The organism is Brevibacillus sp. FSL K6-2834, assembly GCF_038592925.1.
Taxonomy (GTDB): Bacteria; Bacillota; Bacilli; order Brevibacillales; family Brevibacillaceae; genus Brevibacillus; species Brevibacillus borstelensis.
Genome location: NZ_CP151945.1, coordinates 790,344 through 848,014 on the forward strand (window position 1 = coordinate 790,344; position 57,671 = coordinate 848,014).

Consider the following 57,671-nt stretch of genomic DNA (forward strand, 5'->3'; position numbering starts at 1 on the left):
ATGGTTTCGCGGCAAATCGAAGCAGAAACAAGCTCGTTGCACAGGCTGTGTGATCGGGTACAGCTCGATGTTGCCGTCGTACAGGATGTGCGGAATATGTCGGAGAAAGTGTCGGCAGGAATGCAGCACGTATCGGCTGCCACCGAAGAACAGCTTGCGTCGATGGAAGAGATCGCAAGCTCGGCCAAGCAGTTGTCCAGCCTCGCGGATGAATTGCAGGCGGCGGTCGGGAAGTTCAGGCTGTAAGCGGCTTCTGTCCGGCGCATTGCCGAGGAAAAAGAGCAAGCTGCGAGTCTACGGTTTGCTCTTTCTTGCGGGGATGGTCTTGTTTTACATCGTAGCAATCAGCGCAGCAGCGATTCGTCTGCTGAAAACATCCGATGTGGTCGCGTGAGCCTGGAAAAGAAGGGTTTTTCTGGACAGCAGCGAATAACGGTGTAAAAGTCTGATAATTCGACCTGATTAGGAGGCGGCGGCGATGGTTCAAGGCGGCAAGTACGTGAAGGTGGAGCCAGGGGTCGAAATTTTTGTGCAGGACACAGGACAGGGCAAGCCGATCGTGTTTATTCCGGGCTGGACGTTTACTACCGAAGTGTTCCACAAGCAGGTCGAGCATTTTCAAGAGACGAACAGAGTCGTCGTGCTCGACCCGCGAAGCCATGGCAGATCGTCCGTGACGATGCACGGAAATGACTACGCGACACACGGCGCAGACCTGGCAAAAGTGATCGAGGCGCTGGAGCTGAAAGATGTCACGCTGGTCGGCTGGTCTTTTGGCTGCCTGACGATGTGGGAATACGTCAGACAGCACGGAACGCGCGATTTGAAATCATTGGTCTTTATCGACCTGTCGCCGAAGCCGCTGTCGACCAATCATGAGCAGGACTGGGTGGAAGGGCCGCTCGACGAGATTGCCGCTGCCTACAACTATTATTTGCGGGATTCCGAAAAGCAGCGGGAATTTATCGAAGCGTACGCGACCGGGGTTATGGTACAAAGAGAGTTGCAGGCAGAAGAGCTGCTCTGGATTATCGAGCAGTCCATGAAAACGCCTCCCTACATCGCGGCGAACTTGTTTGCGTCCGGGATGTTTTCCGATTACCGGGCAGAGGCGAAGCTTGCGAGCGAGTCTGTGCCGACGCTGACGGTGGTGGCGGAGCATTGGGCAGAGACGGCCAAACGGTTCCTTGAACAGCATGCGCCGAAGTCCGCGGTGGAAGTATTGGGCGGGCACATGATGTTTTGGGAGCATGCCGACAAATTTAACTCACTGCTGGCTCAGTTCATCCATACTGAAAAACATGTGGGCTAGAAAAAGGAAAAGGCAAAAGGCTGTCCGTTGGTGCACTTACCCCTGTCAAGTAGACACACACTAAAAAGCCTAAGCAGCCAGTTTGACTCGGTATTCAACCGGGGCACACTGGTTTAATCTTTTCTGGAAACGTTCATGGTTATAGAACCATATGTATTCATCAATGGCTTGAAGAAGCTCTTCCTCTGTTTTACACTGAGAGAAGTACGACGTTTCCGTTTTCAGATGGGAAAAGAAGGACTCTATGCATGCGTTGTCTAGGCAGTTTCCTTTGCGAGAGTGGCTGCCTAACATACCTAATTCTTCGAGTCGCTTGTTGTACTGCTGAGACGTGTATTGGAAGCCCTGATCCGAATGGAGAATGGCCCCTTGCACGTCTCTTTGTTTGTGAAGGTCTTCTACGGTGTCCATAACCAGTTGTAGATCATTTCTTTTGGAAACTTTCCAGGCAACAATCTCGTTATTAAAAAGATCCTGTATGACTGACAAGAAATAGAACTTGTCCACCACAGCAATGTAGGTAATATCCGTTGCAAACAGTCGATTAGGTTGCTCCACCTTGAAATGACGTTCCACTCGATTCGGCTGGACTACGGATGCCTTTCTGCTGTAATAACGACGTTTCTTCCGGATGGTTGATGGAATGTTGAGTTCTTTCATAAGACGGTATGCTCGCTTGTGATTGACAATGAATCCCTCTTTTTTCAAAGCAATTTGCATCCGTGGGTAACCGTAAAAGGGACATTTCAGATGGATGGCTACGATGTGCTCCTTCAGATTCATCTCTTGTAGATGTCGCTCTCTGCGTTTTTCCTCGGTGTTTCGCCACTTGTAATATCCTGCACGAGATACCTGTGCGATTTCCACCAACCAGGTAATCGGGCACATGTTCTCCAGTGAGGATATGATTTCAAAGCGGTTTACTTTCGGAATGATCCCTCCCCGAATAGATTTGGATTGCGCTTTTTTAGGAACGCTACCTGCGCTTTCAAATAATCTCGTTCTTCCTCTACACTGGAAAACTTCGTACGAGGCCGACCAATAAAAGGATGAGAAGCCGCATGCTTCCCACGCTGATCCAGTAACGTTTCGTTGTTACGGAATTTCCCAACCCAGTTCTTTATTTGAGTAGAACTGCGAATCCCAAGAGCATCGGCTACAGCTTGATAACTAAGCCCACCTTTTTCGTAAAGGTCGATTGCTCTTTGTTTCGTCTCCTCAGAATGCCTCATAAATGTCTGTCCCTTTTTAGCCAAAGAAAATCCCCTCCACGTATCAGTGTACCATCCAAGCCAATATGCTTGGGCTTTTTTCACTGTCTACTCAAAGGGGATAATATCATATCAGCGGTTTAAAATTCCCCAGAAAAAGCCGACAGACTCTCCGGAATGAGAGTAAAGATGGTGAAGAATGGGGAGTTTTTTGTGAGCAAAGAAATGCGTCTGAAAGGTATGAGTATTACCCACATTGTTGAAGAGAGGAGACGGGATCGAAAAACGATTCGAAAATGGCTCCTGTAAGAAACGCCGAGAGCTATCCTATTCTCAAGCCATGTCCCAGCAAGTTGGATTCTTTTATGGATTTCATCAGTACTTTTACGCTTTCGTCATGGTGCCGGGTTAATTACGCATGATGTATGGAGAATCTACGGAGGACGAAAAGCTGGAACCTCTCATCGGATGTCATCTTCGGGCTTGGCAGTACTTTGGGGGTGTGCCGCAAAGTTTTTTCTGGTCGAGATGACAATGGTAGGGCGATTTGTAACAAGGGTTTCGCTGGCTTTGCCAGCCACTGTGACTGCAAGCCCTATCGGAATCGAACGAAGGGAAAAGTGGAGAATGGAACGGGTTATCATCTCGGAAATCACTTTTGGCCTCGCAGTGGCACTTTTGTCGGGCAGCAAGATCTTCAATCAAAAAGTATAGAGTTTTGCGATTTTCTTGCAATGACCATCTAATCAATGAACACCACTAAACAGTGGGGCGTAATCAGAACGTAGCATAAAAACCACTTCGACGAAATTCGCACATCTACGAGGAAACCGGTTCCCTAACCTACACCTCGTTATATGGAGTTCAACACCCGACTTGTTGGAACGCTCACTTACAGCATATGAAGAATTGGCGGAAGAAAATGTGACGATGCAATGATCTTGCAAGAACGCCTGTTGGAAACATCCCATCATTTTGGAGGGGTACGCATCCTAGATCCTCCACGATCACGCCGAAGAAGCAACTAAACACAGCATATCGTAATGTATATAAACAACAAGAATGACTATTCTAGTCTGTCGTAACGCGAAGCCACACGGAGTGGAACTAATGTGAACGGCACTGTTAAAATCCTCAATAACGGCACTTGAAAATTCCCCACTTTCGGCAGAAAATCTCTCCCTGGAGGAGAGAAAATATGCTTAAGAATGGGGAGTTTTACTTGATCAAAGACATGAGACAAAGAGGAATGAATATCACACAAATTGCTGATTCATTAGGGAGGGATCGAAAAACAATTCGTAAGTGGCTGAAAAAGGATGAGCCTTCGAAATACCAACGATCTGTTAAAAAAACAAGCATTCTCGATCCATTTAAACCCTATATCAAAGCGAGAATGGAAGAAGGCTGCTTCAATGCTGTCGTTTTGTTTGATGAGATCAAAGCCCAAGGTTATCCAGGGCAAATTCGGCTCCTTCGCTCATTCATGGAACCATTGCGCCCGGTTGTTAAGACCAAGGCAACGCTCCGTTATGAAACGGCACCCGGAAAGCAAGCGCAAGTAGACTGGGGACATTTTAAGGTAGAGTGGAATGGTGGATATAAACGGCTGTACGCCTTTGTCATGGTTTTGGGATACTCGAGAATGTTGTATGTGGAATTTACAGAGAATGAACGGCTTGATACCCTCATCGGCTGCCACTTGCGTGCCATGCAATACTTTGGCGGCAGACCGGAAACATGCTTGTATGACAATATGAAAACCGTCATTGTCGGTTACGACGATCAAGGGCATGTATTGTGGAATGAACGATTTTCCCAGTTTGCAAGCCATCACGGTCTTACGCTGCGACGCTGCGCTCCCTACCGTGCACGAACAAAAGGGAAAGTGGAAAATGGAGTAGGATATGTTCGCAAGAACTTTTGGCCTCGGGTGCAGACGTTTACCAGCCTTCGTGACTTGAATCAGCAAGTACGTCATTGGTTGGATACGGTGGCTAATGTACGGGTACACGGCACCACGCATGAAAAACCAGTAGATCGATGGAAACACGAACAGTTGAAGCCACTTAACCCGATCCCATTCGAAGAGGTAGAACGCCATACTCGAAGAGTATCGAATGATTCACTCGTTTCTTACGGAGGAAGCCGGTATTCAGTCCCCTATGTTTATGTAGGTCATACGGTAGAAGTACAAGATCTCCAGAATGGCCATATCCGGATCTATCAGGGCAACATGATCATCGCTGAACATCCTAAAGCTACTCGTACCAAGCAAGTCATAACCAATAAAAAACACTTCGAGGGGATTCAAAACCAAATTGGCGCGAAGGCTCCCCAACCTATGCCGCGTTTGGTTCCCAATCCAAGCCCCGAAGTGGTGGAACGTGATTTGTCTGTCTATGAGCAGTTTGCTGACGAGGAGGTAATCGTACAATGATACTCCAGGCCCGTTTAGAAGAAGCCTTTGTACAGATGGGATGGGTACGAATCCCGGAAATTATTCACCACCACGCAGAAGAAGCTGCTGCTCAGAATATATCGTATTTGGAGTTCTTGGACAAGCTTTTGCAAGAAGAAATCATGGCCAAGAGGGATCGGTTTATCCGCATGAAAACGCGATTGGCTCATTTACCCTACCATAAAACGTTGGAGCAATTCGATTTCAGTTTCCAGCCCTCCATTGATGAAAGACGGATTCGTGATTTGGCAACCCTCCGGTTTGTACAACAACAAGAGAATCTCATTTTACTTGGTCCGCCAGGGGTCGGCAAGACTCACTTGTCTGTTGCTTTGGCTCTCGAAGCTATCAAACAAGGGTTGACGGTTTACTTTACAACTGCTCATGATTTGGTTCAGACGCTCCAGATTGCTCATCAAAACAATAGCATCAAACAAAAAATGCGAGCATTTATAAAACCGAATGTACTCATCATTGATGAAATTGGATATCGCAAAATGGATGAAACCGCAGCTCACTTTTTCTTTCAAATTGTATCAGAACGTTATGAATCCGGCTCAATTATCCTTACTTCGAACAAATCCTATGGTTCGTGGGGAGAGATATTTGGGGATACAGTACTTGCTACAGCCATCCTTGATCGATTATTGCATCACTCCCACACGATCAACATTAAAGGGGAAAGTTATCGCATAAAGGAGAAGAAAAAAGCAGGTTTCTTTCGACCCGAGTCAACCGAAGATAAAACAGAATAAACGGAATTTTGGTCGCCACCCGCCCCCCTCAGAGGGGGCATCATTCAGACAAACCTATTGCCTATAATGGGGAAAATTCGAGTGCAGATAATGGGGAATTTTCATTTGCAGTTGACACTAAAAACTGGAATAAGCTTATTACAAAAAATATGTAACTTTTTGTAAGGAATAATCGACTCTATACAATAGGTAATTCCATTTTTTTCAACAAAAGGGATTATAAAGAATTTTGCCGACCGTTTGTGTTCATGTTGAGGATTCGAAAAGTTTATTCCAAGGAGATGAGCCCGTTTGAGAAATGTTCTTAAAAAGTCACTAACACTTGTGTGCTTAGCATCCACCTTAGTAACTGGACAAGCGATGGCTGCAGAAACTTTGTTTACCAATAGTTCCTCAACCAATAAAGATTATGATCGTAGCGGAGCAAAAAAATATGCTGAAAAGTATGCTGAGCGACCTGGAAACAAAAAATACGCAAATTACGGGAGCAACGGCGATGGCGGCGATTGCACAAACTTTGTTTCTCAGGTATTGAATGAAGGAGGAGGGTTGGATTTCCATGGTACTGTTGGGTATAATAGGAACCAGAAGGATTGGTATTATTACGGTCCACATGTTCCGAAAAATACGAATGATAAAAAATCGCGTACATCATCTTGGACTGGAGCCCATCAATTTCGGGAGCACTGGGCTGTAGTGAATGGTTCCGGAGGGAAATTTGCTTATCAAGCCAAAAAATATTCAGTTCAGGACGCACAAAAAAATTTTGATGATATTTATGAACTCAACTTTCGCACCTAGAAAATCAATGTAAAACCAATTGTAGAGCGGGCTTAAGGTCTGTTGGATAGACAGCTTGCTAAAATAGAAAAACACCGCTTCGTTTGGTAAAGTGAGAGTGATGAGCAATCACTACCAGACAGAAGAGGTGTCTTCCATCATGATAGACCATCAGCCCGATCTGAATCAACTGCCAAACGAATTAAAGCCTGCTTTTCAAGAACTGAAAGTGATGAAACATCTTCAACAAGCCGGATTCCGTAAGCGATTTGGCTTTAGCTGTGCTCGGCTGTTCCAACTCGTCTTTGTCCTTCTGTTTCACCAGAAGAATTGGTTTCGACTGCTCGAGAGCAGCAAAGTGGACTCGTTTCCCGGCAAGGATGCCGTCTATCGTTTCCTCAACCACGCAGGCTTTGCTTGGCGTCGTTTTCTGACATCGCTCAGCGTCGCGACGGTGCAGAAGGTCAGCGTGCTTACGTCGGCAGATCGGGACACCGTCTTCATCGTCGACGATTCCATGTTTGAGCGCAACCGCAGCAAAGCCGTTGAGTTGCTGGCCAGGTTCAAAGACCATGCCACCGGCGCTTATTACAAGGGATTTCGCATGCTCACCATGGGATGGTCCGACGGCCATACCTTCCTGCCGCTGGACTTCGCGCTGCTCAGTTCCAGCAAATCTGCCATTAACGGCATGAACGAGAAGATCGACAAACGGACGAACGGCTATAAGAGACGTCAAGAAGCACTTCTGTCGGCTCCGCAGGTGATTGTATCGATGTTGGATCGTGCGCTTACCGCTGGAGCCACGGCCTCCTACGTCTTGATGGACAGTTGGTTCACGCACGCGCCCCTCATTGGTGAAATCGTTTCTCGCGGGCTCGACGTGATCGGCATGGTCAAGAACGACAACAAGCGTTTCCTTGTTCAGGGCCGGAAGCTGTCGCTAAAAGAACTATACACAGCAACGTCTCCGGTGCAAAGCAAGAAACGAGGCATTCTTCGTTCGATTCGAACCGAGCTTGCCTCCGGCATACCGGTTCACGTGGTATTCGTTCGTCATCGCACGAAGAAGAACGAATGGCTCGCAGTACTGACGACGGATCTTTCCCTCTCCGTGGAGGACGTCATTCGAATTTATGCGATCCGCTGGGACATAGAGGTCTTCTTCAAGTGCACCAAGTCGCTGCTTCGTTTGCAGAAGGAGTTTCAAGGCCGCTCCTATGATTTACTGATTAGCCATACGACGATTGTATTCTCTCGCTATATTCTGCTGGCCTGGCAGCATCGGCAGAGTACGGATGCCCGCTCGTTCGGCGGTCTGTTTTATGTGTTGTGTGACGAGGTTGGCACATTGGACTGGGCCATCGCCTTGCAGCAACTGCTCGATCTGATCAACGAAATCGCTACGAAAGCAGGAAAAAAGCTTTCGGCCCTGATTCAACGTCAACTCCAACAATGGATTGCCGCTTTACCCAGCTACATCAAGGCCTGTTTGCCCATTTCATGCTGCGAAAGTTGAGTTAATAAGTAAGAAGGTAATTAGGTTACTAGTTGAACAAGGAATTGCGAATATTAAAACATCGTCTAATGATAATAATTGGACTCTTGTTCCAGTTTTGACGAACACCACACTTTAAACAACCGTTTATTCTATACGATCCGTCTTCGTTATTAGAGACTGGACTGTAAAAACTTTCGTATTAGGTGGTCAGCCAGAAAAAATCTGGCTGGCCGTTTTTTGTGAAAATAGCTGTAAGATGACGATAGCCGAGTAGAACGATCCATAGTTAGGGCTTGCTGAACGAATAAAAAATTGAGAAACGACAAAGGTTTTGCCCCGTTTTCATTGAAGTCATGTGCAAGGAAATCGACGATTTCCCTTCAAATTCCTTGCACATGGAGCGGATCTGAATGTACGAATTTCTCTCTCATCGTGAAAATCAATTGCTTCTCCCTGATGATTTTTTCTTGCCGTTTGGCGGTAAGTTGAGTAAAGAAAATCGCTGGGTCAAACTGGCTCAGTTGGTGCCGTGGGTATATGCGGAGAAAAAGTATGCCAAATCCTTTCGCAAATCATTTCGTGGACAAAAGGCCGTTTCTATCCGTGTCGCCCTCGGGGCACTCATCATTCAGGAACGTTTGCAACTGTCGGACCGGGAAACGGTCCAGCAGATTGTCGAAAACCCGTATCTGCAATATTTCATCGGGCTGGAAGGCTATCAGGATCATCCACCGTTCCACCAGTCGCTCATGACGCATTTTCGCAAACGTCTGGGCGAGCAAGTTCTCCGCGAAATCAACGAGATCATCGCGGTCGAGGCCGCGAAATCAACGAGATCATCGCGGTCGAGGCCGCCAAATCGACACCAGATTCCGACCGTGACGATGAACCGAAATCCGGTAGAAAATCCAAAGGTAAACGTACGACCAAGCGTCGCTCAACAACCGAAGAAGATCCGAACCAGGGTGTCTTGTTGCTGGATGCCACATGTACCCCGGAGGATGTGGCGTACCCTACCGATTTGAACTTGCTGAACGAGGCGCGTGAGAAACTGGGGGAGATCATCGATACGTTACATGCTCCACGGATTGGTCGTTCCCGCAAACCACGAACTTATCGGGATAAAGCGCGAAAGGAGTACCTGGCCGTGGCCAAACAACGTCGTGCAAACGGCAAGGTGATTTGTCGAGCGATCGGCAAGCAGCCCCTAAGTAGATATTTGGTAAGATGATAGGGAAGGAGGGAGCAAACCGTGATCATAGCCACGAAACTTCATATTCCCCGATCACGAAGCCCGCTTGTTGTTCGTTCCAGACTCACCCATCGTTTGCATGAAGGGCTGGATCGTGCACTTACCTTGATCACAGCGCCTGCCGGGTATGGCAAAACCACCCTGCTGGGCGAGTGGGTGACGACGCTGGAAAAGCCCGTCGCCTGGGTCTCTCTTGATCAAGCGGATAATGATCGCATGCGTTTCTGGGCACATACCATTGCGGCGCTTAAACAGGCCTATCCGTCTTTTGACGAACAGGCTGTGCTTCGTCATGCCGTGGAAGATCCATCGGGGTTCTCACTGATTGCCACGCTCGTCAACGGGCTGCATCGCATTCCGCAAACGAAGGTGCTCGTTTGGGATGACTTTCATCATATCGAAGAAGCGTCAATCTTGAAGGGCGTCACTTATCTGCTGGAACGTTTGCCACTACATGTCCATCTCTATCTTGCAAGCCGAAATTCTCCAGCGCTTCCTCTTTCCAGACTACGAGCAGAAAATAGGCTGATCTGGTTGGATGCGCGCGATCTCCGGTTTGCGCCGGACGAAACGACCGAATTTTTTGCAAAGTGCGGCGGTATACAATTATCCAACGAAGATGTGGCGCACATCGGCATACTCCGGGTTTTCCAATGTACATCCATATCCGCTCCATGTGCAAGGAATTTAAAGGGAAATCGTTGATTTCCTTGCACATGAGTTCGATGAAAACGGAGCAAAACCTTTGTCGTTTCTCAATTTTTTATTCGTTCAGCAAGCCCTAAATAGGGCAGCAACATCAGTTTTTTGTCTCTGACCTAAAACTAAAGAAAAAAGCTTCTGGTTTCCAGAAGCTCAGGCTGTCGACTTTCTCGACAGCCCCATTATGTTTACTCATTGGCTAAGCGTTTCTTTGTCACCCATTCATTCCAATATTCTACTTCCTCTACACCTTCTCCTATTGCTTGAATTTTGCCAGTACAATATTCGCATACTAAAAAAAGGATCTTCTTCACGGATAATGGAGCACTGTTTTGGGGTTAATTTATCTAGTTCCCATAAGTAGAAATGTTTATTACAATGATCACATTTTACGATATCATTGTCATCTGCCATTTTTTCCTCCCTGATTATCCTTAAGAAGTCGTTATTTATATGGTACAACAGATCTCCTTCCATTCCTATCCTTCAGCAAATTTCTATCTTTCTTTGCTTGCTTAGATTTTTTTTCATAGTCTAATTGATCTCTTGTGGTTTTTTGTAAATGCTCGTTATAACTGGGGTTGTAACGAACTTTATCAAAAATTTGAAGTCAAAGTTACCGAGATAACGCTGATGTTTTAGCTCCTTTGTTCTATCAGCCTGGGGAACAAAGTGGGCATGGAATAACCGTTGATCTTTGTGACTAAAAATTAGGAATACAGTATAGCCACTTAGATTTAAACTTTCATTGCGGTATGATGAATTTGCAATTTTTGACCCATCTACATAATTACCAAGATGCCTATTTACGGTTGTTCTAAGAGTAGAATTAATGTCGTACACCAAAAGAACAGATCCTCTGATATCTGTAGTGCTAACAAAGATCTCTAGGTCCCCATCATTATTTCTATCTCGATTTATTCGATTTACAATTTCGTTAACACCTGCTAATTCAATATGTCTCGTAGCCGAGGTTGCTCTATCGTTAGGAATTTCAGTAAAGTCACTCCAATTATCTACATAAGTATCCCTTGTTCGTACCTCTGCGGTTTCATCTGATGTTTATGGCAGGATAAAAGTGCAGAGAATTGCGGCGGAAAACTGCAGAGTTCCACCGCAATTCTGAGGCCATGAAAAAGGCACTTGCCAACATCCCCCTACAAAATCTACCCTTGGATTTGGCTAGAATCTGAGGGAGTGAGAGGAATGTTGAAAGTGCCACAACAACAGTATATCCGATTTTTGCGGGAAGTCGAAGGGTGTTCGATTCAGGAAATTGCGGAACGTGTCCAGGTGAATTGGCGAACCGCCAAGAAATATGCGGATCGCGACGATTGGAATGAACCGGTATGCAAGCGAAAAGGCCGCCATCCGGTGTTGGGACCGTACTTAGAGATTATTGACACATGGCTGGAGGATGATGAGCGTCTTCCACGCAAGCAACGCCATACAGCCGTCCGCATGTTTCAGCGGTTACGGGATGAGTACGGCTTCCCTGGCGGGCAGCGAACGGTATCCGAATATGTCTCCAAACGGAAGAAAGCCATGGCAGCCGAACGAGCCGAACATTTTGAGCGTTTGGAGCATCCAGGCGGGGAAGCCCAGGCTGACTTTGGGACGGTGTACGTGGTCAAGTCGGGAGAACTGGTGGAGCGGAAAGTATTGACCCTGTCGTTTCCGTACAGCAATGCCGCCTTTGTGTTCCCGGTTCCGAAAGAAAACACGGAATGCTTTCTGGAGGCCTTAGGGCGGCTATTTCAGCAAATGGGAGGGGTTCCTCGCAAGATTTGGTTTGACAACTTGTCCGCTGCTGTTGTGTCCATCCAGCAAGGCGGAAAACGAGAGTGTACGGAAGCGTTTCGGCGTTTCTGCGCCCATTACCGCTTTGAGCCCCTGTTTTGCAATCCATACAGCGGCCATGAGAAAGGCCATGTGGAAAACAAAGTGGGGTATGGACGCCGGAACTGGTGTGTTCCGCCACCGGTTATCGATACGCCGGAACAACTGGAGACGTATTTGGCGGAAGCTGCCCGTGCGGATATGCAGCGCCCTCACTATGTGAAAAAGCAAACCATTGCCGAGTTGTGGAAGCAAGAAAAATGCAAGCTGCTGACGCTGCCGACGACACCGCTGGAGATTTTCCGGCTGGAGACGTGCCACCTGAACAAATACGCTGAGCTGTCGTTTGACGCGGCTCTCTTCCCGTTGCCGCAGTGTCGGGCCATGCAGCCGGTTTTGGTGAAAGTCAAGTGGGATGTGCTGGAGGTGTTAACGGCAGACGGGACATACACCCCGATTGTGACATTGCCTCGTCCCTATACGGAGAAAGTCATTCCAGTAGATTGGAAGGCGGTATTGAAGAGATATGAAAAACGCCCGCGGGCGGTGATGTATTCTTCCTTTACCAATATGATGCCTCAGGCGCTCCAAACGTTTTTGACGGTGGAAGACATGAATGCACGAAAAGCACGAATTCGCCTGCTCCATCGATTGCTCGACACCTATACGTTGAAGGAAATCGGGCAAGTACTGGGAGAATTGTCGCATCAGCAAGAGCATCTGGCTGTTGCCTTGGAGCATGCCCTTTACGCGATAAAACACCCTGTTTTCCGCCCGGAACCGTTTTCAGAGTCGCATACACCCCCTGCCCTTCACGGGCAGATACCCATACTGGATGAGTACGACCGGATCCTGGGGGTGAGGGTGGAATGAGAGAAGAGCTGGCAAAGGTGTGCAAAACTTTGCATTTGGCGCATGTGATGGAAACCTATGAACAGGTGCCGTTTGAAGATCGGGAGAGCTTCTTGCTGGGAGTCTTGCGGATGGAGATTCAACGGCGGGAGGAGACAAAGCTGAAGCGACTGATAAAGAAAGCCGCGTTTCCCCAACTGAAGACACTGGAAGATTACGCTTTTGAGGCAGTCACCTTACCGGAAACATGTACAAAGGAGGGATTGATCGACCTACGTTTTTTGGAGCGCAAGGAAAATGTGCTGATGCTGGGAAAAGTGGGCACGGGGAAGACCCATCTGGCAACAGCGCTTGGCGTAGAGGCGTGCCGAAGGGGATATGCCGTTCGATTCTTCCGTGTTCCCGATCTGGTTGCGCTCTTGCAGGAAAAACACGCGAATGGGGCACTGATGCGGTTTCAAAAAGAACTGGCAGACTGTGAGTTGTTGATTTTGGACGAGGTTGGGTTTGTTCCCTTTCACCAAACGGGGGCTGAGCTGTTGTTTCATGTTATCTCGGCCTGCTATGAGAGAAACAGTGTGATTGTGACGTCGAATTTGGAGTTTGGGCAGTGGAATACGGTGTTTGGAGATACGCGATTGACGGCAGCCCTTGTGGATCGCCTCGTCCACCACGCCCATATTCTGGCGTTTACCGGAGAAAGCTACCGACTGCGCCATGCTCTATCCAGCATGAAGTCTTCCTAAATTCTTTGGGATTGATGTTGGCAGTGTTCTGCATAAATTGGCCGCCAAACTCTGCATTTTTGAGTTGCAAAATACACCTTTTGGTGGGTGTTACACGATACTTGGAGGGGAGGTACAGTTTACCTTGAATTGACATCGATAATTACGACTAGTACCATTGAACTAGAATGGTAAAGCGAAATGCTCGTTTTGGGGGACAGCATGACAGTATGATTGAAAATTCTAGATTACTACCTGCAAAAATAAACCTCGCTCTCCATCCAATCCGTTCCGAGGATGTTTCCCTTCAATCCTTTTATTTACACTTGCTTCATGCAGCTATTCAGGGGCTGGGCGAAAGAGGCAGAGTCGCCAGAGATATCCTGGCTGCCTATCAGGAAGCCTGGAACATACCTCTTGAAAATAGGAAACCAACTTTGAATCTCGACCAGATAGTGGGCATGCTGCAAAAGAGGGAACATTGGAGGGAATTCTGGAAGTTTCACGAGAGAGGTTACAAATATTTATTGTTATTTGAAATGATGTTTATTTATTTGGATGAATTCGAGTTTATACATAATTGCGATTTTATTCAGGAATTTCAGCGCCGATTAGCCATTGGACCTGTTTCTCTTCACCAACTGAGACATACATTACGCTTGCTTTTGCAGGGGAGGATCGGGGAGGCTGAGAAGCACGCTCCAAACGTTGGTGATTTCCGATTCTTCTTTGATACTTTCCGGAACGAAGAACAATTCGCCTGTCTGCCGGAGAAAAAGATCGCGGTAGTCGCAACGATGAGTTCGGGCAAGTCAACCGTACTAAATGCCCTTTTGGGAAGAAAAGTATTTCCCTCGGCGAATCAAGCTTGTACGTCAAAAATCGTACGATGGACACATCGTCCAGGCTTATCTAGACTCACTGCTTATGCAAGAAATACAGGTGTCGACATTCGCTGGCAGTTGACGTTAGATGAGATGCGCCAATGGAATTCGGACCCCTCCATTCCTTCTGTCTATATAGAAGGAGGGGACGGGCCCCTGTCTTCTTTTAGATCCAGGAAGGTAGTGTTCATAGATACACCAGGGACGAACAATTCTCGTGATGATAGGCACGGTCGCATTACCCAGGACTTCCTGCATGGCGAAGATTACGATGCGGTTATGTACATACTGGATGCGACCAATTTGGCTACAGAGGATGATCAAACGCTCCTTCATCAGACGCTGGAAGCGGCGAAAGGGAAGCAGATGGTTTTTCTTTTGAACAAAGTAGACGCACTTGACATGGAGGCGGGAGAGACAATCACCGGCATGCTGGAGATGGCGGTTTCTTACTTGCGTGAGAATGGAGTGCCAAATCCGTTCGTCATTCCGGTTTCGGCTTATGCGGCGCTGCTATTCAAGTTAGCTTTAGGAGGACAGGAATTCAGTCGCAAAGAAACAAGAGATCTGGATCGATTATATGCTCTCTATCAAGACGAGAGTTATGACATGAATCGCTATGTTCGCATGGGCCATCCACAAGAGACGTGGGATGGGGACAGCGTGGCTGAAGACAATGGGGTGCCTTATCCTCGTGAAAGGCTCCAACTTGCTCTTTACCGGACAGGACTTTCCCTGCTGCCAAAAATATTCTGAATCGCGAAAATTGAAAGGTGATTACAATGACAGAAGTCTATTTGAAATATAATCCGTATAAAGTGGAAACACAAATCTGGATCGATGGCGAGGAAATCGGTGAGGATAGTCAACTGTATGCTTTTCGTAAGGATCGCTTGCAGGTGTGGCTTGATCAACTAGTGGATATCCTCATGGAAGAAGTAAACGAGCCAGAGTTTAAGCTGGTCTTCCATGGAACGACGTTTGACTATGAAGATGTCGTAGCGGAGTGTACGAAACACAACTCGATGGGGAGTTCCCGAATCACCCTGGCTCATGTACCAGCGGAGAATACGGAGGACAAGATCAGCGAGCTTCGCGACCTCGTCGAGCATATGATGCAAGGCCCGTTTGAAGAGTTGCGCAGCGAGGGAATTCGCAAAAACTTTGAGAAGGCTCTGAGCTCAGAGTTTGAGATAGCCGTTATTGCAACCGTTAGTTCAGGGAAGTCGACTTTGATCAACGCGCTCTTAGGACAAGAGTTGATGCCATCCAAGAATGCGGCATGTACGGCTACGATTGTTAGCATAAAAAATGTCGATCATCGCCAAGAGTTTGTCGCTCGGTGTCTAGACCATAATGGCAGGGAGGTCGAACCTCTTCAGCCCATTGATATTGAGAAAATGAAGGAATTTAACGAAAGTGAAGATATCAGCCTGATCGAAATGGAAGGAAAAATTCCTGCCATCTCATCGCAGAAGATGAACCTTGTGCTTCTTGACACACCTGGACCAAACAATTCCCGAAATGCTGCTCACAAGGAGCATACTTTCCGGGTAATCAAAGGTGAAACAAAGCCTATGGTGCTCTATGTCCTCAATACAACGGCGTTGAGTACGAATGACGACAGTTCCCTATTGGATAGTGTAGCCGAACAGATGAAGAGCGGTGGCAAGCAGTCCAAAGATCGCTTCATCTTTGCCGTAAACAAAATTGATGAACTGGATCCGGATACCGAAACGATAGAGGATACTCTGCGAAATGTCAGGGAGTATTTGTACGAGAAAGGGATTGAGAATCCAAACATTTACCCGGTTTCTGCGGAAATGGCGAAACTCATTCGTATGGCCCAAAATGGACACCCGTTAACGAAAAAGCAAAAAGGGACCTTGCTTCAACACGAATATTTCATTGATGAGCCAAGAATGCATTTGAATCCATTTACTTCGCTTAGTGTAACGAAAAAGAAGCGGCTACAGCAGCAGATCGAGGAAGCGAGACGAAAAGGTGACACCTATCAGGAGGCGCTCTTGCATACGGGAGTCCCGGCCATTGAGGAAGCGATCAATGAGTATCTAGACAAATATGCGGTCACGGCCAAAATTACTTCAGCAGTCAATGCGTTTCGAGATGTTGTCGAAGGGAAAAAGCTAGAACAAAAGTTGCATGCGGAAATGATCGAGAACGAAGAACGCCGGCACAAGATTCACGAGCAAATGAAAAATATCCAAAAGGAGATCCAAAAGGGGCAGAAAGCTGCAGCGCTGAAGGAGCGCATCCAGCGGAAAAATTATGACGCACATGAAGTAATCCGAAAGATTGAAGGAAAAATTGAGACAAAGATGGACAATCTCTCCGAGCTGTTCCGTAGTGAAGGGCGGGTAGAAGAGTCTCGTGCGATGAAGATCGTCAATAAATTACGAGAGGATATCCAGTCTTTACAAAGCGATATCAAGACCGACCTTGAACTGATTATTCTGATGACATTACGAAATGATGCCCGGGAATTATTGGAAGAATACAAGAGTTATGTAAAAGATCTGCTGGACGTAAGTGGAGATGGGGTGGAGATCACTGAGTTTCAGATGTTCACTTCAGAGCTTCCAGATGTGGAATCACTCATCGATCACTTGAAATATACGGACAAAGTGGAATCCGGGAAAACCTGGGTATCCACCTCGAAATGGTGGAACCCGTTTAGTTGGGGCAATGGGTACTACAAGACCACCTATATTGAAAAAACATTTGTTGATGTGGACGAAATCATTGAAACGGCTGTGTACCCTGCCAAATTGGAATTGTTGGAGAATGTGGAAAGGGCGCAAGCATACATGAATGCCGAAGTAATGCGATTGAAGAACTTTTTTTATAAGGAAATCGACCGTCTGGAGAAACTGCTTCTCCGTAAAGTGCAAGAAGTGGAGGAATTGTCCGGAAGCAGTGAGCAATTAACTCGGAAGGTTCACGAAGATAAAGAGAAGATTGAGTGGTTGAAGGATTTTGTCATCCGTATGGATCGGATATTGGAAATATAGACAAGGGGCGGAAGAGGCAATGACACGATTTGTACCACAAAGTTTTCTTCAAGAGGCTGTAAGTGAACGAAACATAAAGAAAATTCGGGTGGCTCTCAGCTCTTATTTGACCAAAAATCCTTCGAATGAGAATAACGAAGTCTTGAATGCTGTGCATTATGTAGAAGAGCGAATCACCGAAAGTTTGTGGGAACCGCATGATTGGAGGAAGATGGAGGAGGATCGCAGCAAATGGACGAAGGACTACCTGGGTCTGTTAAAGAGTGATCTGCGCAATAACTTTTCCAAAGAGCGATTCCATTTCATCATCGAGGTGGGGAAGGTCGTTCGCCCAAGTACACGCAGCGCGGCTTCGCCCTCGGGAAAGGTGACTACTACGGATCATAGCCGAAGACTGGAACAAGATGGGAGCGATCGTGCAGAACGTCGTACAGATTTGGGAAAGAAACAAAAAATATGGCTAGTGATAGCGGGTCTCGGAGGTTTCCTACTGCTCTTGACATGGATGATCAGAAAGTAAAACAAGGAACAGCACATTCCATGGTTGGCTTTGCAGCGGCACCATTACCTGTGAGAATTGAGGGGAAACAGCCTCCCGAGCAAACGGATTCCGTGAGTAGAAAACCGACCGATCCTTCTATCACGATTGGGGAGAGTAATAATTTCATTCGTCGATGGAAGGATCGTTTCAAACAAAAACGGAAAGGTTCCCACGGCAAAAAAGGCTTGAACAAGCCTGGGGAGAGGCCCTTTGAAACGGAATATCGAAACCAGGCTCGAAACAGCCTGATACAACCACAGAACAAACGAAGAGAGGATCGATGATCGAAACATGCAAGTGAGTGAACTGGATGGACGCAACTATCAGGACCTGGAAGATGCATTTCAACTTTCTCTGAGTCTGGTTGAAAAGAAATATCTGCGTGAGATTGCCCGTCATCCTGTTGTTCCAATCCCCAAGCACATTCAAGAGCTGTCCTTGCGCCACAACATTCGTTTGTTTAAGCTGAACAAGCTGGTTTATGACAAAGGCGAGAATAATCTCGACAAGCTTGCAAGTGTCTATCATGCCATCCGCAATGTGGATGGATCACTCATTATGATTATCGACAGTGACGGGACAAAGACGGACTTGTATCTGGGGACTTGCACGAGATCACGCGAAGAGACAGTTGGAGCGGCTAAAGAAGCATTAGAAAAGAGTTTCCTCGGAAACTTCCCTGGCAGTCAGTTGGAAAACCTAACCAATTCACGGATTGAAAGTGTCATGCAGGGATTGTTTCAATCGGAATTGACGAATAATGACAAAGTGATTTCCGCCGTTTCCGGTATCCCCTCGTTCAAGGGCGAAGACAAGATGAAATTTGTTCAAGGACTGGAAAAATTAATTGACGCGATGAAGGATGAAGCATTCTCAGCGATCTTGATTGCTGACCCGGTAAGCCATGGACAAATGGAAGAAATCAGACGAGGGTATGAATCGTTGTATTCCCAACTTGTTCCATTCGCAGGCTGCGAACTCGGCTTTGGGCTTAGTGACAGCATCGCTTCGACAGAAGGATGGACACAAGGAATTACAGAAACGGTCACGGAAAGCTTGAGCAAGACCCAGAGCTATACGCGTGGAGCGACAAACACAAAAACGGAAGGAAGGGGAAGTTCTCTTTCTTTTTCACCGAATGCTGGATTAACAGCCGTTGGAGCAGGCGCCGGTTTTCTCTTTGGCGGACCGATCGGTGCGGCCTTGGGAGGGGCGGTCCTAGGCGGAGTCAGTGCTGCCGTTCCTTCTTATAGTCGAAACCGCTCCACCAGCACGTCTGAAACGACAAGTGAGTCCACTACAGATGGGTCAACAAACACAAAGGGGAGATCAGAGTCAACATCCAGTCAAGAAAGTCGGTCGGAGACGGTCACGGAAGGGCGTTCCAAAAACTTGACTGTTACGTTCGAGAATAAAACAGTGACGAACTTGCTTGCCAAAATTGAGGATCAACTGACTCGTCTGCGAGGGGCAGAAGACTTTGGAATGTGGAATTGTGCGGCTTATTTTATCTCTTCCAATTCGCAAACATCGCGCGTTGCCGCCAGCACATACAAAGCGCTCATGCGCGGAGAGAATTCTGCAGTCGAGCAGGCTTTTATCAATACATGGGATAACAGTCATCGGGAGAACTTGCAGGAAGTACGAAAATATTTGCAGAAGCTGCATCATCCCTTGATCGATCTTCAGGTACCAGTGCCACTAGATCTACCGTATGTGACACCGGGATCACTTGTCAGCGGTAAAGAACTGACGATTTCTTTTGGACTTCCGCAAAAATCAATCAGCGGCTTGCCTGTCATTGAGACGGCTGAGTTTGGACGAAACGTCATTACCTATGATGGTTTTCGTACCTCCCCTACTTTTCGGCTCGGGCATATTTTCCATCGGGGGAAAAAGGAATCTACATCCGTTGATATCGACATCAACAGCCTAACGATGCACACATTCATTACCGGGTCTACCGGTACCGGAAAATCGAACTGTATTTATCAGATCCTGAACGAATTGCATCGCAAGAATATCCCTTTTCTTGTCATTGAACCAGCCAAGGGGGAATACAAGAATGTTTTCGGATGGCGCAAAGGGGTTTCCGTTTTTGGTACAAACCCTGCTTATTCCCCCTTGTTACAGATTAACCCTTTCCGTTTTCCAAAGAGAATCCATGTCCTCGAGCATATTGATCGACTCGTGGAGATCTTCAATGCGTGCTGGCCCATGTATGCGGCTATGCCAGCCATCCTGAAAGAAGCCATCGAGCTCGCGTATGAGAAGGCTGGTTGGGATTTGGAGAATTCTTTTTGCTTGCGGGAATCTCAGCCATTCCCGACCTTTGACCATTTGCTGGAAGCATTGCCGCTGGTCATTAACCACTCTGGATATTCGGAGGAGGTGAAGAGCAATTACATCGGAGCGCTGGTTACACGCGTGCGTTCTCTCACCAATGGACTGGCGGGCAGAATGTTTGCAGGTGTGGAAGTGGGCGATGAGGTTCTTTTTGATCAGTCTTGTATTATCGATTTAAGTCGCATTGGCTCCATGGAAACAAAGGCATTGCTGATGGGGATTCTGTTTATGCGTTTGCAGGAGTATCGCATGTCTGCGAAGAACGGGATGAATAACGAATTACAGCATGTAACGGTGTTAGAGGAAGCACACCACCTCCTCCGTAAATCCAATACGGATCAATCCGCGGAGCATGCCAATCTCCATGGCAAGTCCGTTGAAATGATCGCTACTGCGATCGCAGAAATGCGTACCTATGGAGAAGGATTTATTATTGCTGATCAAGCCCCCAACTTACTGGATTCCTCGGTCATCCGAAATACCAACACAAAAATTGTCTTACGGCTGCCCGATGAAAGAGATCGCATCGAGGTTGGAAAAGCAGCGAATCTCAATACGGATCAGATGCAAGAGTTGGCCAAACTGAAGACTGGGGTTGCTGCTGTTTATCAAAATAATTGGTTGCAACCCATACTTTGCGCAATGGAGCCTTTTGTTACAGAGCAAGGGCGTGTATACACTTACGAGGGAAACAACCAAATGGAACAAAACAAGGTCCTTCTTCAACAATGGCTCTCTCTTCTCTTGAAAGGAAGGGTCGGAGAGTCGCAATCAGTCAAAAATGAGCGCATCGATCCGGAACCATTGAAAAAATGGTTGCTTACTTCCCGAACGGAGCCTGCTGTTCGAGAGCGGTTGTTGGCAGAATTAGATCGTCTAACCAAAGGTCAATCCCTTGAACTATGGAAGCAAGAAAATTTTTCTGATTTAGCTCAAGTGATTTCGAAGATAGTACCGGCTCACCGTATTTTGCAGTCAGCGAGAGACGCTCATAATTTCAACGAGTGGGATCGGCAGTACCGCTTAGCCCTTCGACATTATGTGAATTACGAAAATGCCCCCGAATACGAACTGGCGCTCATTCAATGCCTGCTTCGTCATCAGGCAGCAGAGCGAAAAGAGTCAGAAAACTTCTATTTTTCCTGGGTTGAGCATGTCAAAGGAGGATCCTCGTATGTTTGAAACACTCGCATCGCCAATGCTGGAGGTGGCTCGTGAAAGGACAACCGAGGATCGACGATCGGATCTCCCCGCTTTCGCGCGAGAACTAACCCCTCGTACGATTACCTCATTTGAACAAGCGGATGAGCCAATACGCGTAAGGACCATAAACGAAGAGTACAATGGGAAGGAGCATCCGGATACAGGAATCCGTTTTGTTGAGAAGACAGTCTACATCGGAGATAAAGTTGTCGTTGGAGTTTTTCCTGAATTTCCTTCTGTTTTTGAGATGAAATTGGATGAGTCCCTGTATCTCGAATCAGATGCAAAGCAGTTTCGACGAGCGACAGAAGCGCTCAGAGAAGAGATTGCGAAAAATCCTGAACTTCGATCAAAGTTTAGCGACCAACAGATTGAACAAATACATGCTGGTCGAGTCCCTGAGGGGTATGTCTGGCATCACAGCGAAAGACCTGGTGTCTTACAGCTCGTTGACAGAGAATTTCACGAAGAGACGCGCCATACCGGAGGCAGATCGCTTTGGGGTGGCGGACAAAGTATGCGTTAGAGGTGAGGGGTGGAAGCATGACGACAGAAGTTTCGTGGCTATTTCCAAAGCGACCACTGGACACGGAGGAAATCAAATCGATCGAACAGCAGTTGGGGATCATTTTCCCGAAAGATTACGTGGACTGTGTAAAACAAAACAACGGGGGACAACCGGATCCGGATACCTTCTACGTGGGGGATAGAGAGGCTGTTTTCTCTAGTCTTATCCCGTTAAACCAAGAAGAGAGCCGAAACGTCCTCACGGTAAAACGAAAGTTAGCTGAACGACTTCCGGAAGGTGTAGTCCCATTTGCTGATGATCCTTTTGGAAATTATCTTTGTTTTGACTATCGCCGGAATCAGGAGCCCAAAATTGGGATATGGGATCATGAGAGAGGAGTTTCAGATAAAGAAAAAGCTCTGACTCTAATCTGTGATACATTTACAGAATTGGTTGGGATGCTTACAAAAAGTGACTCCGAACACATGTGAGATCAGGCCCGAAAACACAGGCAGAACAGGTTTTCGGGCACTCATGGAAACTAAAGGAAAAGAACTTTCCAATCTTGACAGGGAACGCTGGTTCGAACTCAGTGCGTATCACCATACAGAAGACGTTGGAGGGGCTGTCCAATAGGGAATGTAAATTTTTTTGTGTAAATGGGTTTTTAACAGGTGAATGGTTACGTGGGCGGCTTTACATGGAGGGGCGGGCATGATAGGCTCGCTTGCCATGCGATGCATGTTTTACTGGTATCTCGAATAAAACCTCGCAGTTATAGATACCTTCTTGAAGCCGTTCCTGCAGGAACGGTTTGAATGGATCAAGCTTGGAACCACGAGATTTACGGGTTCCCTTTTCGGGGGAGAATTCACCCCGGAGATATCGGCGAACTGTATTTCGAGAATGCCCCGTTAGACGGGCAATTTCACGAATACTCTTGCCTTCTGCTCTCATGGTATGTAACGATATCACTATCCCACTCCTTAGCATGTGTCTCCCTCCGAAAATTAACTTGGCTGTTAATACCGAAGGGGATATATTCGCTAAGGGTGGGTCATTTTCTTTCCGGCGTGATCTGACCCTGATCTGACCCCCATTTTGTGGACTGATTGATTTTGACCCATCAGGCACTTTGGAGGAAAAGGTTTCGGAATTCGCTTGGCGACATGCCGTTCAATCGCATTTGTGGCCTTTCGTGGTTATAAAATTCAATATACTTCTTGATTGCTGTTCCCACATCGACGGCTTCATCAAACAAATGCGGGCGCAGTTCTGCTTTCAAGTGGCCGAAAAAGGATTCGATGCAGGCATTATCCAGACAATTCCCTTTTCGAGACATACTCTGAATAATCCCATGCTTTCGCAGCAAGCGGTAATATGCTTTTGTTGTGTAATGCATTCCTTGATCACTGTGAATCAGCAGTTGATGCGTCGAACGGTTTTGGACGGCCTCTTGTACCGTCTCTAGCACAAACTGGACGTCAAGACTGTCACTTAAGCGGTATGAGACCACTTCATTGTTGAAAAGGTCCAAGATGACGGAAAGAAAATATCGTTTTTTTCCAGCTTGCAAATACGTGATGTCAGTAACCCACTTTTGATTGGGATGAGCTGCTTGAAAATGCCGATCCAGAAGATTGGGCGCCAGGGTATGTCTTTTGTATTGAATCCGTGGATAACGTCTACGCCGTATGATCGCCTGCATGTTCATTTGCTTCATCAGCCGATACACACGCTTACGATTGAGATGCAAACCGTATTTTGTGAGCAGTATAGCCTTCATACGACGATAACCATAAATGCCGCCCAGTCTTCGATGCTCAAAGGATATGATTCCACAAACAGCAGCATCTTTTTGCTTTATCCCAGTTTTAAGCCATTTATAATAGCTGCTCCTGGCAATTCCTGCGGCAGCGCACAGCAAAGATACGGGGAATTGGCTGCTTAGTGCTTGAATAACGGCGTATTTTCCGTGTCTGGAGCATCTCTCCTTTCGGTTTTCAATAACTTTTTTAAAAATGCATTTTGAGCTCGTAGCCACTTGTTTTCCTGTTCCAAAGTGAGATTAGAAGGGATTTTTGACAAAGCCTTTTTAAGCCCCTGTCCTCTCCCGTCCTTCAATCCTTCTACTCCATGGATTTTGTATGCATGTACCCAATTTTTCACGTTAGAGTGAGTTTTAAAGCCAAACCGTTTGGCTGCCTCTCGATAGGACAAACCTTCTTCCAATATAGATTTTACAACTTCCAGCTTACATTCAATCGTATGATTTTGATAAGTCATTACCACTCACTCCCCTTTAAGTCGAAATTCGACCAAATGGGTCAATTTCCTCTGTCTACCATTTGGGGAGCAGTTCAGCGAACCTGGGTCAATTATATCCCGGCGGTGACAATTTTATATAGTAGACAATCATCTTTAACCATAAAAAGCAGGATTTCAGAAGAGGAATGTTGAAATCTAATACGATATGTCGAAATTTGTTTCAGGGAAGGTTTAATTCGAATGAATAAAAAGCCAACAATCTTTTCATTTTTCTCAGGTGCAGGCTTCTTGGATCTAGGTTTTGAGAAGAGTGGCTATAATATTGCTTTTGTAAATGAATATCATAGACCATTTATGGAAACCTACATACACTCAAGAAGGGTTTTAAATTTTGCTGAACCCGAATTTGGATATTATTTAAGAGATGTTACAGAATTTACTCAAGAAAATGAGCCTGAAAAATTGGCTGGGTTAATACGTGAAGTCAGAATGAATGGTGAATTAGTCGGGTTTATTGGAGGTCCTCCTTGTCCCGATTTTTCAGTTGGAGGAAAAAATAGAGGTCACGAAGGCGAAAATGGAAAACTGACAAGAACTTATGTTGAATTAATTTGCCAACAAAAACCAGATTTTTTTCTATTAGAGAACGTTAAAGGGCTTTGGCGTACTAAAAAACATAGAGTTTTTTATGATGAAATGAAAGCCAAGCTGCATAATGAAGGTTATCTGACTACCGAACGTCTGATAAATGCAATTGAATACGGAGTTCCACAACAAAGAGAGCGAATTATTTTAATCGGTTTTCAAAAGACAGTTTTAGACGATTTAGGAATTCACCTTAACGGGAATGAAACGCTTTCTGAAATTTTCCCTTGGGAGAAACACATAAAATACAGACTTGAAGATATAGCATCGATACCTTGGGTGCAAACAACCCCTTTTGAAGAAGACAGCGAAATTCCCCTTCCAGAAGGCATCCCTGTTGAGTTGACGGTTGAATATTGGTTTAGAAAAAATGATGTCTATAATCATCCAAATTCTGAACAGTATTTTACTCCAAGAGCTGGTCTTACAAAATTTCAATCAATCCCAGAAGGAGATGATTCAAAAAAATCATATAAGAGACTTCACCGTTGGAGATATTCTCCGACAGCGGCATATGGCAACAATGAAGTTCATTTACACCCATATAAAGCCCGTAGAATTTCTGTTGCAGAAGCGTTAGCGATACAATCTTTACCAAAGGAATATACTTTACCCCAAAATATAACGCTTAGTGATGCCTTTAAAACAGTTGGGAACGGTGTTCCATACTTGGCTTCAAAAGGTATCGCTGAAACCATTTTAGACTTTTTGAAGGTGAAATTATGACCAGGCTGACCGCTGCCAATATTGTACACGAAATCGGAAGGTTGCCACGCAATCAGATTTATCAATATGTTCATAGCAGAACACCTGGATTAATCAAAATTGTAGATGTCGTTTATCCAGAAGGACCAATAATTATTAAACGCATTAACCCCAATAAAGGAGAAACGTGGGCTGCCGTACCTGAAGAGTCAATTTCAACACAAATGATTTGGAGAATTGCTAATGCATTTTTTCCGAATCACCCAATTAACTTTGACAGAGTGCTTGGTGGCAGTTATAATACCCGCTCTGTTCTTGAAGCATTAATGGCTCATACACCGCAATTTTATTATTGCTATCCTGGGCGAATTGAAAGTATCAGTTCCAATACCAAAATTCGCAGAGGGCATAAGCATCTTATGTGGTGTCCTGATAACCCTCACCCAGCTGGAGCAATGTATGAATCAAAATCTGATATTGTCATTTCAGAAGTTCCGTCCGTTGAAGTATTGTACGATGCTTTGGTTTTGCCTGATGAAGTCAAAACAGAAATGGATATAGACGTTAAAAGACGGCATTCCCAAATGCAAATTGCACTTATTGAAATTGGTCAACAGCTCGGTTTTCGTACTTGGGTAGCTCAAAATGATAAGGGGATTGTATATAAGAATAAAAAAATTGGGGAAATGGATTGCGTAGTAAGTTCACTTCGTAATGAAAATCTAATAGCACCTTTTGAAGATGCATACCGAGCTGCTTTGTTAATTGACTGTATTTGGTTCAAGAACGGAAAACTTATGCCAGCAGTAATGGAAGTAGAGCATAGCACAGGCGTAACAAGCGGTTTAACCCGTATGAAAGGATTACAGGACGCATTACCTCCATTCCCGACACGTTATGTAATAGTAGCGGCGGATGAAGACCGTGATAAGGTATTTAAAGAAGCAACCAAACCGCAATTTCAATCACTTAATACTAGATTTTTTCCATATTCAGCTGTGGAGGAACTTTATGCTCTCTGTAAAAAAAGGAAAATCAGGGGTGTAACCGAAGAGTTTTTAGATTGTTATATGGAGCCAGTTTTGGCACAATTGGCTTAAACTTTAGTGTTCGGGAATTGTCTCTTGTTCATATGCGAATATGGTTGGGTAATTTTAGTGCAGGAAATCGAGCAACCTGATTGCGGAGGCATTATAAATTTTGATGAAAACCACCCCGAATCAAAATAATTTTATGTCATATAGATTAGTGACGGTCAGCGAAATCAATACAAAATGTTGGTAATTTCAATCCAATAACGAGTTGCATTCTTGATACAATATTCAGTTCTTGAATAACCAAAAAAACTAAGTCCATTTGGATTTAGCTTTTTCTTATCGGTTGTTTCTTTTGCCTAAAATTAATGGAAGTAGTAATAAATTCGATAATTCGGTGTATAGTCCCTTGAAAGTTTTCTTTTAAATCGTGTTCCCAAACTCTTAAGACATTCCAACCGTTTTCAGTGTAATATTTAGTTGTTTCAATATCCCTTTGCTTATTACGTGTCACCGCCGGGATATAATTGGGGGCTGCTGAACAGATAAAAAATCCGGTAACCACAAGGGTTTCGCCTCGTTTTCATCGAACTCATGTGCAAGGAAATCAACGATTTCCCTTCAAATTCCTTGCACATGGAGCGGATCTGAATGTACGAATTTCTCTCTCATCGTGAAAATCAACTGCTTCTCCCTGATGATTTCTTCTTGCCGTTTGGCGGCAAGTTGAATAAAGAAAATCGCTGGGTCAAGCTGGCTCAGTTGGTACCGTGGGCATATGCAGAGAAAAAGTATGCCAAGTCCTTCCGCAAATCGTTTCGTGGACAAAAAGCGGTTTCCATACGTGTCGCCCTTGGGGCGCTTATCATTCAGGAACGCTTGCAACTGTCGGACCGTGAAACGGTCCAGCAGATTGTCGAAAACCCGTATCTGCAATATTTCATCGGGCTGGAAGGCTATCAGGATCATCCGCCGTTCCATCCGTCTCTCATGACGCATTTTCGTAAGCGTCTGAGCGAGCAGATCCTCCGTGAAATCAACGAGATCATCGCGGTCGAAGCCGCCAAAACCACACAAGATTCCGACCGTGACAATGAACCAAAATCAGGTACAAAATCCAAAGGCAAGCGTACGACCAAGCGTCGCTCAACAACCGAAGAAGATCCGAACCAGGGTGTCTTGTTGCTGGATGCCACATGTACCCCGGCGGATGTGGCGTACCCTACCGATTTGAACTTGCTGAACGAGGCGCGTGAGAAACTGGAGGAGATCATCGATACGTTACATGCTCCACAGATTGGTCGTGCCCGCAAACCACGGACTTATCGGGATAAAGCCCGAAAGGAGTACCTGGCCGTGGCCAAACAGCGTCGTGTAAACGGCAAGGTGATTCGTCGAGCGATCGGCAAGCAACTCCGGTATGTAGCACGTAACCTTCACATTATCCGCAAACTGGCCTCACGGCAGCCGTTGACACTTTTGAGCCGGAAACAATATCGCGACTTGCTTGTGATTCAGGAACTGTATCGACAGCAACGCATGATGTTTGAACGCAAAACGCATCAGATCGAAGATCGAATCGTGAGCATCCACCAACCGCACGTCCGCCCCGTCGTACGCGGCAAAGCGAAAGCGCGAGTAGAGTTTGGCGCCAAAGTGTCGGTCAGCATGGTGAACGGCTATGCTTTTCTGGAGCGTCTATCATGGGACAGCTTCAACGAAGGGGTGACGCTGATCGAATCTGTAGAAGCATACAAGAGACGCTTTGGTTGTTACCCGAAGGCGGTACTTGCCGATCAAATCTATCGCACCCGGCAAAACAGGGCATTTTGCAAAGCGCATGGCATTCGTTTGAGCGGTCCGGCGCTTGGCCGTCCCGTACAAGGCGAAGAAGCGACAGAACAACGGCGAGTCGCAAGACAAGATGCACGAAAACGCAACGCCATAGAAGGCAAATTTGGTGAGGGCAAGCGCAGGTATGGGCTTGGCCGTATTCGAGCATGCCTTGCGAAAACAAGTGAAACCGTCATCGCGCTTCAGCTCCTGGTGATGAACCTCGAGCGTAGGCTGCGGGATTTTTTTGTCTCCTGGTTAAACCGTCTTCTTTCCTATAGAATTCCTGCTTTTGGAAACATTTTTGAAGTTTGAAAACCGTTCAGCAGCCCCTACGTATCCGAATGATATTATCCCCTTTAAGTAGACAGTAAAAAGAAAGACCATTACTGTTTAATTGGAGGGGATATTCTTTATGGGGAAAATGACATACTCGCTTGAATTTAAGACACAAGTAGTGGAATGGTTTGAACAAGGAGCTACGTATAAACAAATTCAAGAAACCTACGGTTTGGATTTACGGATGTTCCGTAGATGGGTTAGAAAATACAGAGATCACGGCGTACAAGGATTGGTAGACCAAAGAGGCAAAGCCAGAGGGATGAGCAAGGGAAGGCCTCGTAAAAACCCCATGACTTCAGATGAAAGAATTAGGCGTCTTGAAGCGGAGGTAGAATTCTTAAAAAAGCTCTTAGAAGCCAGAAAGGGGGAAAGAAGAAGGATCAGGGAAAAACAGTAATTTTTCGGATTATTGCTGAGATGGCGGATCGTTATCCAGTTCTGTTACTATGCAAAATTGCTCAAGTATCAAAAAGTGGTTATTATAAGTGGCTGCACTTACAGAAGAACCCGACGAGAAAATACGCGGAAGACCAGGAGTTAAAAAAGCTGATTTTGCATTGTCATCAACGGGTCAATGGAATATACGGATATCCTCGAATTAAGATGTGGCTATACCGGGTCCATGGCATTCGAATTAATCATAAGCGTGTGTACCGACTGATGAAAGAGGTGGGGATCCAATCACGTATTCGCAGGAAACGAAAGTATTATGGACGCAAAGAGCTGTAACCGTCAAGTAGTTTTGAACACTTTTTGCTCATTAAGATTGAACACTTTTTTCTCCGAAAATAGAGCTCCTGTATTTGATTCTGTAGCTGTCTTCGTTTAGTTGGATCACTTCCACTCTGTGAAGCAATCGATCTAATATAGCCGTCGTAATTCCTTGATCACCTATTAATTCTCCCCACTGTTCGGGTCCTTTGTTGGATGTTAATATGATTGAACTTCGTTCATACAGGTTGTTTATGAGGTGGAAAAATAGGTTTGCCTCCCTTTGATCCATTGCCATATACATGAGATCATCAATAATGACCAAATCGGATTCGTTTATTCTTTTAAGCTGCGTTTGTGATTTTGTGAGGTACTCTTGGGTTTTCAATAGATGGATCAACTCTCCCATGGTTGAAAAGGTAACTTGAAAACCCTTTTGTATCGCTTCTAACCCAAGTCCAATTGCAATGTGGGTTTTGCCCACTCCTGGAGGACCAAGAAGGATCAGATTGTACTGTTGTTCTAGCCAATTCAGTTCCTTCAACTGTTTGATTTGGCGGGAACTGATTGACTTTTGCTCATCGATCTGAAATTCATCCAAGGTCTTTTGATAGGGAAACTTGGCCCATTTCAATCTCCTCTCCGCATTTTTTGCTTCTCTCCGTTTCAATTCATAGGTTAAGAGTTCTTCTAGAAATTCCTGATAGGTCCAAGAGAATTTTTCAGCTTTACGAAGGAATTCAGGCAGTTCATTGGCTGTCTCCGCCATCCGAAGATGGCGGAAGTAATTTTGCATGGTCTGTACGGTGCTGTTCAACGTCAAATGCCCCCTAGTATTTTTAAATATTTATCCATTTCCCTCGTTGGTGAAGTGGCTTGTAATGCGGAGAGGTTGCGGAAGTTGCTTGGTATTGCTTGATCGAAACGAGGTTCTGAGGAGGGCTTGGTATCTTTTAGTCGGGAAAGGTGCTGTGCAACATCCCGGAGGTCATTTGCACTCCATAAATGGTCTTTTACACATACATCCAAGGCTTCCTCAATATCAGGTTGGAAATGGGTGATGGCATATTGAACGATTTGCAAATGATCACGTACATACCTCGGATACCGAACGCTTATCTCATGAATAAACAGCATTGCTTTTTCTTGATCGTGAAATTGGCGGATAATGGTCTCCTTATAAGCATGAATCCCTTTAGATCGATCACGTGAGTGCTGTCTACTTTTTATAAGCTCTCCTTTTCCGTGGCAAAGCTGATGTCGTGCAAGAACTTCTCCTTGCGGAGTTGCTCTGACAATCAGTTCCTCTTCATGAATCTCGATAAATACTTGATTCTCTCCCCTTGGACGGTATGTCCCTAAAGGAAGGGAGTACCGATTGGATTTATATTTAATCACATTGTCCTTATGGACAGTTCTTGTTATACTGGATCCACGGTTGCTCTCGAAAGAGAGCAGGGGAGAGACTGGCTTCAAGTGTTGCTTTTCGAGGGCGTGCACTTCAACCGGTCTCTTTTTTGTTGTATGGTGCACATTGTAATTGCCTGTCCGTGATAGCCAGGCCAGAGACCGTTCGTTCCATGCATCGATATTGGAGAAAACCCTGTGTTTGGCAAAGTTTCTTTTCACGAATTTCACTACGTTTTCTATCTTGCCCTTACTTTGCGGATCTGCCTTGCGGCATAAATAAAGGCGAAATCCACGTTCTTGCTTATAAGACTGAAATTCACTCGTCAGGATAATGTCTCCTGCATTTTCACTTACGGTGATCAGGTGATCTTGGTCATAAACCAATTCCTCTGGCATTCCTCCGAAAAATACGAATGCGTTTTCATGGCATCTGATTGCATCCCTTGTGGTAAAGGGTCTGCTTTGCCACTCTACATACTTGAAACGGGAGTGGGAGAGAACAAAAGTGATGAAGTATAATCTCACGTCCTTTTTTTCCATATTTTTAACCGTGACTTCTCCCCAATCCACTTGAGCCTGTTGGCCCATTGGCAACTCGTCCACTGCTTCGTGATCACGAATATGTACAATTTTCGGAATATGGTATATTTCCCTTAGCTCACTAACATAGGATCGAACTGTGCTTCCTCCAATCTTAATGGAAGGATATTTCTCCTTTAACCAGTCCTCGACCTGAGAAGAAGACAGATCTGGATGTTCATGTAACCAACTGAGAATCCTATCCCGGTAGGGATTCAACTTTTTGCTTCTGTTACCAAGGGAATTGACCCAATCTGATGCCTCCTCAAAAGTCATATCTAGATATTTATAGACCGTGTTCCTCGACAGATCCAATTTCCTTGCGATGGCTGCCACCTTAAATCCTTGCTCTTTTAATTGATGAACCTGAAGATACAACAGTAATTTTTCCACCTTTCCCATCCCCCAGCCAAGCTATGTTGAACAAGTAATCATAGCTTAACTGGGTTACCAAGTGAAAGAAAAAAGTGTTCATTTCTATTTGGCGGATACTGTTGAATTTAGTTTAGCAGTTACAAGAGCCAATCGTGATAACAGAAAACAAGTTGAACCGTGAGTTTGCTGCGTCACGACCTACTGAAAAATGGGCTACAGATATTACCTATATCATTTTTAACGGGAGACGGCTGTATCTGTCTGTCATTTACGACCTTTTCAATAATGAGGTAATTGCCTATAAGGTCAGCAAACAGAATGATTTGTCCCTCGTCTTAGATACTGTGAAGGCAGCGACACAAAAAAGAGACGTGAATGGCGTCCTGCTACATAGCGATCAGGGAAGCCAGTACACGTCCAGAGCATATCAGAATCTATTACAAGCGTATAACATAACTCCAAGTATGTCGAGAAAAGGAAACTGCCTGGACAACGCTTGTATCGAAAGCTTTTTTAGCCACCTCAAAACAGAATGTATATATTTGGATTCCTTCGGAACCGAAGAAGAGGTGAATAAAGCAATCGAACGTTACATTCATTTTTACAATCACGAACGGATTCAAGCTCGTTTACGCAGCCTCAGCCCAGTTCAATACCGAGCTGAGGCTGCGTAAAGCAAGGGCTTGTTTTGAACTGTCCACTTGACGGGGATAAGACCAAATCGTGGAGGGCATTTTTTATCTCACTCGTACCATCCGCGAACGATATGGTGATTGTGCGCGGATGATTTTTTTCTTGAATACCGAACATTTGTTTTTATATAATACAAACAAATGTTCTTATTTTGGGGGCGATCACCATGGTTAAAGAACTGCTGCGAGCAGTCAATCAGCAGCAAGATATCCAGATTATTTACATAGACAGCACAGGCCAGACGACTCAGCGAACCATACGGCCGCTTACAATTACGGACGCCAGGCTAAAAGCATACTGTTACACTCGAAAAGCGCCGCGAGTGTTTATTATCGACAGAATCCTCGCTGTCCAGTCGGCGGTGATCAGACATGCTGTCTGATATCGAGCGAAAGATACTCCGGGTAATTGCAAACTATTCTGCCGGCCGTCGCCGGACACCAACGGTAGATGAACTGTGCATCAAAACCGGGAGATCCCGGGGCGGAATCATGGAGGTGCTAGAAGTCCTGAAGCGGGAAGAATATATCAATTGGGACCGCATGCAGCCAGATAAAATCGAACTGCTGGAAGCATGGGAAAGGGGAGTCCATCATCCATGGCGAGCAAAATAGACAATATGTTTGCAGCATCCCGATTTGTGCTGCCAGAGCAGCGCGAGCTGTACCTGCAGCACCGGGAAGAACAGAAGCTGGAAAAGATGCCAGTACTCGAGGAAGATGAGCTGGCGAGTTTCCAGTATCTCATAAGGGATTCCGCCCGCGAGGATTACGCGATTACCATCACGTGGTGGCAGCCAGTCAAAGAGGACTTGGGCAAAACCTACAGCATGTGGGGCGTGATCAAGTGGATGGATCAAAACAGCCGGCGGGTTAAACTGGTGAACGATGAGGAGAGCCGGTGGATTCAGATGGATGCAATCATTGACGTAATTCCATAAAGGGGAGAGCAACGTGTCAAATGTACTTACCTCATTAGATTCAATGGATGTAAGAAGTAGGATCATGGGAGCCATTATTGTTGTTTTTAAAAAACCAGAAGCGATAGCACAATTTGTAGATGAGAGTACTGGGACCACGTACGTTGTTACTTACAACCGAAAAATATTGAAAATTTCGGTTGGTAACGGTGATTACCAACAGTTCGACAACTTACTCGTATTTTTGACATCTCAGATAGGGCCCCCAGATAAAATTTACACCAAAGAATCAAGGCTTGAACCCGGACAGATGATTTCGTATATGGAGTGGCTCAACAAATAAGAAGCTGTAGACCCGTCACTGCATTAAATCGGAGACGGGTCTTTGCTGTCAATATCGATCCAAATAATCCGCTGTATGCATATTTAATATAGAAGAAATCCGACGGACACTTGGGGACGCGGGGACGAATTGGGGACCAAATCGAACAGTAGGTTTCATTTTTTGCCCTTCCTTACCATAAACAGTTTGCACAAAACCCTTGACCCATCAGCATTCGACATGATACACTCTTATCTGTCAGATGGCCTCGACCAGATTTAGGTTCTGGCGGGAGACCGTGGGGGTTCAAGTCCCTTCACCCGCACCATAGTGACCTTGAGACTGTTTATACGTTTTATATGTAATCACGATTATGCGGACGTAGCTCAATTGGTAGAGCGTCGCCTTGCCAAGGCGAAGGTCGCGGGTTCGAGCCCCGTCGTCCGCTCCATTTTGTGCCCTTAGCTCAGCTGGATAGAGCGTTTGACTACGAATCAAAAGGTCGGGAGTTCGAATCTCTCAGGGCACGCCATATGTGTAGATTACGACAACAGGGTAGGAATGCATCCTACCCTTTTTTTCATAGTTCATTTCACAATTTTACAAATATTAACGATTTTTTCCTTGTAACTTCAAGCGCATTATCTTACTTTAGGAATAGGTTTCCTCTCCACTGGATGAAGGTATCAGATAAAATGAAGAGAGAGTCGACCATCGGCCGTTCCTATTTGATGAAAAGGCCCTTATTACACGTGATTGCCGAAAAGGTAGAATACGTTGGAACAGGAGTTGTCATCCATGAACTCGATTAAACTCGATCATCCACATCCCTCTGTGGAAAAGTTGATTGCTAATATTGAAAAAGTACTGATTGGAAAGCGCTCCATTATTGAACTATGCGTGGCAGCCATATTGGCAAATGGCCATGTTTTGCTGGAAGATGTCCCTGGAGTCGGTAAAACCATGCTGGTTCGGTCTTTGGCGAGATCGATTGGCGGCGAATTTAAACGAATCCAGTTTACTCCCGACCTGCTGCCGACAGATGTAACAGGCGTAGCGATTTTCAATCAAAAAACGATGGAATTCGAGTTCCGTCCCGGACCGATCTTTGCCAATGTCATTTTGGCTGACGAGATCAACCGTACCTCTCCAAAGACACAGTCATCGCTGCTTGAGGCAATGGAGGAGCGTTCCGTTACCGTTGACGGCAATACCTACCGATTAAACAGCCCGTTTTTTGTAATGGCAACCCAAAACCCTTTGGAGTACGAGGGTACGTTTCCTTTGCCGGAAGCGCAGTTAGACCGCTTTTTGATGCAGCTGCGTCTTGGCTATCCGACCTTGGAGGAAGAGGTGCGGATGTTAAACAGGTTCTCCGGGGAAAACCCGCTCGACAGCCTGGAGCCCGTCGTTACAACAGAAGAGCTGTCTCAAATCCAAAAGCAGGTCGCCACTGTCCGAGTGTCTGAAGGCGTTCAGGAGTACTTGGTACGCTTGTGCATGCGGACGAGAGAACACCATCAGGTGTACCTGGGCGTCAGCCCACGCGGGTCACTTGCCCTTTTCCGTGCGGTCCAGGCGTTGGCTTTCGTGCGTGGGCGAGATTATGTGATTCCGGATGACATCAAAGAACTGGTGCCGGTGACATTTGCTCATCGGATTATTTTGAAACCGGAGGCTCGGCTGGAGGGAGCTACGATCGACCGGATCCTATCGGCGATTCTATCGGAAACGCGTGTTCCGGTTAGCTGAGGCGGTGAACGTGCATGAAACAACAACGCTATGGGAAGATCAAAACCGCTGCACTTGTCCTCATTACGTTTGTATTTGCCATGTTCCAGGGCGGGTTTGCCAGTTGGTTTTTGTTTTACAGCAGCCTGGTGTTTCTGGCTTATGAATTGTGCGTGTTTTTCATGATGTTCCGCTCGCTAGAGGTCGTCAGGGAAATCGACCGAAACCGCCTTCAGGAAGGCGAAGACGTCGTTGTAACGGTGCGTTTGCGCCGCCGTTTCTGGTTTCCTTTGGGCTGGAACGTAGTGATAGAACCGTTGCCAGACCGGCTGGCAGGTGTATTTGAGCCGCATCGGCAATTAGTCTTTCCTTGGTTTAAAAGAGAAATAGAGTTTAAATACGTCATACCCGGCCTGCCGCGGGGTTATTATTGCATGACCGAATGTGTGGTGGGCGGGGGAGACTTTTTTGGATTTGTTGAACGGAAAAAGACGGTCCCGGTCTTCAATGATTTCCTCGTATACCCGTCGTATCGGGAAATGACGCATTGGGCACTGGGTGACGGGAGCTTTAGCGGGACTGTACACGTCGCTCATCGCCGTTCTGATGACGTAGCGGCAGTGCGAGGTGTCCGTGAATATCACCGTGGAGACAGACTGAGCCAAATTCATTGGCGCGCATCGGCACGCGGGACCGGTCTCAAGACAAAAGAATTTGAACACCAGGCGATGAACCAGGTGGTCTTTTTTCTGGATGTAGAAAAGGCTCACTACCAGGATCAAACGCCGCAATTGTTCGAGGCCGCCGTAAAACTGACCGCAAGTCTCGTCGCTTATGCCAATCGCAATCAGTATCATTACGGTTTGACGTACAAGCAAAAAGAGCGAATCGCGATACAACCAGCCTGTTCGCATACGCATTTTATCCGGATTTTTGACCAACTGGCACGGGTGATGGCGGAAGGTGTGGACAGCTTTGCCCGGATTGTGGGGCGGGAAGCGTTGGAGCAGCCTCCAGGCGTCACACTGGTCGTGATCACGCCACGCGTCGACAAGGAACTGGTAGCCAGGTTGGTACAGTTGTCTCAAAAAGGGCGGCATGTCCATCTACTGCGGATTCATGCACATGCGGTTCCGGCACCGGAGGAGAAGCAAGCTATTCAAATGCTGGTGGCGAGCAAGGTAACGTGCAAATCGGTGCACCTGGATGATGTGGAAGACGGGAAGCGGATAGGAGGTGCCTCGTAATGAGTGTTTGGAGACGCCCCAAAGGAATGGAATGGCTTGCTGCCTTGTTTCTTTTTCTCATGCTGAGGGAGTGGCTGCTGCCTTTAAGCGAGCTGACCGATACCGGAACACTTTGGCCATTCTACATGATCGTTGCAGGTGTTTTGTTACTCGATCTGGTCGTTCCATACCGATGGCTGACCTTTCCTTTCAAGCTGCTCGGTATTTTATGGATCATTCATTCCGACTTTTTCACATCGTCGTTTTTGAGTACGGAATGGCTTTACAACATGTATGCAAGCCTGGTGCGCGATGTGCCGTTGGCTTTTCAGCAGGATTGGATTTCGATGTCTCTGATCTCCCGCAACCTGCTATTTGATCTCATGCTGGCCATACTGATTTCGATGGTCACCTATCTAGTTTTGGAACAGCGGCAGGGCCTTTGGTTTGTCTTTTTGACAGAGCTGTACTTGGCAGTGCTGGATACGTTTTTGCCTTATGAGGCGGACGGTGCGATCATCCGAACGCTGATCTACGGGTTTATGCTGCTGGCTGTCGCCCATCTGACAGCCATATCCAAGCGGGCCCCGATTGCGGGCAAAAAGCGTTGGACGCTGTGGAATACGTTGATCGCCCCGGTATTGATTCTGGCCATCGTAGTAAGTGTCGCCTACGCCGGCCCGAAAAAAGATGCCGTCTGGCCGGATCCGATCGCCTTTTTAACCGGAGGCGAGGAAGGGCCAGTTGGCACCATGAAAAAGGTCGGCTACGACAATAATGACGAAAACCTCGGTGGCCCCTTCCAACAGGATGAGGCGCTAGTCTTTGTTGCTATCACCAATGAGCGGACGTACTGGCGCGGCGACTCCAAGGATATTTACACAGGACGCGGCTGGCAAAAGGGAGAGCGGGAGTATGAGCCTATTTTGAACCTGCAAACCCATCAGTGGAAGCAAATGCTGTTTCATGGAACGGAAACAAAGGAAGTGCGGGCTACAATGGATTTTTCCAGAGGGGAACCGTATTTTACGATGTTTTATCCAGGGCAGTTGAAAAAGGTTGTAAGCATCGAGCCTGATAACGCCACGATGGTTTATGACAGAGCAAGCCAGCAAGTGGAGGTACGGGCCGGCAGAGTAGATATGAGAGCTCCGAGGGAGGAAGCCGAGCCAGAAGAGGGAGGCGTGCCACACCCGGGAGAAGCTCCGACCGGGCAGCCCGCAGGTGGCCAGGCCGTACAGCTGGGAGAAGCTCCGACCGGGCAGCCCGCAGGTGGCCAGGCCGTACAGCCGGGAGAAGCTCCGACCGGGCAGCCTGCAAGTGGTCGGGCAGTACAGCCGGGAGAAGCTCCGACCGGGCAGCCCGCAGGTGGCCAGGCAGTACAGCCGGGAGGAGCTCCGACCGGGCAGCCTGCAAGTGGTCAGGCAGTACAGCCGACAGAAGAACAGGGTGAACAAGCGACAGAATCTCAAAGCACAGGACAGAAGCGATCACTGCCGAGCCGTTTTCTGCTGAAGCCGGAGAAATATGAATTGGAAGCGGAAGTGCCGATTGTCAGCGAAAAGGCAATCATGCAAGCAGGTTCCACCTATCCGATTGACATCAAGCAACGCTACCTGCAGCTTCCTGGCGAGTTGCCCGACAGAGTGAAGGAGCTGGCTCTGGATGTCACCAAGAACGCAAACACTCCGTATGAAAAAGTGCGCGCGATCGAGAATTACCTCCGTACGAGAGGAGATTATAAATACGAGACCAAGGATGTGCCCGTACCGGCACCGGGGCAGGACTTCGTAGACCACTTTCTGTTTGACAGCCGCAGGGGCTACTGCGACCATTTCTCGACCTCGATGGCGGTCATGCTGCGATCGATCGGGATACCGGCACGCTGGGTCAAGGGATTTGCTCCGGGCAGCCGCGTAGGCACTGACAGCAATGGCAACGATGTCATCGAAGTTCGAAACAAGGACGCTCACTCCTGGGTAGAGGTCTACTTCCCTGGACAAGGCTGGATTCCGTTTGAAGCGACCAGCACTTTCTTGTCCCCTGTTCGCATCAAATACGATCTGAACTCATCGGAACAATCGGTAACCCTGCCGGTTCCGAATCTGCAAGAAAATACGGCAGCCGAACGGAGAAACAACCGACTAGACGAGCTTGAGGGCGCCGACAGCCCCACACAGGCAAGCTGGAAAATGCCGTGGCAAGCAAAAGCGGCAGCGCTTGTGTTGCTGGCAGCCGGTGCTTATCTGGCCTGGAGGAAGAAACGGGTTATCACGTATTGGTGGCTTCAGCGTCAAATGAGAAGTCATCCAAACGAGCACTACTCGGATCGATATAAACTGCTGCTTCAGATGATTCAGCATCTGCATTCACGCCGGGAACCGGGTGAGACTTTGCGGGAGTACGTGAAGAGAATTGCTCTGACCGGTGACAAACGTCAAGACCTGCAGTACCTCACTCACCTGTATGAGCGTCTCTATTATGGGTGCAGGGAAATGGAGGAAAAGGCCCGTTCGATTGCACAGCAACTGATTGATCGGCTTACCCAGCAATTGAAGCCTTGAACTATTACCTTCAGTCTGCTAGAATTTCCTTCGAATACTCGTATAGTATCAGGAATTGGCCTGACAGTTTCTACCGCTCGACCGTAAATCGGGCGACTACGAGGTGAGGACTTCGGATTTTTGTACATGCAACCGCAAAAGTGTACACAAACTGGGACTCTGCCTCCGTTTTGTTTTATCGGAGGCAATGGTCCCGGTTTTTTTACAACCTTGGACGGTTGGGAAACGAAAATGCGTTTACGTTCCCAATCTCGCGGTGCATGAGCTTGGCCAAGGTGAAATTATCGGTAACAACCTGGCGGAAACAGGAGAAGGAGGATCACATGAGCAAGCCAATGGAAATGGTCGTCGTACTGGATTTCGGGGGACAATACAACCAGTTGATCGCCCGTCGCGTACGGGATCTTGGGGTGTACAGCGAGCTGGTCGCTTACAATACACCTGTTGAAAAAATCAAGGAAATGCAGCCAAAGGGGATTATTTTCTCCGGCGGACCTGCCAGTGTGTATGAGGAAGGCGCACCGAAAGTAGATCCGGCTATTTTTGATCTGGATGTGCCGGTACTGGGGATTTGCTACGGCATGCAGCTGATGAGCCACATGCTGGAAGGAAAAGTGGAGCGCGCCGGCAAACGGGAATACGGAAAAGCCGAGCTTCGTCTGCAGCAACCGCACAGCCTGTACGAAAAATGGGGAGAAAATGAAGTGGTCTGGATGAGCCACTCCGACAAGGTCGTGGAGCTGCCGGCCGGTTTCCGGATCGATGCAGTCAGCGACAGCTGTCCCGTGGCAGCCATCAGCCATCCTGAGCGCAAGCTGTACGGGGTACAGTTCCATCCGGAAGTGCGCCATACGGTAAAAGGAAACGAGTTCATCGCCAACTTCCTGTTTGAGATTTGCGGTTGCGAAGGCAACTGGAGCATGACCACGTTTATCGACGATGAGATCAAAAAGATCCGCGAGACGGTTGGAGACAAAAAGGTTCTGTGCGCTTTGAGCGGCGGGGTCGACTCCTCGGTCGTAGCGGCTTTGATTCACAAGGCGATCGGCGATCAACTGACTTGCATGTTCGTAGACCATGGCTTGCTCCGCAAGGGAGAAGCGGAAGGCGTCATGGAGACATTCGCGAATAAATTCTCGATGAATGTCATCAAAATTGACGCTCGCGAACGTTTCCTAAACAAATTGAAAGGCGTAACCGATCCAGAGCAAAAACGCAAAATCATCGGTAACGAATTTATTTACGTGTTTGACGAGGAAGCAAGCAAGCTGAAAGACATGGATTTCCTTGCCCAGGGCACACTCTATACCGACATCGTGGAAAGCGGTACGGCTACTGCCCACACCATCAAGTCTCACCACAACGTTGGCGGGCTGCCAGAGGATATGACCTTCACCTTGATCGAGCCGTTGAAAACACTGTTTAAGGACGAAGTCCGCAAGCTGGGAACAGAACTCGGATTGCCGGATGAAATCGTATGGCGTCAGCCGTTCCCGGGACCAGGTCTTGGCATTCGTGTATTGGGCGAAGTTACAGAAGAAAAACTGGAGATCGTTCGTGAATCGGATGCTATCCTGCGCGAAGAGATCGCGAAAGCAGGTCTGGATCGAGAAATTTGGCAATACTTCACGGCACTGCCGGATATGAAAAGTGTCGGAGTAATGGGTGACGTTCGTACGTATTCCTACACAGTCGGGATTCGGGCCGTTACCTCCATTGATGGAATGACTGCAGACTGGGCTCGGATTCCGTGGGATCTGCTGGAGAAAATCTCCACCCGGATTGTCAATGAAGTGGAGAACGTGAACCGAGTCGTGTACGACATCACGTCCAAACCGCCAGCAACTATCGAGTGGGAGTAAATTTTCGTTCGGAATTGGGGACAAGCTGTGAGAATGGCAGGAAGGTCCTCATCTGAAATGCAATAAAACCGGATATTGATTGATCAGAGATTTTTAACGTTCGTATTTTCCGTTGACAACCTCTTTTCTTCCTGCTAAACTTTTCGTTGTGAAAAGGTAAATAAGGAAGGTTCGTATATTCTCGGGAATAGGGCTCGGGAGTTTCTACGAGGTCGCCGCAAACGACCTGGCTACGAACAAGACATCAACGGGGATATTGAAACGTTAAGGTACTCATTTTATTTATGGTTTCCCGTCTGTTTTGTTCGGTAGTCGAGGTGTATGGTTGCGCCTCGGCTTTTTATTTACCGAAAAATATCTGGGGGGACATTCCGGTGCGGAAGTACTTCGAATTTGACAAGCTAGGCACCAATTATCGTCGTGAAACGATTGCAGGTATCACTACATTTCTCGCAATGGCCTACATTTTGGCTGTCAATCCGTTCATCCTCAGCGGGGCCGATCTGCCGCCTGAGCTGAAAGCGAACTATCCGGAATTTGGAGCCATTTTTACAGCCACAGCGCTGGCAGCAGCGATTGGTACACTCGTCATGGCGTTTGTCGGCCGTTTGCCGATCGCCCAGGCGCCGGGGATGGGACTCAACGCGTTCTTTACGTATACAGCTGTTCTGACGATGGGGATTCCCTGGCAGCAGGCCTTGGCGGGGGTTTTTGTCTCCTGTACGATTTTTTTGCTCCTGTCGCTCACTGGCATTCGGGAAGCGATTGTAAACTCCATCCCTCAGGGGCTAAAGTACGCGGTGTCCGCTGGGATTGGGCTGTTTATCGCATTTATCGGTTTGAAAAACGCGGGTATTATTATCGCCAGTGACGCGACAGTCGTGACACTCGGCCATTTGACCTTCCATCCGGATATGGATGCCGCGCAGGTATTGGCTGTGAAAAATGCTTTGCTGGCTGTTTTCGGTCTGGTTTTGACGGCAGTCCTGATGGCTCGCCGGGTAAATGCCGCGATTTTCGTCGGGATGGTTGTGACGGCGATCGTGGGGATGATTTTCGGGATTGTGGAACTTCCGAAACAGGTCGTCGACACGCCGCCAAGCCTTGCTCCAACCTTTGGTGCAGCTTTCCAGTATCTTGGCGATTTTTCTACGTTGTTTAGCGCGAAAATGCTGATTGTCGTTTTCACTTTCCTGTTTGTTGACTTTTTCGATGCGACAGGAACACTGCTTGGAGTAGCGAGCCAGGCAGGCTTGCTGAAGGATGGCAAGCTGCCTCGTCCGGGAAGCGCACTGGCTTCCGACGCGATTGCCGGTATGGCGGGAGCGATCCTCGGAACGTCGACTACGACCAGCTACGTCGAATCGACGGCAGGCGTCGCAGCGGGCGGCCGGACAGGCTTTGCCTCAGTTGTAACCGGGATCATGTTTCTTCTGGCTCTGTTCTTTTTCCCTCTGCTCTCCGTCGTGACGGAAGCTGTGACAGCGCCAGCGCTCGTGATCGTAGGTGTACTGATGGCGTCTCACATGGCCCAGATCGCGTGGAGCGAAATGGACGAAGCGTTCCCGGCGTTCCTGACGGTCCTGATGATGCCGCTGACCTACAGCATCGCTTCCGGAATCGCGGCAGGCTTCATCACTTACCCGGTGATCAAGGTGTTGAAGGGCAAAGGTCGCGAGGTTCATCCAGTCATGTACGCGCTGTTCTTCGTCTTCCTGGCGTATTTTATCTTCCTGAGAGAATAGATGGACAAAAGGTCAACCGGTTGTCGCCTGAGTGGCGGCAGCCGGTTTTTTATTGTGCAGGGGACAAGCTTGATTCTTGCGCCGCGGCTACTGCGTGTTGTATGATAGGAAAAATTCTGCTCAGGAGGGATGGACCGATGATCGGTCTTCGCACATTCCTTCAACTGCATCACCATCATTAGAGCGTTTGTATCTACGGAAATGAAATTTTCCGCAGGTGCAAGCGCTGTTTGTGCTTGGTGCCTGCGGTGGCAGAAGGAAAGCCATGCGGGCATTTGATGTCTCCGCATGGCTTTTTTGCCGTTTCCGGAGAAGGAAAAGAAGCAGACTGGGAAGCAAATGAAAAGGAGGAACAGTTTATGGAAGGGATTTTGCGCAATGTCAAAGGGACAAGGGATTTTATGCCGGAGGAACAGGGGCTTCGCAATACGATCCGGAGGACGCTGGAGGAAGTATTTGCCTCGCACGGCTGCAAGCCGCTGGAGACGCCGATGCTGCAGCATTACGATCTGCTCGCTTCGAAATACGGGGGAGGGGCGGAAATCCTCAAAGAGGTGTACAGGCTGACCGATCAGGGGGAACGCGATTTGGCGCTGCGCTATGATTTGACCGTCCCTCTCGCCAAAGTCGTCGGGATGAATCCTGAAATGCGGCTGCCGTTTAAACGGTATGAAATCGGCAAGGTGTTTCGCGACGGTCCGGTCAAGCCGGGGCGGTTCCGCGAGTTCATCCAGTGTGATGTAGATATCATCGGGACGACCTCCATGCTGGCGGAAGCCGAGTTGATCAGCATGACATTTGAGGCTTTTGCGCGGCTCGGTTTGGACGTGTACATCCAGGTGAACAACCGCAAGCTGTTGTCCGGCTTGCTTCAGGTGATGGGGATCGCGGAGGAGCAGGCAGCAGATGTGATGCTATCGCTTGACAAGCTGGAAAAAATCGGCGTAGATGGCGTCTGCGACGATTTGCGGGAGCGGCAAATCGAGGAGCCGGTAATAGCGAAGATCGCCGATTTTTTGCGCAATGGGGAACGGAGTCTCGATGGATTGGCAAACAGGTACGACGAGCAATTGGTACAGGAGGGCGCAGCCGAGCTGCAGGAGCTGTTTGCCCTTTTGCAAGGAGCGGGTGTGGCCGGAGAGGTTCGGTTTACCCCCTTTTTGGCCCGGGGCCTTAGCATCTACACGGGTACGGTGTACGAAATCTTTTTGAAGGACGGCAGAATCACCTCCAGCATTGGCAGCGGGGGGAGGTACGACAAGATCATCGGCCAGTTTCTGGGGGACGGACGGGAGTATCCGGCCGTGGGCATCTCATATGGACTGGACGTGATTTTGACGGCACTCACGATGGGCGACAGCCCTTTTGAAGCCCGCAGTGCAGATGTTTTTGTCATTCCGCTCGGGACAGAAGCAGAGGCGTTGGGACTGGCAAACCTCATTCGCAAATCGACCAGTCTGCGGGTAGAGGTAGAGCTCATGGGACGCCGCTTGAAAAAAGCGCTGGACTACGCCAACAAGGAGCGAATCCCGTATGTGCTGATTTTCGGGGAAAATGAGCGGGCTGCCGGGACGGTGGTCGTTAAGAATATGATCAGCGGCGAGGAGCGGACAATTCGCATCAAAGATGAAAAGGACTGGCCCTCCATTTTTACCCAAATGCAGGCTTAGCGAAACAGTGGAGATCGTGTAGGATAGAAGACAAGAAAAGGGGGAGATGCGGTGAGAAGCCGGGTGGAGAGGCTCGTTTCGGTGAAAGCTGTCTATGTGGTATTGGTCGTCAGTATGAGTTTTGTGGGTATTTTTCCTGCCGGAGGAGCGGCTTTTGCAAAGCGGGCCGCGGCTTCGGCAGGTGCGGGAGATACTCCTGGAGGCACCAGGCTTGCTGCGGCAAAAAATAGCGGTATGAGCGAGAGCGAGAATGCTGCCGACAGCTTGGAAAAGAGCGTTGCCGTGTCCCCGACGGCGGGGCAAGCGACGGAGGACATGACTTCTTATGCGGCTGATGTGAAAATCGATCCGGCAAGCAAGACAGCAACCGGCAGCGTCCACATCCGGTTTGCGCCGAGAGACCCGGATTATGTGTATTTGCACCTGTATCCTTTGGCGTTTACCGAGAAAAAATCAGGGGGGCTTTGGCTAGAAATTTTAGGAAAAAATGCCGTGCCCGGAACGTATCATATTACCAAACTGGTCGTCCAAGGAAAGCCTGCTTCCTATCAGATCGACGGAACGGTCGTGAAGGTAGGGCTCGGAAAGGCTGTCAGCGCTAAAGAAGGCGAACTACAATACGCACAAGCAAGTACACAAGCAGGTTTACAAGCGACTGCCCAAGCGACTGCCCAAGCAACTACCCAACCAATCGACCTGGAGCTGGATTTCGAGATGACGCTGCCCCTCAACATGGGGCGGATGTCGTATGACGAGCATGCGATCTGGCTCGGAAATTGGCTGCCGGTACTGGCGGTGTACGATGCCTCTGGCTGGCATCTGGACCCTTATGGACCGGTGGGTGATCCTTTTTATACGGAAACGGCGAATTACCAGGTACAACTGACGATCCCTGCCGGGTACCAATTCGTCAGTACGGCGACGGACCGGAATATAGCGGGAAAAGAGCTTCAGACGGGTGAAATCACCTACAGCTTGCAGGCAAAGCGGGTTCGAGACTTTTCGCTCGTCATTATGGACAACACCTATCAGCATGCGGAGACGCCTGTAGGGAATACATGGGTACGCAGCTGGTGGCGTCAGGGTGATTCGGCGGGACAAGTGAAGCGGAACCACGAAGCGGCGGTGAAAGCCCTCGCATACTTTCAGGCTCAGTTTGGCGCCTATCCGTATCCGGAGTACGATACGGTGAGAATCGGCGGCAATATCAATGGCATGGAGTATCCAAGCATCGTTTTTCTGGACGGCTCCCACTACCAGGGCGATCACCTGTCATCGATCCCCACAGTTGTTCACGAGACGGCCCATCAGTGGTTTTATGGTCTCGTGGGGAACAATCAGGTAGAAGAGGCATGGCTTGACGAAGGCTTGGCAGAATACGCCTCCCTCGCCTTTATGGTAAATGCCTATCCGGAGCTGGCCGGCGAGCAGGTAGTGGGCCGAATGGTCAGAGGGACGACAGGCTTTTATGACAAAAAAGGGCTCAAGCCGTGGATGGCGCTGTCCCGTTTCCCTGATAACGAGAGCTACAGCAATCTGGTCTATTCCCGGACGACGACCATGCTCTGGCTGCTCCGGGAAGCGTGGGGAGAACAGCGTCTTCACGCAATGCTGAGGCGCTTTGTGGCTGCCCATCAGCACGGGATCGCGACGGGGAAAGGATGGGTGGAAGCGCTGACGGCAGAAGCCGGTGAAGATGCCAGCCCATTTATCAAATACTGGCTGCTGCTGGACAGAAGTCAAGAACAGGCGGCGGAGGCCTGGCTGGATCGGCAGCGGGCAGCAAAGCGGTAAGATATGAGGGGGATCGCTCATGAGACGGAAGGGATGGATGCTCCTGGCAGCAGCAGGGGCAGGTTTGACGGCTCTTCTGTTGGCACAGCCGTGGAAGGATCAGGCGAGGGCCGATACCGTGAAGCCGGAGCAGATTCCGGCGCATACGACGTACACCGGAGACGTCCGGATTGATCCGAAAAATCACACCGTTTCCGGGAAGCTGTCTGTTCGATTTTTTTCAACGGACAGTCAGGCGATGTTTCACCTGTACCCCAATGCGTTTCATCCCCAGGCAGATTTGAGCGATCCCAACTGGCAGCAGATTCTCGGAAAGCAGACAGAACCGGGAAGAATGCGGATCATGGATGTCCGTGCAGATGGAAAGACTGCTGCATTTCGGACGGCGGGACCGACGGAGAACATTTTGCAGGTAGCGTTGCCTGAGACTTTGCAGACCAATGGCGGGCAGACGAATGAAAAGCGGCTGACCAATGAAGAGCAGCAAAGCAATGAAGAGCAGACCAACGCCAGGCAGACCAGCGATAAGCAAATTACACAAGAGCAAGTAAACCCGAACCAGTCCGATGTCAGGTCCGCTGGAACGGTTCAATCCGGCAAGCAAACCTCCCGCCTGAGGGAAGTAGAGATTGAATTTCAGCTCAAACTCCCTCGCAACAATGGGCGCCTGTCCTACAACGGTCACGCCATGTGGCTGGGCAATTGGCTGCCGATGCTGGCAGTGCGCGAAAAGGGAGAATGGCGGTTGGACCCGTACTATCCGATGGGCGACCCGTTCTATAGCGAGATGGCTCATTACCATCTGAAGGTCCATCTGCCGGAGGGCTACCTTTTGGCGACGAGCGGGACGGAAAGCCAGGCTGTCGTCACGCGGAAACGTCCGCAAAAAGAAGCAGCCTACGAGATTGATGCCTGGAATATCAGGGATTTTGCATTGGTCGTGATGGATGACAGCTACAGGCAGACGACCAGTCAGGTGAACGGGACCACCATCCGGACATGGTGGCAGGAGGGGGACGATCCGGAAACAGTAGCCCGTCTTCACGAGACAGCGGCCGAGTCAATCCGCTATTTTGGCCAGCAGTTTGGCAGGTACCCGTATTCGGAATACGACGTGGTCAAGACAGGAGGCTTTTTCGGAGGGATGGAGTATCCCGGGATTTCCTTTATCCAGGGGGACTTTTTTGCTTCACAATATGGTCCAAACGGGATGGGGACAGCGGTAGTGGCGCACGAAACGGCCCATCAGTGGTTCTACGGTCTGGTCGGGAGCGACGAGATTCGCGAGGCATGGGTAGACGAAAGCCTCGCCGATTATGCCACGATGGCGTTCCTGGAGGATGGTCCGGTGTCTGGCGGCGGAAGCTATTTGGCCTACCGGAGGGAACGGGCCAGGCAGTCGGATGCCTACGCAAAACAAGGATTGGATGTCTGGCTGCCGCTGGACCGTTTTCCCGACTGGAAGAGCTACAGCGATCTGGTCTATGCCAGAGGCGGGATGATGTGGTGGACGCTGCGGTCGGAGTGGGGGAAAGACCGGCTGCATCAAATGTTGCGCGAGTACGTCCAAAACCATCAATACAGCCAGGCAACTGGAGGGGAGCTTGTCAAAATGCTCTCAGAAGCTGCCGGAGAGAATGCGGCGCCGTTTGTCGACTACTGGCTCAGGCTGGATTTGGAAAAAAAGAGCGAGGCGGATGCCTGGATGAAAAGAGGAAGGCTTTCTCGGATGTTCTAAAGGCGAATGTTATTTCATTTACCATTGTTTATCGTTCGGTTTGTCTGTTGACAGTCCAGCTTTTCCCCTGTTACACTAAACATGTTGAAAAAGATAGCAAGCCCAGGCGCTCCTGTTCATGATTGTGAAAGGATCGGTTGGGTTTTGTCGTTGAATGGGCGTGAAACGAGTGGCCAAAGTTCATTTCTATGTGAAGCAGTGGCCCCGTTTTCTATGATAAGATAGGACATTGACGGAAGAGGGGCGAAGTAGACAATGGTCAAACCGTTGGTTGGTGTCATCATGGGCAGTACGTCGGATTGGGAAACGATGCAGGATGCCTGCGCTATTCTGGAGGAGCTGCAGGTTCCGTATGAAAAGAAAGTGGTATCCGCTCACAGAACGCCTGACTTGATGTTTGCCTATGCCGAAGGGGCGAAGCAGCGGGGGCTGGAAGTCATTATCGCGGGAGCGGGCGGTGCGGCCCATCTGCCCGGCATGGTGGCAGCGAAGACCGAACTCCCTGTCATCGGCGTTCCGGTCAAATCGTCTACCTTGAACGGACTAGATTCTCTGCTCTCGATCGTCCAGATGCCGGGCGGTGTACCAGTGGCTACCGTTGCCATCGGCAAAGCCGGTGCAGTCAACGCGGGACTGCTGGCCGCGCAAATTCTCGGGATCAAGTACCCCGAAATTCAGGAGCGCTTCGTGGCCAGAAGAGAGGCCGTGCGCGACAAGGTATTGGGGGATAGTGATCTGGCATGATGAAACGAACCGAGACACTACCGAAACAGAACAATCCGATAAAGCCCGGAGCGACCATTGGCATTTTGGGCGGAGGTCAATTGGGACGCATGATCGCACTTGCTGGACGAGCCATGGGCTATCGATTCGTTACGCTGGACCCGACGGAGGATGCGCCGTGCGGACAGACCGCAGACAGACAAATTGTCGCCCGCTACGACGATGTGGAGGCGGCTTTGGAGCTTGCCCAGGCGAGCGATGTCATCAGCTACGAATTTGAAAACGTGGACGCGCAGGTGGCCGAGGTGCTGGAATCCCGTTCCTATGTGCCACAGGGAAGCCGCCTGCTGCGCATTACGCAGCATCGCATTCGCGAGAAGACAGCGATCCGCGATCTGGGCATCCCGGTCGCGCCGTTTCGCGTCGTCGACAGCGCAGACAGCCTGCGGCAGGCCGTAGGGGAACTGGGCTTGCCAGCGGTGATGAAGACGGCAACCGGCGGATACGACGGGAAAGGACAGTGGGTATTGCGGTCCATGGACGAGATTGACACAGCGTACGAAACGCTTTCCAAAGCAGGGACAGAGCTGATCGTGGAAAAATTCGTCCCCTTTGTCATGGAGCTGTCCGTCATCGCCGCCCGCAATCCATCCGGCGAGCTGGCTGTATTCCCGGCGGCGGAAAACGTGCATGTGGACAATATTCTGCACCTCTCCATCGTACCGGCCCGCGTTCCCGGAGAGGTGCGCGTACGGGCTGAAGAGATCGCCCGCACCATCGCGGAAAAGCTCGACGTGGTCGGACTGATCGCCGTCGAGATGTTTCTTTCAGCAAACGGGGAACTCTATGTAAATGAACTGGCGCCTCGCCCGCATAATTCCGGACACTATACGATGGACGCCTGCGTCACATCGCAATTCGAGCAGCATGTGCGGGCCGTCTGCAATCTGCCGCTGGGATCGACGGAGCTCTTGTCACCGGTGGTCATGGCCAATATACTGGGAGAGCACCTGGAGCCTGTGCTGGAGCGGATCGAACGCCTGCCCCGTACCGCCAAGCTGCATCTGTACGGCAAAGCGGACAGCAAGCCCAAGCGGAAAATGGGCCATATCAACGTACTGGCGCCCACAGTGGAAGAGGCGCTGGCAGAAATCGAACGGCTGGAAATATGGACGAATAAAGCGGAGGGACAACAATGATCGAACGTTATTCAAGACCGGAGATGCGTGCCATCTGGACAGAGGAAAACAAATTCAAGGCATGGCTGGAAGTAGAGATTCTCGCTTGCGAAGCGTGGTCCAAGCTGGGCGTCATCCCCGCCGAAGACGTGAAAAAGCTGCGTGAAAACGCCGGCTTTGACATCAAGCGTATTTATGAAATCGAAGAAGAAACCCGTCACGACGTGGTGGCCTTTACCCGTGCGGTGTCGGAGACGCTGGGCGAGGAGAAAAAATGGGTCCACTACGGCCTGACCTCTACCGATGTCGTCGATACGGCACTCTCCTATCTGATTCGCCAGGCAAACGAGATTCTGGAAAAGGACCTGGAGGACTTCATTCAGATTTTGGCAGACAAGGCCCGGGAGCACAAGGATACCGTCATGATGGGCCGCACCCACGGCGTCCACGCGGAGCCGACTACGTTCGGGCTGAAGCTGGCGCTCTGGCACGAGGAAATGAAGCGGAACCTCGCCCGTTTCCGCTCGGCGAAAAAAGAAATCGCGTACGGCAAAATCTCCGGCGCTGTCGGCACCTACGCCAACATCGACCCGTTCGTCGAGAAGTACGTATGCGAGCAGCTTGGCCTGGAACCGGCGCCAATCTCCACCCAGACCCTGCAGCGCGACCGTCATGCGGAGTACATGGCGACACTGGCTTTGATCGCCACCTCGCTGGACAAGTTTGCCACCGAGATTCGCGGTTTGCAAAAAAGCGAGATGCGCGAGGTGGAGGAGGCTTTCGCCAAGGGCCAAAAAGGCTCTTCCGCGATGCCGCACAAGCGCAACCCGATCGGCTGCGAGAACATCTCCGGTCTGGCCCGCGTGATTCGCGGACATATGCTCTCCGCCTACGAGAACGTTCCGCTCTGGCATGAGCGCGACATCTCCCATTCGTCGGTCGAGCGCGTCATTTTGCCGGATGCAACACAACTTCTGAACTACATGCTGCGCCGCTTCATGAACATCGTGAAAAACCTGACTGTATTCCCGGAAAACATGAAGCGCAACATGGACCGCACATTTGGCCTGATCTACTCGCAGCAAGTAATGCTGAAGCTGATCGAAAAGGGCATGAGCCGCGAACAGGCTTACGACACCGTACAGCCGCGGGCGATGCAGGCATGGGAAGAGCAGCGTTCCTTCCGAGCGATTTTGGAGGAGGACGAGACCGTGACCTCGACGCTGAGCAAGGAAGAGCTGGATGATTGTTTCGATTACCGCTACCATTTGAAGCATGTGGATACGATTTTCCAGCGGTTAGGCTTGATTTGAAAAAGAACAAAGTGATTTGAAGACCTGACATAATAAAGAAGAAGGATAAAGACACTCCTGATCAGCAGCCATTGGGTAACCAGTAAGCCACTGCTGCGTTAAGGGGTGTTTTTCATGTTTTAAACGTTCTCTGGCAAAAGGATTTCATCCCGTACATGGTGGGATGATTAAAATCTAGCAAGGATATGTCGAAAAATGATAGAAATAGCTCTTCACCGTAAAACGTGCTTGATCTCCCTCTATCGCAGTTTTTCGTAGTTATGTAGCCGGTTTACACTCCAGTCTAATGCGAATCTTGAATCTCTCTAGATTGCGGTAGCCGTAGGCTCTTCGTTTGATCACCTTCACTTTGTTGTGTGTCCCTTCAATCTTGGCATTCGTTACCCGAAAGGAGAAATAATTCTGAATGGGCTCTCGCCACTGGACAATCGTTTTGGCAATGGAACGAACCGCAGGAGTCGGAGAATAGAGATGGTCGTCAATCCATTTCTGAAGTGCTTCCTCGCCTGCCTCTTGGGTTTGAACGGCATACACGGTTCTTATGTCTTGAAGCGCAAAGTAGAGTCGTTTGAGGTGTGGATCTTCTGCTAACCAATTCTTCAGTTCCTGAAGCTCTTCGGGCTTCAGCTTGTCAGGGATCGTATGGAGCAGGCGTTGCTCATGTCTGCCCCGACGATGTGTTCCACGAGCATGAGTGCGTTTTCGGGTAGCTTCCAACGCTTTCGAGAAAAGCTGGATCACGTGAAATTTATCTGCTACCACAAGGGTATGCTTCCAGACTTGGCGTACTGTTTCAGCCATTCCTGGAGCCAAATCCGTGACAACTACATGGGGAGCCTTACGAAAGGGCCATTGCTGCAGGGCGTTTCGTACCTGTTCACGTGAACGTCCTTCTGTGACTTGCCAGATATGACCGGTTTGAGCATCCATGAGGTTCACGCCGTACTTATGTCCTTTTTGCAACGCAAACTCATCCAGACAGACCACTTCAGGAGCTTCATGTTCTTTTGGTTGAGCAAGGCGTTGGGGGGCCAGTTGGTAGTACCAGCGTTCGAGTGTCGAGTAGGCCACACTCAATTGCTTGGCAACCGAGAGCAAATCCCGGCCGCGGCACATATCCACCGCCATCTCTTGAAAAGCAGAGGTGACCAATCCTCGAGGCGGGATACCGTTCCATTCCACTGTCCATGTAAGCCCACAACTCGCACAGCGCTGGCGATACACGGGAACGGATACCCAGACGGTCCCCCAAGAAGGAACGAAACGATGACGAAGAATACGCCGTCCAGGACGGGCATGGTTGGTACTGGCTCGGAGACAGATCGGACAAAGATAACAAGCAGAATTCGGTTCCAGAACAGCGATCCAATCCGTTTCCGTTGTTTTTTCCCAATGAGTGAGATGGAATGATGGAAGTCTGACAAAGTCTGTGCTAAAATCAAGGCACAACGCAGATTTCCTCCTTTTCAGTGGTTGTCTCGACAACTCCCACGATAGAGGAACATCTGCGTTTTTTCAATGTCTAGCACGGGTTATGGTGATGAATCATAGAAATTGTAAATAGATGAATAGATTCAATTTATTTACAATTCAGTATTTTTGTACTAGTATAAAAATCAGGGAGGTGAATCTCATGTTCCAAAAAATTTCCAATCTGTTTGGCGTGTCGCCAATGTACGTGCCTTGCGCTGACTCCGGCTTCATTGCTGGCCCGAAGTATGTTTGCGAGTATGTCACTTGGTCCGGTTGCCAAACTACGGGAAACAAAACCTACATCAAGTACACATACGACACCAGAAATGGCGAACGGTGTTCGGAGTCAAAGGTAAGATGCTGCTAGATTTGATTGGATGAGCAAGAGTTGACAGATTTGCTTTCATAGGGAAATTTCATAAGTTGCATTGCTGATGAAAAGGAGAGCCTTCAGATGTGGCCTCCTTTTCATCATTGGCAAGTGGCAACAGCCATTCTTTTGGGGGTAGACATGATCGCTGCGTATATAGGTTTAGCCTTGGGATGGACTCTTTTATCGATGAATATCTTAAACTATGTAAAAAGATTGAAGCTGGAGATTTCCTACCTTCCGGAACCTGCACAGCAAACGAAAACCGTGAATCACTCTGTAGGCATGCCGATCCATGACGCGATTGAGCTGCCTGATGTCGTAAAAGATACGTACGCGGTCCTTTTGGTTTCATCGCCTACCTGCCATCCTTGTCATGAGGCGTTGGCTGAATTTTTGAAAGAGAATCGGAGTCTGCAAATTCCGTTTGTCTGCCTGGCGGAAGCAGATCAGGCTGATTACTTTGAAAAATTCCGGGCCGACTATAGCAAATGGGCCGAGATTGTTCCGGTCAAGGAAGCGGTTCTAAAAAGATTGGGCATCACGAGGTTTCCCACTTTCTTTGTCATCGATCCAAAAGGGGTTATACAGCGCGAGTTTCTGCTGGTTCATTTTTTGGTGAAGTATGTCGAACAAATTCGCGTCAGCCTTGAGACAGGTGGAAAAGATGGACAATAAATATCTTGCCAAGGCATTACGGTACGTGTGGCAAAAAGGAAAGTGGTGGCTCTTCCTATCTGTCACACTGAGCGTCGTAACCGGTTGTTTCCCGTTTCTCACCTTATGGGTGTCAAAGGAACTGATCAACGAGGTCACACGGTTTATTCAAAGCAGCACGAAGGAATACGCACTTTTGCTCTTGTTGTTGGTTGGACAATTCATGCTGAGTATTCTATCATCAGCAGTTAAAAATATTCGGGAATACCTGGATAAGAAAATGGAATGCACGTTGGATTTCGACGTGCAGCAGATGATTTTGGACAAAACCTCGTCTGTTCCGGTCATGTATTTTGACCTGCCCGACTACCATGATCATCTGCAGCGCATCTCGGGCGGGGGAGCCAGATTTTTATCTCCGGTGCGAAGTGTCATTGATATGTTGCAAGCCGGCATCAGCTTGTTTTCCTACGCGTTTTTTTTGATTGTGATCGATTGGCGCCTGGTGATCCTGAGTCTGGTGGCTACGATCCCTATCTTTTATATCCAGGCGAAGTTCGGCCAGAGGAGATATCGCCTGCATCTCAAGCAAAGCCCGGTAGCCCGTGCGGCAGATTACTACAAGTATCTGTTGCAGGATCGCAAGTCGGCAAAGGAAATCAGATTGTTCGGCCTGGCTTCTTTTTTTCGCGAGAGATGGGCGGAAAAATTTATGCAGAACACGGGAGAAACGCTTCGCCTGGAAAAGAAGCAGCAGGGCTCCGAAGTGGGCTTGGAGGCGTTTTCCGCTTTCTTTTACATGGGAATCGCTGTCTCGGTCATATGGCTGGCCCGGACAGCAAAAATGAACATTGGCGAATTCGTCGCAATCATACAGGCGGTCCAGGGGGCGCAGGAAACGTTCACGAGAATTTCCATGCTGTTTGCCAAACTATATGAAGAAAAGCTGTTTATCAAGGACTTCTATCAATTTTTTGAGCGCGAGGATGAGAGAATCCTGATTGCTGCCGGAAACGAGCCTTTTCCGTCCACGATCCGGCAGGGGATCACATTCAATCAGGTCTCCTTTCGCTATGTACAGGGTGATAAAGAGGTTCTTTCCGACATTTCCTTTCATATCCACCCGCATGAAAAAATTGCGATTGTCGGTCAGAATGGCTCGGGGAAAACCACATTGGTAAAGTGCCTGATGGGGCTTTATCCTCCTACGAGCGGGCAAATCAAAATCGATGGCAGAAGCATTGCGGACATCGACGAAAATGAGCTGCATAAAAATATCACTGTAATTTTCCAGGATTTTATTCGCTATGATCTGTCGGTTCGCGAAAATATCGCGATTGGCAACATCGCGGGGATAGATGATCTGGACCGCATCCGAAAAGTTGCAGAGCTGAGCGGGGCGGACGCCTTCATTCGCCAGCTTCCGGAAGGGTATGAGACTTACTTGGGCAGGCTGCTCGCCGACGGGGAAGACCTCTCCGGCGGGCAATGGCAGAAGGTGGCGCTGTCGCGGGCGCTTTTTCGTGACAGTCAAGTAGTCATTCTGGACGAACCGACAGCGGCGCTGGACCCGATCGCGGAAATGGATATTTTCAACAAGTTCAAGCTGCTCACGGAAAACAAAATCGCCATTTTTATTTCCCACCGGATGGCCGCCTCGAGGATGGCTGACCGAATCATTGTCATGAAGGAAGGGAAAATCGTCGAAATGGGCACCCACGAGGAATTGATGGCGCTTGGACAGGAGTATTACCGGATGTACCAGATGCAGGCGCAATGGTTCTCATCGGAAAGGGAAGGGGAAAGGGAGGCAGTCGGGTGGACGAGCTGATATTTGTGCTGAGAGTGTTTCTTGGCACGCTTTTTTTAAGTACGGGTATGAGCAAGTGGAAAAAAATGCAGGAGCATATCGCAATCGTGAAAGAATATCGCATTCTTCCTGCCTCTTCCATCCCTTTATTCGTTCGTGCGGAGATAGCGGTGGAACTTTTGACCGGGGTATTGCTGTTTCTGGGGTTGTTTCAAACGTTTGGCGCTTCTCTTGCCAGTCTGTTGCTGATCCTCTATTCGTTTGCGATTGCCCTGAATTTGATTCGCGGACGAAGAGAGATTTCATGTGGCTGCGGCGGTGTGGCTGGCAATCATCGGATTTCGTGGCTTTTGGTTGTTCGAAATCTGCTGTTGACGATGCTTGCAGCGTGGGTGTTTTTTTCACCTTCCCAATGGGGCAGCATCGAAAGCTTGTGGATAGGCGAGGGTAGCCAGTTCCTTAGCCTCTCCGTTATCCAAAACGTGCTGGTGGCGTGGGTGGTCTTGTTATTTCTTGCGATGATAAACGGGGTTTGGGAAATATACGCCAAGGTTCGGCTCTTTTTGAGGAGGCAGTAAATAGAGAAGGGGGATCAAAATGAATAGTCTGGCGATCTCGAATGTATTGCTGTGGGTTGTCGTTTTTGTTCAATCCGTCATCTTGTTTTTCTTTATTCGTTTGGTAGTTCAATTTTTAAACCGGTTTCGAATCAGCGACAAACAGGTAGAAATGGCGTCCTTATCCATTGGCGGTTCAGCGCCGTTCTTTCGGGAAAAAAATCAGCAGGGAGACATCGTCGAACTGAGTGATCAACAGACAGAACAAACGTTGTTGCTTTTTACAAATGATCATTGCGGGACCTGCAAGGCTGTCATAGCGGAGTTGCAGCATGCAAGAAACCGTTACCCGCATGTGAAGGTTATTGTGGTGGCAAATCCGATCTACTATGAAAAGGGCATGGAGATTCCGGAGGGTATTCATCTCATCCGTTCAGAGGAGATCATGCAGAAATACCAGATTCATATCGTTCCGACTGCTATTCTGGTCGATGAAAACAGAATGATCAGGGACATCAAGCAAGTGAAAGACTATCGGGATATCGAATCAATGTTCAATATGCCAGTCGTTAAAGTGGGTTAGGAAGAGCGGCCGCGGACTTACCTAGCTGTTGCATGGGTGAAAGGAAACAAGGTGGATCAACTTTGCATAAATGAGAGGCGCTCCCGACTACATTCTCGGGAGCGTTCACCGTTTCTGCCACATCAGCAGGACGAATAAGGTATTTACAATTTCTGGGGATTGGACTACTCTGCTATTACATGGAAATGAAACATGTAGAAAACAGGTTCCGTATTCGAGCTGTACCTTTGCTTACAGCAATGCAATGAACCGATGATGAGCAGCAATTCGCGCGATAAAACACGCATCGGCTTTCCGGAAAATGCGGCTTGAAAGCTACAGTTGAAAAAGCAGAGGAGTGTGACGCCATGACTATGACTATCCAAATCAAAAACCTTGCCAAAACCTACAGTGGTGACGGAGTAGCAACCACCGCGCTCCACGATGTAAATCTTACCCTGCATCATAAAGAGTTTACGGCCATCGTCGGTCCGTCAGGCTCTGGAAAATCCACCTTGCTGCAATTGATCGGAACTCTTGACGTCCCTTCTGCAGGGACCATTACCTACGACGATGTAGATGTCAGCAAGCTGAGAGGAAAAGCGCTGGCCGACTTCCGTTTTGCCCAGATCGGCTTTATATTCCAACACTTTCATCTGCTCCCGACGCTTACGGCTTTGGAGAATGTCATGTCCCCCTTGTTTCCGCGAAAAGTCGGCTACGACAAAAAGGGCAGGGCACAGGAGCTGCTTGATTGGGTGGGCCTATCGCATAAACAGAATGCCTTGCCCTCTCAATTGTCCGGTGGCGAGCAGCAGCGTGTGGCAATCGCCCGTGCTCTGGTCAATCGGCCGAAATGGCTGCTGGCCGACGAACCGACAGGCAATCTCGATTCGAACAACGGGGAGATGGTCTTTCAACTGTTGCGAAAATATCAGCAGGAGCATGGAAGCGGGAT

At 48.4% G+C, this 57,671-nt stretch carries 47 protein-coding genes, 2 tRNA genes, 2 pseudogenes and 2 riboswitches (2 of these 53 cut by a window edge); of the genes and pseudogenes, 43 read left to right on the top strand and 8 right to left on the bottom strand.

The genetic code is table 11. The features are described from left to right. Both NST96_RS04160 and NST96_RS04165 read left to right on the top strand, forming a co-directional pair. Positions 1 to 246 carry the end of a methyl-accepting chemotaxis protein gene (locus NST96_RS04160; RefSeq protein ID WP_342405615.1) on the top strand. Its footprint begins 1,443 nt before the window's first position, so the window shows 246 of its 1,689 coding nt (coding positions 1,444-1,689); its start codon lies off the left edge, out of view; it ends in the stop codon at positions 244 to 246. Positions 247 to 478: 232 nt separating this feature from the next. After that, on the top strand, positions 479 to 1,312 hold the full coding sequence (locus tag NST96_RS04165) for an alpha/beta hydrolase (protein ID WP_342405616.1): 834 nt from the start codon (positions 479 to 481) through the stop codon (positions 1,310 to 1,312). Positions 1,313 to 1,381: 69 nt separating this feature from the next. Here the strand turns inward: NST96_RS04165 and NST96_RS04170 are convergent. Next, a protein-coding gene (locus NST96_RS04170; RefSeq protein WP_342405617.1) for an IS3 family transposase occupies positions 1,382 to 2,568 on the bottom strand; the annotation gives its coding sequence in 2 pieces (ribosomal slippage) (positions 1,382 to 2,283 and positions 2,283 to 2,568; 1,188 coding nt in all). A gap of 1,153 nt (positions 2,569 to 3,721) precedes the next feature. On the opposite strand from NST96_RS04170, the gene istA (NST96_RS04175) reads away from it, so the two are divergent. The 14 genes and pseudogenes from istA (NST96_RS04175) (at position 3,722) to NST96_RS04240 (ending at position 22,395) form a co-directional block, all read left to right on the top strand. After that, positions 3,722 to 4,963, top strand: a complete 1,242-nt coding sequence (gene istA, locus NST96_RS04175) for an IS21 family transposase (protein ID WP_024985200.1) — start codon at positions 3,722 to 3,724, stop codon at positions 4,961 to 4,963. Further along, positions 4,960 to 5,739, top strand: coding sequence for an IS21-like element helper ATPase IstB (gene istB, locus NST96_RS04180; protein ID WP_024985201.1), 780 nt, complete (start codon positions 4,960 to 4,962; stop codon positions 5,737 to 5,739). Before istA (NST96_RS04175) ends, istB (NST96_RS04180) begins: the two co-directional genes overlap by 4 nt. Positions 5,740 to 6,030: 291 nt before the next feature. Continuing rightward, positions 6,031 to 6,540: an amidase domain-containing protein gene (locus tag NST96_RS04185; protein ID WP_342405618.1), complete on the top strand. Its 510-nt coding sequence runs from the start codon at positions 6,031 to 6,033 to the stop codon at positions 6,538 to 6,540. Positions 6,541 to 6,679: 139 nt separating this feature from the next. Beyond that, positions 6,680 to 8,038, top strand: a complete 1,359-nt coding sequence (locus NST96_RS04190) for a transposase (RefSeq protein ID WP_342405619.1) — start codon at positions 6,680 to 6,682, stop codon at positions 8,036 to 8,038. A gap of 392 nt (positions 8,039 to 8,430) precedes the next feature. Continuing rightward, positions 8,431 to 8,793 (top strand): annotated as a pseudogene (locus NST96_RS04195) (transposase); the annotation flags it as partial. 479 nt (positions 8,794 to 9,272) lie between these two features. Next, positions 9,273 to 9,977: an AAA family ATPase gene (locus NST96_RS04200; protein WP_342405620.1), complete on the top strand. Its 705-nt coding sequence runs from the start codon at positions 9,273 to 9,275 to the stop codon at positions 9,975 to 9,977. 1,203 nt (positions 9,978 to 11,180) lie between these two features. Next, positions 11,181 to 12,686, top strand: coding sequence for an IS21 family transposase (gene istA / locus NST96_RS04205; protein WP_023555239.1), 1,506 nt, complete (start codon positions 11,181 to 11,183; stop codon positions 12,684 to 12,686). Beyond that, positions 12,683 to 13,411 (top strand): IS21-like element helper ATPase IstB, encoded by a 729-nt coding sequence (gene istB, locus NST96_RS04210; protein WP_023555238.1) that lies wholly within the window; start codon positions 12,683 to 12,685, stop codon positions 13,409 to 13,411. Before istA (NST96_RS04205) ends, istB (NST96_RS04210) begins: the two co-directional genes overlap by 4 nt. A 209-nt stretch (positions 13,412 to 13,620) precedes the next feature. Beyond that, positions 13,621 to 15,030, top strand: a complete 1,410-nt coding sequence (locus NST96_RS04215; protein ID WP_342405621.1) for a dynamin family protein — start codon at positions 13,621 to 13,623, stop codon at positions 15,028 to 15,030. A gap of 359 nt (positions 15,031 to 15,389) precedes the next feature. After that, positions 15,390 to 17,306, top strand: a complete 1,917-nt coding sequence (locus NST96_RS04220) for a dynamin family protein (protein ID WP_342405622.1) — start codon at positions 15,390 to 15,392, stop codon at positions 17,304 to 17,306. 19 nt (positions 17,307 to 17,325) lie between these two features. Further along, positions 17,326 to 17,826 carry a hypothetical protein gene (locus NST96_RS04225; protein WP_342405623.1) on the top strand — a complete coding sequence of 167 codons (501 nt, stop codon included), beginning with the start codon at positions 17,326 to 17,328 and terminating at the stop codon, positions 17,824 to 17,826. Positions 17,827 to 18,138: 312 nt separating this feature from the next. Next, positions 18,139 to 21,375 (top strand): DUF87 domain-containing protein, encoded by a 3,237-nt coding sequence (locus NST96_RS04230; RefSeq protein WP_342405624.1) that lies wholly within the window; start codon positions 18,139 to 18,141, stop codon positions 21,373 to 21,375. Then, positions 21,368 to 21,922 (top strand): HNH endonuclease, encoded by a 555-nt coding sequence (locus tag NST96_RS04235; protein ID WP_342405625.1) that lies wholly within the window; start codon positions 21,368 to 21,370, stop codon positions 21,920 to 21,922. Before NST96_RS04230 ends, NST96_RS04235 begins: the two co-directional genes overlap by 8 nt. A gap of 17 nt (positions 21,923 to 21,939) precedes the next feature. Beyond that, positions 21,940 to 22,395, top strand: a complete 456-nt coding sequence (locus NST96_RS04240; RefSeq protein WP_342405626.1) for an SMI1/KNR4 family protein — start codon at positions 21,940 to 21,942, stop codon at positions 22,393 to 22,395. Positions 22,396 to 22,660: 265 nt separating this feature from the next. Here NST96_RS04240 and NST96_RS04245 read toward each other — a convergent pair. From NST96_RS04245 to NST96_RS04255, 3 genes and pseudogenes are all read right to left on the bottom strand, one after another. After that, positions 22,661 to 22,897 (bottom strand): annotated as a pseudogene (locus NST96_RS04245) (helix-turn-helix domain-containing protein); the annotation flags it as partial. A gap of 133 nt (positions 22,898 to 23,030) precedes the next feature. After that, complete coding sequence (locus NST96_RS04250; protein ID WP_342405627.1) at positions 23,031 to 23,948, bottom strand: IS3 family transposase; 918 nt, start codon at positions 23,946 to 23,948, stop codon at positions 23,031 to 23,033. Next, complete coding sequence (locus NST96_RS04255; RefSeq protein WP_342405628.1) at positions 23,852 to 24,190, bottom strand: helix-turn-helix domain-containing protein; 339 nt, start codon at positions 24,188 to 24,190, stop codon at positions 23,852 to 23,854. The genes NST96_RS04250 and NST96_RS04255 overlap by 97 nt, the downstream gene beginning before the upstream one ends. 222 nt (positions 24,191 to 24,412) lie before the next feature. Here NST96_RS04255 and NST96_RS04260 point away from each other — a divergent pair, with 222 nt between their 5' ends. Then, on the top strand, positions 24,413 to 25,543 hold the full coding sequence (locus NST96_RS04260) for a DNA cytosine methyltransferase (protein WP_342405629.1): 1,131 nt from the start codon (positions 24,413 to 24,415) through the stop codon (positions 25,541 to 25,543). Continuing rightward, positions 25,540 to 26,622, top strand: coding sequence for a restriction endonuclease (locus NST96_RS04265; RefSeq protein WP_342405630.1), 1,083 nt, complete (start codon positions 25,540 to 25,542; stop codon positions 26,620 to 26,622). The genes NST96_RS04260 and NST96_RS04265 overlap by 4 nt, the downstream gene beginning before the upstream one ends. A gap of 262 nt (positions 26,623 to 26,884) precedes the next feature. On the opposite strand, the gene NST96_RS04270 is transcribed toward NST96_RS04265, so the two are convergent. Next, entirely contained in the window at positions 26,885 to 27,121 is a 237-nt protein-coding gene (locus tag NST96_RS04270; protein WP_342405631.1) for a DUF559 domain-containing protein, read from the bottom strand. Positions 27,122 to 27,207: 86 nt separating this feature from the next. Here NST96_RS04270 and NST96_RS04275 point away from each other — a divergent pair, with 86 nt between their 5' ends. Further along, positions 27,208 to 28,704, top strand: coding sequence for an IS5 family transposase (locus NST96_RS04275; RefSeq protein ID WP_342405632.1), 1,497 nt, complete (start codon positions 27,208 to 27,210; stop codon positions 28,702 to 28,704). 100 nt (positions 28,705 to 28,804) lie between these two features. Further along, entirely contained in the window at positions 28,805 to 29,128 is a 324-nt protein-coding gene (locus tag NST96_RS04280) for a helix-turn-helix domain-containing protein (RefSeq protein WP_023557377.1), read from the top strand. A 363-nt stretch (positions 29,129 to 29,491) separates the two neighbouring features. Here the strand turns inward: NST96_RS04280 and istB (NST96_RS04285) are convergent, their stop codons facing one another. Together istB (NST96_RS04285) and istA (NST96_RS04290) are read right to left on the bottom strand one after the other, a co-directional pair. Beyond that, entirely contained in the window at positions 29,492 to 30,259 is a 768-nt protein-coding gene (gene istB, locus NST96_RS04285) for an IS21-like element helper ATPase IstB (protein ID WP_023554153.1), read from the bottom strand. Between the two features lie 2 nt (positions 30,260 to 30,261). Next, the gene (gene istA / locus NST96_RS04290) at positions 30,262 to 31,812 is read right to left on the bottom strand and encodes an IS21 family transposase (protein WP_342406531.1); all 1,551 of its coding nucleotides are present in this window, start codon (positions 31,810 to 31,812) and stop codon (positions 30,262 to 30,264) included. A gap of 146 nt (positions 31,813 to 31,958) precedes the next feature. Here istA (NST96_RS04290) and NST96_RS04295 point away from each other — a divergent pair, with 146 nt between their 5' ends. The 18 genes from NST96_RS04295 (at position 31,959) to purB (ending at position 51,284) form a co-directional block, all read left to right on the top strand. Further along, positions 31,959 to 32,480: an IS3 family transposase gene (locus tag NST96_RS04295; RefSeq protein WP_342405634.1), complete on the top strand. Its 522-nt coding sequence runs from the start codon at positions 31,959 to 31,961 to the stop codon at positions 32,478 to 32,480. A gap of 185 nt (positions 32,481 to 32,665) precedes the next feature. Continuing rightward, entirely contained in the window at positions 32,666 to 32,881 is a 216-nt protein-coding gene (locus NST96_RS04300) for a WYL domain-containing protein (RefSeq protein WP_342405635.1), read from the top strand. Beyond that, positions 32,871 to 33,113: a hypothetical protein gene (locus NST96_RS04305; protein ID WP_342405636.1), complete on the top strand. Its 243-nt coding sequence runs from the start codon at positions 32,871 to 32,873 to the stop codon at positions 33,111 to 33,113. Before NST96_RS04300 ends, NST96_RS04305 begins: the two co-directional genes overlap by 11 nt. Continuing rightward, on the top strand, positions 33,098 to 33,439 hold the full coding sequence (locus tag NST96_RS04310; protein ID WP_342405637.1) for a YolD-like family protein: 342 nt from the start codon (positions 33,098 to 33,100) through the stop codon (positions 33,437 to 33,439). The genes NST96_RS04305 and NST96_RS04310 overlap by 16 nt, the downstream gene beginning before the upstream one ends. 13 nt (positions 33,440 to 33,452) lie before the next feature. Then, entirely contained in the window at positions 33,453 to 33,761 is a 309-nt protein-coding gene (locus NST96_RS04315) for a hypothetical protein (protein WP_342405638.1), read from the top strand. A 354-nt stretch (positions 33,762 to 34,115) separates the two neighbouring features. Next, a tRNA-Gly gene (locus tag NST96_RS04320) sits at positions 34,116 to 34,191 on the top strand. A 4-nt stretch (positions 34,192 to 34,195) separates the two neighbouring features. Continuing rightward, positions 34,196 to 34,272 (top strand) — tRNA-Arg (locus NST96_RS04325). Between the two features lie 266 nt (positions 34,273 to 34,538). Further along, a complete protein-coding gene (locus NST96_RS04330) occupies positions 34,539 to 35,492 on the top strand; it encodes a MoxR family ATPase (protein ID WP_024984798.1) in 954 nt (317 codons plus the stop codon). A 14-nt stretch (positions 35,493 to 35,506) separates the two neighbouring features. After that, positions 35,507 to 36,718 carry a DUF58 domain-containing protein gene (locus NST96_RS04335; RefSeq protein ID WP_024984799.1) on the top strand — a complete coding sequence of 404 codons (1,212 nt, stop codon included), beginning with the start codon at positions 35,507 to 35,509 and terminating at the stop codon, positions 36,716 to 36,718. Next, positions 36,718 to 39,261: a transglutaminase domain-containing protein gene (locus tag NST96_RS04340; RefSeq protein ID WP_342405639.1), complete on the top strand. Its 2,544-nt coding sequence runs from the start codon at positions 36,718 to 36,720 to the stop codon at positions 39,259 to 39,261. The genes NST96_RS04335 and NST96_RS04340 overlap by 1 nt, the downstream gene beginning before the upstream one ends. 18 nt (positions 39,262 to 39,279) lie before the next feature. Further along, a riboswitch (purine riboswitch) is annotated at positions 39,280 to 39,380 on the top strand. Positions 39,381 to 39,584: 204 nt separating this feature from the next. After that, on the top strand, positions 39,585 to 41,123 hold the full coding sequence (guaA, locus tag NST96_RS04345) for a glutamine-hydrolyzing GMP synthase (RefSeq protein ID WP_003389498.1): 1,539 nt from the start codon (positions 39,585 to 39,587) through the stop codon (positions 41,121 to 41,123). 151 nt (positions 41,124 to 41,274) lie between these two features. Continuing rightward, a riboswitch (purine riboswitch) is annotated at positions 41,275 to 41,376 on the top strand. Between the two features lie 121 nt (positions 41,377 to 41,497). Next, positions 41,498 to 42,868 carry an NCS2 family permease gene (locus tag NST96_RS04350; RefSeq protein ID WP_122957553.1) on the top strand — a complete coding sequence of 457 codons (1,371 nt, stop codon included), beginning with the start codon at positions 41,498 to 41,500 and terminating at the stop codon, positions 42,866 to 42,868. Positions 42,869 to 43,227: 359 nt separating this feature from the next. After that, entirely contained in the window at positions 43,228 to 44,538 is a 1,311-nt protein-coding gene (locus NST96_RS04355; RefSeq protein WP_171506116.1) for a histidine--tRNA ligase, read from the top strand. 51 nt (positions 44,539 to 44,589) lie between these two features. Beyond that, positions 44,590 to 46,332, top strand: coding sequence for a M1 family metallopeptidase (locus NST96_RS04360; protein ID WP_342405640.1), 1,743 nt, complete (start codon positions 44,590 to 44,592; stop codon positions 46,330 to 46,332). A 19-nt stretch (positions 46,333 to 46,351) separates the two neighbouring features. Next, entirely contained in the window at positions 46,352 to 48,070 is a 1,719-nt protein-coding gene (locus NST96_RS04365; RefSeq protein WP_342405641.1) for a M1 family metallopeptidase, read from the top strand. 255 nt (positions 48,071 to 48,325) lie between these two features. Further along, positions 48,326 to 48,814, top strand: a complete 489-nt coding sequence (purE, locus tag NST96_RS04370; protein WP_003389491.1) for a 5-(carboxyamino)imidazole ribonucleotide mutase — start codon at positions 48,326 to 48,328, stop codon at positions 48,812 to 48,814. Next, positions 48,811 to 49,992 carry a 5-(carboxyamino)imidazole ribonucleotide synthase gene (gene purK / locus NST96_RS04375; protein WP_327925639.1) on the top strand — a complete coding sequence of 394 codons (1,182 nt, stop codon included), beginning with the start codon at positions 48,811 to 48,813 and terminating at the stop codon, positions 49,990 to 49,992. The genes purE and purK overlap by 4 nt, the downstream gene beginning before the upstream one ends. Next, positions 49,989 to 51,284 carry an adenylosuccinate lyase gene (gene purB, locus NST96_RS04380; RefSeq protein WP_003389489.1) on the top strand — a complete coding sequence of 432 codons (1,296 nt, stop codon included), beginning with the start codon at positions 49,989 to 49,991 and terminating at the stop codon, positions 51,282 to 51,284. The genes purK and purB overlap by 4 nt, the downstream gene beginning before the upstream one ends. 258 nt (positions 51,285 to 51,542) lie before the next feature. On the opposite strand, the gene NST96_RS04385 is transcribed toward purB, so the two are convergent. Beyond that, positions 51,543 to 52,733 (bottom strand): ISL3 family transposase, encoded by a 1,191-nt coding sequence (locus tag NST96_RS04385; RefSeq protein ID WP_172920624.1) that lies wholly within the window; start codon positions 52,731 to 52,733, stop codon positions 51,543 to 51,545. Between the two features lie 478 nt (positions 52,734 to 53,211). Between NST96_RS04385 and NST96_RS04390 the strand changes: the two genes are divergently transcribed. The 5 genes from NST96_RS04390 to NST96_RS04410 form a co-directional block, all read left to right on the top strand. Further along, entirely contained in the window at positions 53,212 to 53,805 is a 594-nt protein-coding gene (locus NST96_RS04390; RefSeq protein WP_024984806.1) for a redoxin domain-containing protein, read from the top strand. Then, positions 53,795 to 55,615 carry an ABC transporter ATP-binding protein gene (locus NST96_RS04395; RefSeq protein ID WP_342405642.1) on the top strand — a complete coding sequence of 607 codons (1,821 nt, stop codon included), beginning with the start codon at positions 53,795 to 53,797 and terminating at the stop codon, positions 55,613 to 55,615. Before NST96_RS04390 ends, NST96_RS04395 begins: the two co-directional genes overlap by 11 nt. Next, positions 55,603 to 56,172 (top strand): MauE/DoxX family redox-associated membrane protein, encoded by a 570-nt coding sequence (locus NST96_RS04400; protein WP_342405643.1) that lies wholly within the window; start codon positions 55,603 to 55,605, stop codon positions 56,170 to 56,172. Before NST96_RS04395 ends, NST96_RS04400 begins: the two co-directional genes overlap by 13 nt. A gap of 19 nt (positions 56,173 to 56,191) precedes the next feature. Then, positions 56,192 to 56,734, top strand: a complete 543-nt coding sequence (locus NST96_RS04405; RefSeq protein ID WP_342405644.1) for a redoxin domain-containing protein — start codon at positions 56,192 to 56,194, stop codon at positions 56,732 to 56,734. Positions 56,735 to 57,081: 347 nt separating this feature from the next. Continuing rightward, positions 57,082 to 57,671, top strand: partial view of an ABC transporter ATP-binding protein gene (locus NST96_RS04410; RefSeq protein ID WP_342405645.1) — the 5' portion only. It continues 103 nt past the right edge of the window; the window shows 590 of its 693 coding nt (coding positions 1-590); it begins with the start codon at positions 57,082 to 57,084; the stop codon falls past the right edge of the window.

Bases quoted from the DNA above. Each gene is read 5' to 3' on its own strand.
- NST96_RS04340 (WP_342405639.1), top strand. From the start codon at position 36,718: ATGAGTGTTTGGAGACGCCCCAAAGGAATGGAATGGCTTGCTGCCTTG.
- NST96_RS04190 (WP_342405619.1), top strand. From the start codon at position 6,680: ATGATAGACCATCAGCCCGATCTGAATCAACTGCCAAACGAATTAAAG.
- NST96_RS04260 (WP_342405629.1), top strand. From the start codon at position 24,413: ATGAATAAAAAGCCAACAATCTTTTCATTTTTCTCAGGTGCAGGCTTC.
- NST96_RS04390 (WP_024984806.1), top strand. From the start codon at position 53,212: ATGTGGCCTCCTTTTCATCATTGGCAAGTGGCAACAGCCATTCTTTTG.
- NST96_RS04280 (WP_023557377.1), top strand. From the start codon at position 28,805: ATGGGGAAAATGACATACTCGCTTGAATTTAAGACACAAGTAGTGGAA.
- NST96_RS04240 (WP_342405626.1), top strand. From the start codon at position 21,940: ATGACGACAGAAGTTTCGTGGCTATTTCCAAAGCGACCACTGGACACG.
- NST96_RS04235 (WP_342405625.1), top strand. From the start codon at position 21,368: ATGTTTGAAACACTCGCATCGCCAATGCTGGAGGTGGCTCGTGAAAGG.
- NST96_RS04355 (WP_171506116.1), top strand. From the start codon at position 43,228: ATGGAAGGGATTTTGCGCAATGTCAAAGGGACAAGGGATTTTATGCCG.
- istA (WP_023555239.1), top strand. From the start codon at position 11,181: ATGTTGAAAGTGCCACAACAACAGTATATCCGATTTTTGCGGGAAGTC.
- NST96_RS04305 (WP_342405636.1), top strand. From the start codon at position 32,871: ATGCTGTCTGATATCGAGCGAAAGATACTCCGGGTAATTGCAAACTAT.
- purK (WP_327925639.1), top strand. From the start codon at position 48,811: ATGATGAAACGAACCGAGACACTACCGAAACAGAACAATCCGATAAAG.
- NST96_RS04330 (WP_024984798.1), top strand. From the start codon at position 34,539: ATGAACTCGATTAAACTCGATCATCCACATCCCTCTGTGGAAAAGTTG.
- NST96_RS04165 (WP_342405616.1), top strand. From the start codon at position 479: ATGGTTCAAGGCGGCAAGTACGTGAAGGTGGAGCCAGGGGTCGAAATT.
- NST96_RS04335 (WP_024984799.1), top strand. From the start codon at position 35,507: ATGAAACAACAACGCTATGGGAAGATCAAAACCGCTGCACTTGTCCTC.
- purB (WP_003389489.1), top strand. From the start codon at position 49,989: ATGATCGAACGTTATTCAAGACCGGAGATGCGTGCCATCTGGACAGAG.
- NST96_RS04220 (WP_342405622.1), top strand. From the start codon at position 15,390: ATGCAAGGCCCGTTTGAAGAGTTGCGCAGCGAGGGAATTCGCAAAAAC.
- guaA (WP_003389498.1), top strand. From the start codon at position 39,585: ATGAGCAAGCCAATGGAAATGGTCGTCGTACTGGATTTCGGGGGACAA.
- istB (WP_024985201.1), top strand. From the start codon at position 4,960: ATGATACTCCAGGCCCGTTTAGAAGAAGCCTTTGTACAGATGGGATGG.
- NST96_RS04225 (WP_342405623.1), top strand. From the start codon at position 17,326: ATGACACGATTTGTACCACAAAGTTTTCTTCAAGAGGCTGTAAGTGAA.
- NST96_RS04405 (WP_342405644.1), top strand. From the start codon at position 56,192: ATGAATAGTCTGGCGATCTCGAATGTATTGCTGTGGGTTGTCGTTTTT.
- NST96_RS04300 (WP_342405635.1), top strand. From the start codon at position 32,666: ATGGTTAAAGAACTGCTGCGAGCAGTCAATCAGCAGCAAGATATCCAG.
- purE (WP_003389491.1), top strand. From the start codon at position 48,326: ATGGTCAAACCGTTGGTTGGTGTCATCATGGGCAGTACGTCGGATTGG.
- NST96_RS04215 (WP_342405621.1), top strand. From the start codon at position 13,621: ATGATTGAAAATTCTAGATTACTACCTGCAAAAATAAACCTCGCTCTC.
- NST96_RS04395 (WP_342405642.1), top strand. From the start codon at position 53,795: ATGGACAATAAATATCTTGCCAAGGCATTACGGTACGTGTGGCAAAAA.
- NST96_RS04230 (WP_342405624.1), top strand. From the start codon at position 18,139: ATGCAAGTGAGTGAACTGGATGGACGCAACTATCAGGACCTGGAAGAT.
- NST96_RS04275 (WP_342405632.1), top strand. From the start codon at position 27,208: ATGTACGAATTTCTCTCTCATCGTGAAAATCAACTGCTTCTCCCTGAT.
- istA (WP_024985200.1), top strand. From the start codon at position 3,722: ATGCTTAAGAATGGGGAGTTTTACTTGATCAAAGACATGAGACAAAGA.
- NST96_RS04365 (WP_342405641.1), top strand. From the start codon at position 46,352: ATGAGACGGAAGGGATGGATGCTCCTGGCAGCAGCAGGGGCAGGTTTG.
- NST96_RS04265 (WP_342405630.1), top strand. From the start codon at position 25,540: ATGACCAGGCTGACCGCTGCCAATATTGTACACGAAATCGGAAGGTTG.
- NST96_RS04310 (WP_342405637.1), top strand. From the start codon at position 33,098: ATGGCGAGCAAAATAGACAATATGTTTGCAGCATCCCGATTTGTGCTG.
- NST96_RS04255 (WP_342405628.1), bottom strand. From the start codon at position 24,190: ATGACTTATCAAAATCATACGATTGAATGTAAGCTGGAAGTTGTAAAA.
- istB (WP_023555238.1), top strand. From the start codon at position 12,683: ATGAGAGAAGAGCTGGCAAAGGTGTGCAAAACTTTGCATTTGGCGCAT.